34 protein-coding genes and 3 pseudogenes are annotated in these 44,605 nt (G+C 72.3%); 14 read left to right on the top strand and 23 right to left on the bottom strand.

The genetic code is table 11. From position 1 onward, the window contains the following. Positions 1-81 precede the first annotated feature (81 nt). A pseudogene (locus ACZ7GZ_RS33420) lies at positions 82-348 on the top strand (NF041680 family putative transposase); the annotation flags it as partial. Positions 349-356: 8 nt separating this feature from the next. Here ACZ7GZ_RS33420 and adh read toward each other — a convergent pair. The 7 genes from adh to xylB all read right to left on the bottom strand — a co-directional run bounded on the left by adh (position 357) and on the right by xylB (position 9,640). Further along, positions 357-1,880, bottom strand: a complete 1,524-nt coding sequence (gene adh, locus ACZ7GZ_RS33415; protein WP_471029996.1) for an aldehyde dehydrogenase — start codon at positions 1,878-1,880, stop codon at positions 357-359. Positions 1,881-1,936: 56 nt separating this feature from the next. Next, positions 1,937-3,244, bottom strand: a complete 1,308-nt coding sequence (locus tag ACZ7GZ_RS33410; protein WP_471029994.1) for a GAF domain-containing protein — start codon at positions 3,242-3,244, stop codon at positions 1,937-1,939. Positions 3,245-3,313: 69 nt separating this feature from the next. Then, entirely contained in the window at positions 3,314-3,958 is a 645-nt protein-coding gene (locus tag ACZ7GZ_RS33405) for an N-acetylmuramoyl-L-alanine amidase (RefSeq protein WP_471030009.1), read from the bottom strand. A 115-nt stretch (positions 3,959-4,073) separates the two neighbouring features. Then, positions 4,074-5,087, bottom strand: a complete 1,014-nt coding sequence (locus ACZ7GZ_RS33400) for an acetamidase/formamidase family protein (protein ID WP_471029991.1) — start codon at positions 5,085-5,087, stop codon at positions 4,074-4,076. An 80-nt stretch (positions 5,088-5,167) separates the two neighbouring features. Then, entirely contained in the window at positions 5,168-6,652 is a 1,485-nt protein-coding gene (locus ACZ7GZ_RS33395; RefSeq protein WP_471029990.1) for an APC family permease, read from the bottom strand. A 290-nt stretch (positions 6,653-6,942) separates the two neighbouring features. Further along, on the bottom strand, positions 6,943-8,151 hold the full coding sequence (locus ACZ7GZ_RS33390; protein WP_471029989.1) for an ROK family protein: 1,209 nt from the start codon (positions 8,149-8,151) through the stop codon (positions 6,943-6,945). Between the two features lie 34 nt (positions 8,152-8,185). Then, positions 8,186-9,640, bottom strand: a complete 1,455-nt coding sequence (gene xylB / locus ACZ7GZ_RS33385) for a xylulokinase (protein ID WP_471029987.1) — start codon at positions 9,638-9,640, stop codon at positions 8,186-8,188. Between the two features lie 154 nt (positions 9,641-9,794). Here xylB and xylA point away from each other — a divergent pair, with 154 nt between their 5' ends. Further along, a complete protein-coding gene (gene xylA / locus ACZ7GZ_RS33380; protein WP_471029985.1) occupies positions 9,795-10,961 on the top strand; it encodes a xylose isomerase in 1,167 nt (388 codons plus the stop codon). An 83-nt stretch (positions 10,962-11,044) separates the two neighbouring features. On the opposite strand, the gene ACZ7GZ_RS33375 is transcribed toward xylA, so the two are convergent. The 3 genes from ACZ7GZ_RS33375 to ACZ7GZ_RS33365 form a co-directional block, all read right to left on the bottom strand. Beyond that, the gene (locus ACZ7GZ_RS33375; RefSeq protein ID WP_471029982.1) at positions 11,045-12,379 is read right to left on the bottom strand and encodes an esterase-like activity of phytase family protein; all 1,335 of its coding nucleotides are present in this window, start codon (positions 12,377-12,379) and stop codon (positions 11,045-11,047) included. A 130-nt stretch (positions 12,380-12,509) separates the two neighbouring features. After that, complete coding sequence (locus ACZ7GZ_RS33370) at positions 12,510-13,796, bottom strand: SWIM zinc finger family protein (RefSeq protein ID WP_471029981.1); 1,287 nt, start codon at positions 13,794-13,796, stop codon at positions 12,510-12,512. Next, positions 13,793-16,666: a DEAD/DEAH box helicase gene (locus ACZ7GZ_RS33365; RefSeq protein ID WP_471029980.1), complete on the bottom strand. Its 2,874-nt coding sequence runs from the start codon at positions 16,664-16,666 to the stop codon at positions 13,793-13,795. Before ACZ7GZ_RS33365 ends, ACZ7GZ_RS33370 begins: the two co-directional genes overlap by 4 nt. A gap of 249 nt (positions 16,667-16,915) precedes the next feature. Between ACZ7GZ_RS33365 and ACZ7GZ_RS33360 the strand changes: the two genes are divergently transcribed. Then, positions 16,916-17,098: a hypothetical protein gene (locus tag ACZ7GZ_RS33360; RefSeq protein WP_471029978.1), complete on the top strand. Its 183-nt coding sequence runs from the start codon at positions 16,916-16,918 to the stop codon at positions 17,096-17,098. A 363-nt stretch (positions 17,099-17,461) separates the two neighbouring features. Here the strand turns inward: ACZ7GZ_RS33360 and ACZ7GZ_RS33355 are convergent, their stop codons facing one another. From ACZ7GZ_RS33355 to ACZ7GZ_RS33345, 3 genes are all read right to left on the bottom strand, one after another. Further along, positions 17,462-18,322, bottom strand: a complete 861-nt coding sequence (locus ACZ7GZ_RS33355) for a hypothetical protein (RefSeq protein WP_471030006.1) — start codon at positions 18,320-18,322, stop codon at positions 17,462-17,464. Between the two features lie 137 nt (positions 18,323-18,459). Then, positions 18,460-18,756 carry a hypothetical protein gene (locus tag ACZ7GZ_RS33350; RefSeq protein ID WP_471029976.1) on the bottom strand — a complete coding sequence of 99 codons (297 nt, stop codon included), beginning with the start codon at positions 18,754-18,756 and terminating at the stop codon, positions 18,460-18,462. Positions 18,757-18,974: 218 nt separating this feature from the next. Then, positions 18,975-19,508, bottom strand: coding sequence for a PadR family transcriptional regulator (locus ACZ7GZ_RS33345; RefSeq protein WP_471030003.1), 534 nt, complete (start codon positions 19,506-19,508; stop codon positions 18,975-18,977). A 113-nt stretch (positions 19,509-19,621) separates the two neighbouring features. Between ACZ7GZ_RS33345 and ACZ7GZ_RS33340 the strand changes: the two genes are divergently transcribed. Next, complete coding sequence (locus ACZ7GZ_RS33340; protein WP_471029975.1) at positions 19,622-20,377, top strand: alpha/beta fold hydrolase; 756 nt, start codon at positions 19,622-19,624, stop codon at positions 20,375-20,377. Positions 20,378-20,407: 30 nt separating this feature from the next. Here the strand turns inward: ACZ7GZ_RS33340 and ACZ7GZ_RS33335 are convergent, their stop codons facing one another. Then, positions 20,408-21,007: a class I SAM-dependent methyltransferase gene (locus tag ACZ7GZ_RS33335; protein WP_471029972.1), complete on the bottom strand. Its 600-nt coding sequence runs from the start codon at positions 21,005-21,007 to the stop codon at positions 20,408-20,410. A gap of 150 nt (positions 21,008-21,157) precedes the next feature. On the opposite strand from ACZ7GZ_RS33335, the gene ACZ7GZ_RS33330 reads away from it, so the two are divergent. The 5 genes from ACZ7GZ_RS33330 to ACZ7GZ_RS33310 all read left to right on the top strand — a co-directional run bounded on the left by ACZ7GZ_RS33330 (position 21,158) and on the right by ACZ7GZ_RS33310 (position 26,205). Further along, positions 21,158-21,931, top strand: coding sequence for an MHYT domain-containing protein (locus ACZ7GZ_RS33330; protein ID WP_471029971.1), 774 nt, complete (start codon positions 21,158-21,160; stop codon positions 21,929-21,931). Between the two features lie 48 nt (positions 21,932-21,979). Beyond that, on the top strand, positions 21,980-24,517 hold the full coding sequence (locus tag ACZ7GZ_RS33325) for a sensor histidine kinase (RefSeq protein WP_471029969.1): 2,538 nt from the start codon (positions 21,980-21,982) through the stop codon (positions 24,515-24,517). After that, complete coding sequence (locus ACZ7GZ_RS33320; protein ID WP_471029967.1) at positions 24,514-24,951, top strand: roadblock/LC7 domain-containing protein; 438 nt, start codon at positions 24,514-24,516, stop codon at positions 24,949-24,951. Before ACZ7GZ_RS33325 ends, ACZ7GZ_RS33320 begins: the two co-directional genes overlap by 4 nt. Positions 24,952-24,971: 20 nt before the next feature. After that, positions 24,972-25,385, top strand: coding sequence for a DUF742 domain-containing protein (locus ACZ7GZ_RS33315; RefSeq protein ID WP_471029964.1), 414 nt, complete (start codon positions 24,972-24,974; stop codon positions 25,383-25,385). Between the two features lie 217 nt (positions 25,386-25,602). Continuing rightward, positions 25,603-26,205, top strand: a complete 603-nt coding sequence (locus ACZ7GZ_RS33310) for a GTP-binding protein (RefSeq protein ID WP_471029961.1) — start codon at positions 25,603-25,605, stop codon at positions 26,203-26,205. Between the two features lie 14 nt (positions 26,206-26,219). On the opposite strand, the gene ACZ7GZ_RS33305 is transcribed toward ACZ7GZ_RS33310, so the two are convergent. Beyond that, entirely contained in the window at positions 26,220-26,648 is a 429-nt protein-coding gene (locus ACZ7GZ_RS33305) for a PPOX class F420-dependent oxidoreductase (RefSeq protein ID WP_471029958.1), read from the bottom strand. A gap of 91 nt (positions 26,649-26,739) precedes the next feature. Here ACZ7GZ_RS33305 and ACZ7GZ_RS33300 point away from each other — a divergent pair, with 91 nt between their 5' ends. Together ACZ7GZ_RS33300 and ACZ7GZ_RS33295 are read left to right on the top strand one after the other, a co-directional pair. Continuing rightward, positions 26,740-27,153, top strand: coding sequence for a roadblock/LC7 domain-containing protein (locus tag ACZ7GZ_RS33300; protein ID WP_471029955.1), 414 nt, complete (start codon positions 26,740-26,742; stop codon positions 27,151-27,153). A 126-nt stretch (positions 27,154-27,279) separates the two neighbouring features. Further along, positions 27,280-28,212: pseudogene (locus ACZ7GZ_RS33295) on the top strand (DUF6397 family protein); the annotation flags it as partial. Positions 28,213-28,647: 435 nt separating this feature from the next. On the opposite strand, the gene ACZ7GZ_RS33290 reads toward ACZ7GZ_RS33295, so the two are convergent. Together ACZ7GZ_RS33290 and ACZ7GZ_RS33285 are read right to left on the bottom strand one after the other, a co-directional pair. Then, entirely contained in the window at positions 28,648-29,514 is an 867-nt protein-coding gene (locus ACZ7GZ_RS33290; protein ID WP_471029953.1) for an acyl-CoA thioesterase, read from the bottom strand. 40 nt (positions 29,515-29,554) lie between these two features. Continuing rightward, positions 29,555-32,068: a DEAD/DEAH box helicase gene (locus tag ACZ7GZ_RS33285; RefSeq protein ID WP_471029951.1), complete on the bottom strand. Its 2,514-nt coding sequence runs from the start codon at positions 32,066-32,068 to the stop codon at positions 29,555-29,557. A gap of 145 nt (positions 32,069-32,213) precedes the next feature. Between ACZ7GZ_RS33285 and ACZ7GZ_RS33280 the strand changes: the two genes are divergently transcribed. After that, complete coding sequence (locus ACZ7GZ_RS33280; protein WP_471029949.1) at positions 32,214-33,008, top strand: metal-dependent hydrolase; 795 nt, start codon at positions 32,214-32,216, stop codon at positions 33,006-33,008. Between the two features lie 53 nt (positions 33,009-33,061). Here ACZ7GZ_RS33280 and ACZ7GZ_RS33275 read toward each other — a convergent pair. The 4 genes and pseudogenes from ACZ7GZ_RS33275 to ACZ7GZ_RS33260 form a co-directional block, all read right to left on the bottom strand. Next, positions 33,062-33,136, bottom strand: a pseudogene (locus ACZ7GZ_RS33275) (type B 50S ribosomal protein L31); the annotation flags it as partial. Between the two features lie 27 nt (positions 33,137-33,163). After that, positions 33,164-33,634 (bottom strand): DUF5709 domain-containing protein, encoded by a 471-nt coding sequence (locus ACZ7GZ_RS33270; RefSeq protein WP_471029946.1) that lies wholly within the window; start codon positions 33,632-33,634, stop codon positions 33,164-33,166. Between the two features lie 657 nt (positions 33,635-34,291). Further along, the gene (locus ACZ7GZ_RS33265) at positions 34,292-36,073 is read right to left on the bottom strand and encodes an ABC transporter ATP-binding protein (RefSeq protein ID WP_471029945.1); all 1,782 of its coding nucleotides are present in this window, start codon (positions 36,071-36,073) and stop codon (positions 34,292-34,294) included. Beyond that, positions 36,070-37,875, bottom strand: a complete 1,806-nt coding sequence (locus tag ACZ7GZ_RS33260; RefSeq protein ID WP_471029943.1) for an ABC transporter ATP-binding protein — start codon at positions 37,873-37,875, stop codon at positions 36,070-36,072. Before ACZ7GZ_RS33260 ends, ACZ7GZ_RS33265 begins: the two co-directional genes overlap by 4 nt. A gap of 246 nt (positions 37,876-38,121) precedes the next feature. Here ACZ7GZ_RS33260 and ACZ7GZ_RS33255 point away from each other — a divergent pair, with 246 nt between their 5' ends. Continuing rightward, on the top strand, positions 38,122-38,886 hold the full coding sequence (locus ACZ7GZ_RS33255) for a L,D-transpeptidase family protein (RefSeq protein ID WP_471030001.1): 765 nt from the start codon (positions 38,122-38,124) through the stop codon (positions 38,884-38,886). Here the strand turns inward: ACZ7GZ_RS33255 and ACZ7GZ_RS33250 are convergent. After that, positions 38,883-40,904 carry an N-acetylmuramoyl-L-alanine amidase gene (locus ACZ7GZ_RS33250; protein ID WP_471029941.1) on the bottom strand — a complete coding sequence of 674 codons (2,022 nt, stop codon included), beginning with the start codon at positions 40,902-40,904 and terminating at the stop codon, positions 38,883-38,885. The genes ACZ7GZ_RS33255 and ACZ7GZ_RS33250 overlap by 4 nt on opposite strands. A gap of 159 nt (positions 40,905-41,063) precedes the next feature. Beyond that, complete coding sequence (locus ACZ7GZ_RS33245; protein ID WP_471029939.1) at positions 41,064-42,548, bottom strand: M1 family metallopeptidase; 1,485 nt, start codon at positions 42,546-42,548, stop codon at positions 41,064-41,066. A 241-nt stretch (positions 42,549-42,789) separates the two neighbouring features. Here ACZ7GZ_RS33245 and ACZ7GZ_RS33240 point away from each other — a divergent pair, with 241 nt between their 5' ends. After that, entirely contained in the window at positions 42,790-44,400 is a 1,611-nt protein-coding gene (locus ACZ7GZ_RS33240) for a peptide-N4-asparagine amidase (RefSeq protein WP_471029937.1), read from the top strand. Positions 44,401-44,605: the final 205 nt, after the last annotated feature.

Here is a 44,605-nt window from a genome sequence, read left to right as displayed (position 1 = left end):
CACCCTCTACGACGAGGCCACCGCGTGGTCACACCACGCAACCCTCGCCGGAGCCGCTTGACATCCCTACGCCATGGGATGTCTGACCTGCGTCGGCCGTGGGAGAAGCCGAGCCCGCCGAACAGGCTCACCCCGGCCCGCGTTCGCCGCGACTTTCGGCACATCCGCCCCAAGGCCAGCTGCCCGGCCAAGGCACCAAAACCCTCCCGCCCAGGCCCGGGACGACCACCCGGCCGCAAAAACACCCGACCCACACCCCGCCACGACGTGCACACGCCCCGCAAAACACCGACGACGAAGCAGCGAACGAAGAAGTCAACGACCCCACGACCCCGCCGCACAGGTTAAAGATCAAGTTAGAAGAAGCCCAGCCTCTTCGGCGAGTACGACACCAGAAGATTCTTCGTCTGCTGGTAGTGCTCCAGCATCATCTTGTGTGTCTCGCGGCCGATCCCGGACTGCTTGTAGCCGCCGAACGCCGCGTGCGCCGGGTAGGCGTGGTAGCAGTTGGTCCACACGCGGCCCGCCTGGATCGCGCGGCCGGCGCGGTAGGCGGTGGTGGCGTCCCGGGTCCAGACGCCCGCGCCGAGGCCGTACAGCGTGTCGTTGGCGATCTTTATGGCGTCGTCGAAGTCGTCGAAGGAGGTCACCGAGACGACCGGGCCGAAGATCTCCTCCTGGAAGATCCGCATGCGGTTGTCGCCTTCGAAGATGGTCGGCTGGACGTAGTAGCCGCCCTTCAACTCGCCGTCGTACTCGATACGTTCGCCGCCGGTGAGCACCTTCGCGCCCTCCTGCCGGCCGATGTCCAGGTAGGAGAGGATCTTCTCCAGCTGGTCGTTGGAGGCCTGCGCGCCGATCATCGTGTCGGTGTCGAGCGGGTGACCCGGCTTGATCTGCCGCGTCCGTTCGACCGCGGCCTGCAGGAACTCCGCGTAGTGGCCGCGCTGGATCAGCGCCCGGGACGGGCAGGTGCAGACCTCGCCCTGGTTGAGCGCGAACATGGTGAAACCCTCGAGGGCCTTGTCGCGGAAGTCGTCGTCGTGCGCCCAGACGTCGTCGAAGAAGATGTTCGGCGACTTGCCGCCGAGTTCCAGGGTGACCGGCTTGATGTTCTCGGAGGCGTACTGCATGATCAGCCGCCCGGTCGTGGTCTCTCCGGTGAACGCGACCTTCGCCACGCGCGGGCTGGACGCCAGCGGCTTGCCCGCCTCCACCCCGAACCCGTTGACGATGTTCAGCACGCCCGGCGGCAGCAGATCCGCGATCAGGCCGACCCAGTAGTGGATGGAGGCCGGGGTCTGCTCGGCGGGCTTGAGCACGACCGCGTTGCCCGCCGCGAGCGCCGGCGCGAGCTTCCACGCAGCCATCAGGATCGGGAAGTTCCACGGGATGATCTGGGCGACGACTCCGAGAGGCTCGTGGAAGTGGTACGCCACCGTGTCGTCGTCGATCTCGCCGAGCGAGCCCTCTTGTGCCCGGATCGCCCCCGCGAAGTAGCGGAAGTGGTCGATCGCCAGCGGGATGTCGGCCGCCAGCGTCTCCCGCACCGGCTTGCCGTTCTCCCAGCTCTCCGCCACCGCGAGGGCTTCGAGGTTGGCCGCCATGCGGTCGGCGATCTTCAGCAACGTGTCGGAACGCTCCGCCACCGATGTACGGCCCCACCGCGGTGCCGCCTCGTGCGCCGCGTCCAGTGCCCGCTCGACGTCCTCCGCCGTGCCGCGCGCGATCTCGGTGAACGGCTGCCCGTTGACCGGCGACGGGTTCTCGAAGTACTGCCCGCGCACCGGCGGCACGTACGCGCCGCCGATGAAGTGGTCGTAGCGCGCCTGGTAGGAGACGATCGCGCCCTCGGTGCCCGGCGCCGCGTAACGAGTCATGCTGGTCTGCCTCCCGGTGCAGCACTGCCCGCCGTTGGGCAGCTCTCGGCGCGAGGCTAGGCGGGCGGACGTTGCAAGTACGTTGCGCCGCGGGTCCCCGCCGGTGCCCGGCCGGCCGGTGCCGCCAGCTCGGCCTCCAGCGTGGCGAGCCGGGCCCGCACCGGCGCCGTGGGCCGTACCGCGGCGAGCGCCCGCCACACCTCGAGGTCGTCCTCGCCCCAGGAGGCGTGCGCCCAGTCCGCGAGCAGGTCCGGGTCGCCGTGCGCGATCAGTGCCGTCCGCAGCCCGTCGGCGAGACGGTCCCGCAGCCGTACGATCGCCGGGGCCTGCGAAGCGGGCAGCAGCGGACCGGTGTACGCCTCCGCGGCCGCCGTGACCGCCCCCGCCTCCAGCCACCGCTCCACCGCGGTGACGTCCGACTCGGCCGCGGCCGTGAGCCGGTACGGCCGCGAGGCGAGCAGGCCGGGACCCAGCAGCCTGCGCAGCCGCGCCAGTTCGGCACGCAACGTCACCGGGGTCACCGACTCGTCCGCGTACAGCGCGCACGACAGCTCATCCCCGGTCAGCCCCTCGGGATGCCGGGCGAGCAGCACGAGGATCTCGCTGTGCCGGCGGCTGAGCCGGATCCGACGGCCGTCCAGGACGAGTTCGGCCTCGTCCCGGCCCAGCGCGCCGAGCAGCGGCGTGTCCCCGGTGCCCGGCGGCGGTGCGAGCAGCGCGAGCTGCGTCTCCGCGGCCCGCGCCACCGCCCGCACGAAGCCCAGGCTGTGCGGATGCGCCAGCCCGTCCCCGCCGGTGATGTCCACGGCGCCCAGGACCCGTCCGGTGCGCGGATCGTGCACTGGGGCCGCCGCGCAGGTCCACGGCTGGACCCGCCGTATGAAGTGCTCCGCGGCGAACACCTGCACCGGCCGGTCCACGGCGACCGCGGTCCCCGGTGCGTTGGTGCCGACCGCGCTCTCCGACCAGCGCGCGCCCGGGACGAAGTTCATCCCGTCCGCCCGGCGCCGGGTCGCCCGGTGACCCTCGACCCACAGCAGTCTGCCCTGCGCGTCGCACACCGCCAGCAGATGCCTGCCGTCGGCGGCGAACGTACCCATCAGCTCCCGGAACAGCGGCATCACCCTGGCCAGCGGGTGCTCCGCCCGGTACGCGCCGAGGTCGGCGTCGGTCAGCTCCACGCCGGCGGTGCCGTCCGGTGCGACACCGGCCCGTGCGCTGCGTCGCCACGACTCCGCCACGACCGACCGCACCGGGCGCGGCACCGTGCCGGCCGTGGTGAACGTCTCGTGCGCCCTGCGCAGCACACGGAGCCGCTCGGCGGGGTCGGCCCCCGGCTCCAGGGCCACCCACGGATCGGTCAACTCGGCCTCCCCGGACGGTGAAACGGTGATGTCGGTCCTGATGCCGGTCCTTCGCCCATCGTCTTCCGGTCAGGCGAAGTTGACCAGTCTCACGTAGCGGACCCAGTCCCAGCCGGGGCCCGGGTCGGTGTGGTCGGTGCCGGGCACCTGGTAGTGGCCGATGATGTGCTCCCTGTCCTTCGGGATGCCGTACTTGGTGCAGATCGCGGCCGTGAGCTTCGCCGACTTCTCGTAGAGGGCGTTGGTGAAGTAGGCCGGCTGGTCCACCCAGCCTTCGTGCTCGATGCCGATGCTGCGGGTGTTGTAGACCCAGTTTCCCGCGTGCCAGGCGATGTCGGCCTCGTGCACGCACTGGGCGATGTGCCCGTCCGCCGAGCGGACCAGATAGTGCGCGGACACCTTCTTCTGCGGATTGGCGAAGATCGCCAGCGTGTTGGCGTACGTCTCCTGAGTGACGTGGATGATCACGCGGTCGATGGCGTAGTCGCCGGGGCGGTCGGACGCGGTGTAGTTGGAGGTACTCGCCGGCTGCCACTCGGCGGGCGGGTAGTCGACGGCCTCGGGCTGCGCACCGGCGCGTGGGTCGGGGAGCGGTGGGTAGGGGACGGCGGCGAGCGCCGCGCCCTTCAGCAGCCGACGTCTGCTCAGGCGCGGCTGTGCCGGTCTGGCTGGTGGTGCCGGATCTCTCGGCTGTGCGGGGCCGGCCGGGTCCATGTCCATCGGCGGTGCCTTCCAAGGGGGTGGGGGGCGTCGGAGTCGTAGGAGCGTCGGGGTGCAGAGAGGGGTGGAACGGGGGGTGGGGGAGGCGCCAACGGGAACGGCGCCGGCGTCAACGGTGCAGTGCTCGGGCGGTCTCCCGCAGCCGGGCGTGCACGCCGCGGTACGTCTCGCGCGCCGGCAGCCATTCCTTGCGGAGCTTGGCCACGCACGTGTAGTTCGTGTCACACACGTTGGCCAACGGCGATTCGACCGCCTGGGTTGCGAATTGGTACGCGTCCGGCTCACTGAATCCGTAGTCGCGCGCCAGCCACCGCACCAGGTCCACCTGCGATATCCGGAACGCGTCCTCCAGCGGTCGCGCGGAGCCGGTCGAGATGATGTGGGTGTCCGACTCCAGCCGCGGCCACGGGGTGGCGACGTCCTTGAGGAGCTCCACGACCACCACGGTGTTCATCGCGCACTCCACGGCCACCCCGCAGGTCTCGCCCTCGCCCTGCCGGGCGTGTCCGTCGCCGAGGCTGAGCAGGGCGCCCTCGACGTTGACGCCCAGGTAGCACGTGACGCCGGCCCGCATTTCGGGGGTGTCCATGTTCCCGCCGTGGGCGTCCGGGACCAGGGCGGAGCGTACCTCCAGATTGGCCGGTGCCACGCCCACCGTGCCGTGCATGGGGTCCATGGGGAGCTCCACCTGGATGTCGCTGTCCTGCGCCTGGAACAGGGCGGTGCGCCGCGTGCGGTCCAGCTGCCAGATCCAGACGCGCTCCGGCAGCGGGGGCTGCAGGGTGGCCGTGGTGTGGGTCGAGGTGAGCGCGCCGAAGAGCGGGGCCGTCGTCGACGCCGCCCAGTCGCGGGCCGGTTCGATCGACACGAAGTGCACGGCCACGGTGTCGCCGGGCTCGGCGCCCTCGATGTGGAAGGGGCCGGTCTGCGGATTGAGGAACGGGAACTCGCAGACCTCGGAGACGAGGTCCTTCTCCGAGCGCACCCGCCCGGCGAAACAGTCCTCCGTGTACAGGTCGAGAACCGTGCCGGGCGCGATCCGCGCCACCGGCGGCGCACCGCCGAACGTCCAGGCGTAGGCGTCCGGTTCCGGGCGCACGGTGAGGATCCGGGGGTCGGTCATCGTGGAGGGGTCCCTTCTGACGGGGGCGGTCGTGGGACGGGGTGTGCGCCGGTGCGGCTTGGTGCGGGGCGGGCGGGAAGTCAGCGGGGAACGGTGCCGTCCTGCCGGTCGCCGGCCGGGTCGTAGCCGTCGAGGTGCACCCGCGCGGTCTCGGCTATGCGCTCGGGGTGCCGCCGCATCAGCAGGAGCAGCACCACCACGCCCACCGCCATCCAGACCCCGACGACCGGGCCCGCGTAGGACACCGGGGCGGTCAGTTCGGTGACGAAGTCGAAGACCGGGAGGCCGGCGGCCGTCAGCAGGGCGGGTATGAAGGCCGCGATGCCGAGCACCGGGAACAGCAGGTGCCGTACCGGCTTCAGGACCGCCCGGCCGACGCGCAGGAAGTAGCCGGCGCACGCGAGGTTCACGACGATGTAGACACCGACGACGACCGTGACGATCACCGTGGCCAGCAGCAGGAACCCGGTCACGGGGTCGTAGCCGGAACCGAGTCCCAGCACCGCCCCGACCGCCACGAGGGACTGCAGCGCTATACCGGCCACGGGGGAGCGGTGCCGGGGGTGGAGCGCGGCGAGCAGGCGGGGCAGGACCCGGACCCGGGCCAGGGCGAAGGCCGTACGGGTCGAGACGTTGGCGCACGCGTTGGCATTGGCGATCGTCGAGTTGATCACCGCCAGGAACACCAGGACCCAGAAGAGCCCGAAGGAGGTCCGGGCGACACCGTCCCAGGACGCCTGGCCCGAGGCGCCGAACTTCGCGAAACGGTCCGGGCCGAAGTAGACGGTCATCGCGTAGGTCGTGATCACGTAGAACAGACCGATCCCCAGGGCCGCTCCCAGGACCGCGCGGTGCATCGTCCGCCGCGGGTCGCGTGTCTCCTCGGCGAGCGGCGCCGCCGCCTCGAACCCGGCGAACGCCAGCACCGTGTACACGGACCCGGCGAACACGCCGCCGAGCCCGGCGTAACCGTCTGCGGTGTGCGAAGCACCGAACACCGACAAGGTGTTGGCACTGCCCGCCTTGCCGATGAGCAGGGCCGCGAACACCAGGAAGACCAGGATCTCGAAGACGCCGAGGACGGTACCGAAGCGGGCAGAGGCACGGACGCCGAGGTAACCGGCGACGGCGATCACGCCGGCCCCCGCCAGGGACCAGGGCCACCACAGACCCACCGGATAAGAGGACCACTCCTCGTGCAGCGTGCCCGCCGCCGTGAAGCCCAGCTGCAGCAGGAGCAGCGGCGGGACCAGCATCTCCACGAAGACGTAACCCCAGCCGACGAGAAACCCGACGGCAGGGTGCAGGCCCCGCGCCGCATACGTGGCCACCGAGCCCGCCGCGGGCAGCTCCCGGGCCAGCTCGGCGACGCAGGAAGCGGTGAACAGACAGGCCACCAGGGCGATCAGCACCGCCAGCGGGAGGCTGCCACCCGCGAAGGCGGCGCCGGCCGGAATCGACGCGGCCACCGCGGCGGCCGGCGCCATCGCCGTGACGCTCTGGAACAACACCTCGCGCAACCCGACGGCGTCGCGGCGCAGCGCCCCGGTCGTCTCCTCGTGCATGTGTGTCCCCCGATGCCTGTCAGCCCACTGCCACCCGATGTGTGTGAAGGTCCGTCAACCGCTCCGTCAACCGTCCGGCATCAGCCGACGTTGACGATCCGTCGGCTGTGCCTCGCGTGAATCACGGTACGGCGCAGGCGGGTTGGGCAGAAGAGCGCGCGCCGGTTCCGTGGAGAAGCCCCCACTTGTGGAAAACCCGGCCACCCGATCGGGTGAACACCGGCTGCCGCCGGGCCGTTTGTCCCCAGACCGCGTCACCGCCCGGACCCCGCAGGATCCGGCGACGGACCTCAGGATCGTTCCGCCACCACCGCCGGATCGTCCAGCACATCCCGGACGACCGAGTGCGCCGCGCCCAGCAGCGGGCCCTGCGGGCCCAGTCGGGACACCGTCACCGGGCAGGCGGGACCCGCCGTCCGGCCCGCCAGCTCCGTCTTCAGGGACGGCAGCAGCCAGGGGGAGAGCCCGGCCAGGGCGCCGCCGAGGACCACCGTCTCGGGGTCGAGGAGGTTCACCGCCCCGGTCAGCGCGATGCCGAGCGCCGTGCCGGCGTCCCGCAGGGCGGCCCGAACGTTCTCGTCACCCTGCTTGGCACGCGCGGCGAGCTGGCCCACCAGGTCCTCGCCCGGCTCCAGCTCCGCCGCACGCAGCACGGCCTCCTCGCCCGCGTACTGCTCCAGGCAGCCGCGGCCGCCGCACGGACAGGGCGGCCCGTCCGGCCGTACGGGTACGTGGCCGAGCTCGCCCGCGAAGCCGTGGGTGCCACGGAGCAGCCCGCCGTCCACGACGACCGCGGCCCCGATGCCGATCTCGGCCGACACGTGCAGGAAGTCACGCGGTGTGCCGTCACCGAGCCACAACTCCGCGAGCGCACCGAAGTTCGCCTCGTTGTCGACGGTCAGCGGCCATTCGCCGGGCAGAAGAGCGCCGAGGTCGGTGTCGTGCCAGTCGAGGTTCGGGGCGTGTACCACCGTACGGCCGTCCCGCGCCACCAGTCCGGGCACGGCAACCGCCAGTCCGGCGGGCCACAGCGACTCCCGCTCCGCTTCCGCGACGACCCGGCGCACCAGCCCGGTCAGCTCCTCGACCACCGGTGCGGGCGCGCGGCCCCGGTTCGCTCCGTGCCGGACGGCCCGCGCGCGTACCGTGCCACGCAGGTCGACCGCGCACACCGCGAGATGGTCGACGCCGATCTCGGCCCCGATCCCGGCCGGACCGCGGTCGCTCACCGTGAGCGCCGACCCGGGCCGGCCCACCCGGCCCGGCCGCTCCGGGCCCAGCTCCTCCAGCAGCCCCCAGCGGATCAGCTCGTCCACGAGCGTCGACACGGCCGCCCGCGTCAGCCCGATGCGCGAGGCGACCGCGGCCCGCGACAGTGAACCCTCGGCGCTGACGGCGTGCATCACGCGGGCCAGGTTGCGTCGGCGCATGCCCTGCTGGGTGTCCGGCAGGGCGCGGCCGGTGCCCGGCGGGCGGGCCTCGTGCAGCGGTGCGGTCATGCCTGAAGTCAATCCCCGGTGTCTGCCGCCCGGCTCATCCGTGCGGCGTGGTGTCCGTCCCCCGCTCCAGCAGTGGGGCCGCGTCGGAGAGTACCCCGGTGATCCGCTCCAGGGTCTCCTGGTCCCGCTCCACGGCGTCCAGCACCGGGCCCGCGGCCGTGTTCCAGCGGCGGGCCACCGCGGCCGGGTCCTCGCCGGTGAGCAGGCCGGCGGCCTGTGCCGCCGCCCCGAGGGCGACCAGTTCCCGGGCCTCCGGGATCTGGACCGGCCGTCCCGACAGCCGCCGTACCGTCTGCTGCCAGGCCGTCCCCCGTGCCCCGCCGCCGATCAGCAGCAGCGGGGTGCTGCGGTCCGCGTCCTCGTCGAGGACCAGGTCAAGTGCGCCCAGCAGCGCGTGCACCGCGCCGTCGTACGCGGCCTGCAGCAGCTGCCCCGCGGTCGTGTCGTGGCGCAGGCCGTGCAGCAGACCGGAGGCGTGCGGCAGGTTCGGGGTGCGCTCACCGTCCAGATACGGCAGCAGGGTCACGGAGCCGCCGGGCGCCACCGCCTCGCGGTCCAGGCTCAGCAGCGCCGCGACGCGGTCCACGGCGAGCGTGCAGTTCAGGGTGCAGGCCAGGGGCAGCCAGTCCCCGTGCGCGTCGGCGAACCCCGCGACCGTTCCCGTCGGATCGCCCGGGCGGTGTCTGGAGACGGCGTACACCGTGCCGGACGTGCCGAGGCTGAGCACCGGGATGCCGGGCCGCAGACCGAGACCGAGTGCCGCCGCCGCGTTGTCACCGGTGCCGGGGGCGACCAGTGTGCCCTTGGAGAACGGCAGGTCGTGGCTGTCGCGCACGGTGCCGGCCACTTCTCCCGGCCGCACCACACGGGGCAGCAGCGCCGGGTCGAGACCGACGTGCGCGAGCGTCTCCGCGTCGTACGCCTCCGTGCCGGACGCCCACCAGCCGGTGCCGGACGCGTCACCGCGGTCGGTGGTGCCCTGCCCGGTCAGGCGCTCGGTGAGGTAGTCGTGGGGGAGTCGTACCGCCCTGGTCGCGCGGATCGCCTCCGGCTCGTGCTCGGCGAGCCAGGCCCACTTGGTCACCGTGAACGACGCGCCGGGCACGCTGCCCGTGCGCTCCGCCCAGGCCTTCGGCCCGCCCAGTTCCTCCACCAGCCGGCGGGCCTGCGGCGCCGAGCGGACGTCGTTCCACAACAGCGCCGGGCGTACCGGCTCGCCCCGCTCGTCCAGAGTGACCAGGCCGTGCTGCTGGCCGCCGATCGACACGGCGGCCGCCTCGTGCGCCGCGTCACCGCACTGGCGCAATGCCTCGCACAGGGCGTCCCACCACTGGCGCGGATCGCTCTCGCGGCCCGCGCCGGAGGACACGGTGTGCGGCGCCTGGCCGCTCGCCACCACCTGGCCGGTGGCCGCGTCCACGACCAGCGCCTTCGTGGACTGGGTGGATGTGTCCACGCCGACGACGAGCGGACCCTCGGCTGCTGACATCGGGCTCTCCCTTTTCCGCGACTTTGCGCGACTTCCGCTACTTTCCGCGACTCTGTGGGACAAAGACATCTTGCTCTCTTCCCAGAGGTGCGAGCGCATACTAATTTGTAAACGGCTATGACGAAATAGTCGCAACGCAGCAAGGAGCCGCGCCATGAGCTACCAGCCCACCCCCGAGGACAGGTTCACCTTCGGCCTGTGGACCGTCGGCTGGCAGGGAAGGGATCCGTTCGGCGACGCCACCCGCCGCGCCCTCGACCCGGTCGAGACGGTGCGGCGCCTGGCCGGGCTCGGCGCCTACGGGGTGACCTTCCACGACGACGACCTGATCCCCTTCGGGTCCTCCGACACCGAGCGCGAGTCGCACATCAAGCGGTTCCGCCAGGCCCTGGACGCGACCGGCATGACCGTCCCGATGGCCACCACCAACCTCTTCACGCACCCGGTGTTCAAGGACGGCGCGTTCACCGCCAACGACCGTGACGTGCGCCGTTACGCGCTGCGCAAGACGATCCGCAACATCGACCTCGCGGTCGAGCTGGGCGCGAAGACGTACGTCGCCTGGGGCGGCCGTGAGGGCGCCGAATCCGGTGCCGCCAAGGACGTGCGTGCCGCACTGGACCGCATGAAGGAAGCCTTCGACCTCCTCGGCGAGTACGTCACCTCCCAGGGCTACGACCTGAAGTTCGCGATCGAACCCAAGCCGAACGAGCCGCGCGGCGACATCCTGCTGCCCACCGTCGGCCACGCGCTGGCCTTCATCGAGCGCCTGGAGCGCCCCGGGTTGTACGGCGTCAACCCCGAGGTCGGGCACGAGCAGATGGCCGGCCTGAACTTCCCGCACGGCATCGCCCAGGCCCTGTGGGCGGGCAAGCTCTTCCACATCGACCTCAACGGCCAGTCCGGCGTCAAGTACGACCAGGACCTGCGGTTCGGCGCCGGTGACCTGAGGGCGGCGTTCTGGCTGGTCGACCTGCTGGAGAGCGCCGGCTACGAGGGCCCACGGCACTTCGACTTCAAGCCGCCGCGGACCGAGGATCTCGACGGCGTGTGGGCGTCGGCCGCGGGCTGCATGCGCAACTACCTCGTCCTCAAGGAGCGCGCCGCCGCCTTCCGCGCCGACCCGGAGGTGCAGGAGGCGCTGCGTGCCTCGCGCCTGGACCAGCTGGCCCAGCCGACCGCGGCCGACGGCCTGGAGGCCCTGCTCGGCGACCGTGCGGCCTTCGACGACTTCGACGTCGACGCGGCGGCCACGCGCGGCATGGCGTTCGAACGCCTCGACCAGCTCGCCATGGACCACCTGCTGGGGGTACGGGGCTGAACGCGAGGACGGCCGGGCTGCGGCACGCGCCGCCGTCCCGGCCCTCCTTCAGTCCACTTTCCGGACTAACCAGTCCAGGGACGTCACAGCCCCTCGGGCAGCCGGACGTACGTCACGGTCGTCCTGATCCCGCTGTCGACAAGCCGGCCCTGCGCGTCGAACGCGCCCGCGCCGTCGGTCATCCCGAAGTCGTTGTCGTTGATGAGGGCGAGCGTGTCGCCGTCCACGCGCGCGATGCCCTCGACCTTCCGCTGCACCCCGTCGACCTTGTTCAGATCCACCACGAGCCGCTTGGCCAGGACCGGCACGCCGGCGGACGCCGGATCGTCCAGCTGTTCCAGGGACGGAGACGTCGCGTCGTCGTCCCAGGGCCCGCCGAGAATGCTCGATGGCCGCTTCAGCTCGACCAGCTGCAACCGGGCCGCCTTGTCCGTGCGCTCCTCGACGAGCAGCCGGTCACCGCCCACGGCCGTCACCGAGGAGATCTTCAGCTCGGAGGTGTCGTCCTCGCCAGGATCGACCACGTCCACCGGGTCGAACCGGTAGGCGTACTCGGCGGTGACGGCCTCCTTGCCCGGCGAGAAGCGCAGCAGCCGCGTGGTGCGCGAGGCGCTCCCGGCATCCGTGTCCGGCAGCGACAGCGGGCTCTGCAGGGCCAGCACCAGATCACCGCCGGGCAGCTGCGCCAGCCCCTCGAACCCCCGGTTGGTCTTGCGGTGCAGGAAGACCGACGGAAGCGCCTCCACCACCGGGTAGTCCGCGCCCGCCAGCCCGAGTCCCTTCGGCACGTACCGGGTGAGCACCTTCCCGTGCGCGGAGACATGGACGAGCGAGGGGCCGTACTCGTCGACGAGCCAGAACGTCCCGTCGGCGGCCCGCACGATGCCCTCGGTGTCCAGGCCGTCCGGGTTGTAGGAGAGAGGCGTCCGCGCGTCGTAGGTGTACGGCGCCTCGTCACGGCTCTTCTGGTCGGGCAGCCCGGTGACGGCCTTCCCGGAGGAGGTGGTCAGCGGGATGGCGTCGATGACCCGGACCGTGTCGCCGCAGACCCGGACCTTCACGATCGCCGGGTCGAATCCCGGCACCGGGAACGTACGGCGCTTGGTGCCGTTCACCTTGACCTGCCCGTTGGGGCCGCGGTCGGTCACCGTCCAGTACTCGTCCTTGTGGCCCGCCGGGTACATGTCGCTGCCGATGCCCCCGAGCTTCACCCCGTGGTCGTCGTCGACGCTGCCGGGCAGAAGCGCGTTGCTGAAGGCGCCGAGCGGGATCTCGCCGAGCGTCGCCGTGCGGATGACGCGAGCGTCCCGGGACGGCGCGGCCGTGGCCGTTCCCGCGGCCACCAGGGCGGCAGCCAGGGGCAGGCCCGTGGTGACGGAACGGTGGACGCGGCGCCGGCCGGCGGTGCGCGGGGACATCGGGCCTCCTGGGGACAAGTTCGCTGACACCGGCCAGATTTGGCCCCCAGGAGGAACGTGGTAAGACCGCGGGGTGAACAGCCGGCGGCGGCCGTTCGTCGGATCGCGGCGATTCCACGGTGACGGTTTGTCAGCAGTCCTCTTCGGGCTCCGGGGCGACGCCGAGCCGTGCCGCGGCCAGTGCCGTCGCCGGATCGGCGTCCGGCCCGCCCGCAGGGGTCCAGTGCCCGGCCTCCTCACGATACGGCCACCAGTGGCCGTCCCGGCCGAGGCGGAGCTGAACCCCTCCGCCCGGGACGGTCCACCGATTGCCGCTGCTGCGGAACTCCGGCCGCTCGTCCGCCTCCCAGGCCGCTTCGAGTGCCGCACGCGCGCGTGCCAGTGCCACGCCCTCCACCTGCCACTCCTCGTCGAGCACGGCCAGGGCCGCCGCACCCCCGGCACGCCAGGCACGGACAGCCGTCGCCAGCCCCTCGCGGCCGCGGCCCGACCCCTCGGCAAGCCGTTCGACGACGGTGTCCGAGGGCGCTCCGCACGCGAGTCGTACGGCATCCCGGTCGGCCGTGCGGGCAGTGCCGTCCCACGCACCCGAGCGCAGGACCTCCGCGAGGAGCCGGTACGCCTCCGCGGCCGTGCGGCCCGCCAGATGTTCCAGGGCCACGGGATCGATACCGGGCGCCGGAGCCGTCCCGGCGGTGAGGGACGGCGGTGTGCCCGGAACCTGCGGGAGTCCGGGCAGTTCGGGCAGCCCGGGCAGGATGTCCCCGGCCGCCCACGCCTCCGCCGCGTCCACGCCCCCGGTTACGGACGTGGGCGCTTCCGTGCGGGGCGCCGTACCGCGCACATGCAGCTCCGCCAGGAACGCGTCCTTCCCGCGCCCGCGCATCAGCAGAAGCAGAAACGGATCCTCGTCCAGGAGCCGCGCCACCTGGTGACACAGCGCGGCGGTGTGCCCGCAGTGGTCCCACGTCCCGCAGCCGCACTCGGGTTCCAGATCGCCCAGGCCCGGCAGAAGCTCGATGCCGCCGACCGCGGCGTCCTCGATCAGAAGCGGCGGCAGCTCCCCGTCGAGGAGCGCGGCCATGTGCCCCGCCTGCTCCACGGTCACGTCCAGGAACCGCCGCCACTCCTCCTCGGACAGCTCCGGTACGAGGACATCGGCCCGGTGCGCGGCGCCTCCCGGATCGCGTACGACGGCGGTGACCCGCCCCGGTCGCACGGTCACCGCGCCCACTCCGCCCGCTCGCGCGAGCCTGCGGCCCGCCTTGACCGCCGCCCCGTCCAGGGCCGCGTCCTCCAAGGCCTGCAGCCATGCGCGACCCCACCAGCTCTGCGCGAATCCACGTCCCATCACGGGCGGCAGTGCGGCAAGCGTGCGCCCCGCCTCACGGCTGTGCTCGTCGTCGTAGCGGCTCATCGTGCCTCCTTGCGCAGCTCCACCAGCGCGGCCAGTTCCGCGTCCGTCAGTTCCGTCAGCGCGGCCTCGCCGGTTCCGAGCACGGCGTCCGCCAGCTCCCGCTTGCGGTCCAGCAGGTCCGCGATGCGGTCCTCCAGGGTCCCCTCGGCGATCAGCCGGTGCACCTGCACCGGCCGCGTCTGCCCGATGCGGTAGGCGCGGTCGGTGGCCTGCGCCTCGACCGCCGGATTCCACCAGCGGTCGTAGTGCACGACATGCTCGGCCCGGGTGAGGTTCAGGCCCGTCCCGGCCGCCTTCAGGGACAGCAGGAACACCGGTGCCTCGCCGTTCTGGAATCGCCGGACCAGCTCGTCGCGGGCACTGACCGGGGTCCCGCCGTGCAGCAGGAGCGAGGACACCCCACGGGCCGTCAGATGCCGCTCCAGCAGGCGGGCCATGCGCACGTACTGAGTGAAGACGAGCACCCCCGAGCCCTCCGTGAGGATGGTGCCGAGGAGTTCGTCGAGCAGCTCAAGCTTCCCCGAACGGCCGGCGAGCCGCGGCTCGTCCTCCTTGAGGAACTGCGCCGGGTGATTGCAGATCTGCTTCAGGCCGGTCAGCAACCGCACGATCAGGCCCCGGCGGGCCATGGCGTCGGCTGACGCGATCCGGTCCAGCGTCTCACGCACCAACGCCTCGTACAGTCCCGCCTGTTCCGGTGTGAGGGCCACCGGATGATCGCTCTCGGTCTTCGGCGGCAGCTCGGGGGCGATGCCCGGGTCGGACTTGCGCCGCCGCAGCAGGAACGGCCGGACGAGCCCTGCGAGACGGTGTGCGGCGGCGGGATCGAGGCCGCCCTCGACCGGTTGCGCGTAGCGGGCGCGAAAGGTGCTGAGGCGGCCGAGCAGGCCGGGAGTCGTCCAGTCGAGGACGGCCCACAGCTCGGTGAGGTTGTTCTCCACCGGGGTGCCGGTGAGCGCCACGCGCGCGTGTGCCCCGATGGAACGCAACGCCCGCGCGGTCGCCGAATAGGGGTTCTTGACGTGCTGCGCCTCATCGGCCACGACCATGCCCCAGGGCAGGGCGGCCAGCCGCTCGGCGTCCAGGCGCATCGTGCCGTACGTCGTCAGGACGAACTCCCCGGCCGCGACGGATCCGAGAGCGCGTCCGGGACCGTGGAACCTGCGTACCGGTACACCGGGAGCGAACCGCTCGATCTCGCGCTGCCAGTTGCCGAGCAGGGAGGCAGGGCAGACGACGAGCGTGGGACCGGCGGCGGAGGCGTCCGTCTGCCGGTGCAGATGCAGTGCGATCAGCGTGACCGTCTTGCCGAGGCCCATGTCGTCCGCCAGGCAGCCGCCCAGGCCGAGGGCCGTCATGCGGGCCAGCCAGTCGAGACCGCGGAGCTGATAGTCGCGCAGGGTGGCGGCCAGCCCCGGAGGCTGCTCCACAGCGGGTGCCGTCCCGGTGTCCGTGAGCCGCTCCCTGAGCCCTTCCAGCCATCCCGACGAGCGCACGTCGATCTGCCGGCCGTCGACCTCCGCCGAGCCGGTCAGCGCGGTGGCCAGCGCCTCCACGGGGGAGAGGGCGCGGTTCCGGCGGGTCCGGGCGCGGTGCGCCTGCAGCGGGTCCACCAGCACCCACCCGTCACGCAACCGCACCAGGGGACGCTTGGCCTCCGCGAGCCGGTCCAGGTCCTGCCGGGACAACTCCCGCCCGTCCAGCGTGAACCCCCAGCGGAACGCGACCGTGGCGTCCGACGAGAGCAACGACGAGGGCGTCGCGGCATCCCGCCGAGGGGGCGTGCCGCCGTCCGGCGGCCCGACGGTCGCGTGCATCGTGAGCTCGCGCGACAGTTCCTTCGGCCAGTGCACCTCGACCCCCGCCGCGGCCAGGGCCCGCGTGCCCTCACCGAGCAGTTCGGCGACCTCGTCGTCGGCGAGGGCGACGGCGTCGGGTACGGCGGCGGAGAGCAGCGGCGTCAGCGGCGGCCAGGCATGGGCGGCGCGGCGCAGGGCCAGCAGCGCGTCCGCACGCGCGCGTGGACCGACCGCTTCGTGCACGGCTTCCGCACCGGCCCACAGGGCGGCGGCATCGATGACGTCCGCGGCCCCGCTCACGCCGTGCACCTGCGGCACCGCGCGGAACCCGACCGGAGCGTCGTCCCGCGGTACGGCGTCGTCGAGCCCGGAGACCTCCACGCGCAGGGACAGGCGCATGCCCGCGTCCTGGCCTGCGGCGATGTCGTCGGCCCATGCCCGCAGGGCGGGCAACCGCTGCGGCTCGGGAGCCGCGTACGCCGGTCCGCCGGTCACCGACGGGGCGGCGGGGGAGCGCGGGAGTACGTCGGCGACCGCGTCCAGGAAGGCGCGCAGCAGCCGCCCCGGATCCGGCAGCCGGGGCGGTCCCTCGGGCGAGAGCGGTACCGCATGGGCCTCCGGCGGCATGGCGGCGGCGACTTCGCGGACCAGCTCCGCGTCGCGGGCGGACAGCGGGCCCACTCGCCAGGCGTCGTGGTCGCCGGGGGACAGACCCGGCAGAAGGAGACCACGCGCCAGGAACGCCAGGGCCAGTTGGCAGGCGGCGCCCCAGAAGCCGGCCGAGCGATGCCCCTGCCGCAGTGCACGCGCGCGTATGAGCAACGGCAGGGCATCGTGCACCGGCAGCAGGAGCGCGGGCGTACGGACCGGCTCGACGCCGCCGTCCGCCGTGGGTATCACGATGTCCAGCTCTGCAGGGGAGCCGCCGGCGACGACGGGTAGGGCCTCGCCGCCGTCCCGTCGCCAGAAGGCGATCCGGCCCGTGCGAGGCGGGTCGGACGGCAGGAACACCGTGCAGCAGCGGGCCAGTTCGGAGAGCTCGGAGGGTGGTGCCGTCGGGATGGTCTGCACAGTTCTGCCGCGCTCCTCAAATTTGACTACTGGGTCGGAGTCGCCGAGGGTACAGCACGATGTGGGCGGCCCCGGCATACTGGCGTCGTGATCCGGGCCACTTCACAATCTGTTCGAAAGAGGGAAGGGGCGGCCCCAACCAGTAGGGGAAGGCCTCAGGGTTGTCTCAGGGGCGGTTCCGGAACCACACGGAGCGGGGGGCCGTTTTCAGAGCAGAGAGCGGCAGTGGCCGCGAAGGAGGCAACGCTCATGTCCAAGAACGCGAAGATCGCCGTCGGGGGTGTGGCGGTCGGGCTGCTCCTGCTGATCTGGCTGCCCTGGTGGGTGTCGTTCCTGATCGTGGTCGGGGTCCCGGTGGGCGCGTATCTGGCGCTGGACCCCTCGCAGCGGCGCAGGCTCCGCAGAGTCACCCGCAAGGAACTCGGCCGCTGACGCAATGGCGGATGACCAGGGGAGGCTCAACCGGGGGCCTGTCCGACCGGGGGCTGTACCCCTGGCCTCGGGGGACGGTCCGCCCACCGGGGCTGTTTCGCCCCGCCTCGCACGGGACCGCGTGGCCCCTCTGGAGGTTGGCGCCTCCGGAGGCGTCCGGCTTCGAGAGACGGCTCCCGTCGGGCCTGGGACCGCGGTCGTACGGTCATCGGTCTCGGGCGGTGGGCCGGACGGTGAGCGGTCTCGGCTGCCGGCGTACGGGCATGGGACCTCGGCGCGCCGACCGTGCCGTCGTCCTGCCTCGCGTGGCGAGCCGTAGCGGCGCGGGGCCTTGGCCTGCCCCGGCCCTGGTGTCGTGCGGGCTCAGATGGGGCGTACGGCCATCTTGTCGAGTGCCTCCAGCAGGCCCGGCAGTTCGGGGCCCCGTCCCACCGGCAGGACCTCGCCGGGCTCCTCGTCGAGCAGGACGAAGGCGATGTCGTCAGTGCGGGCCACCATCGACCAGCCGGGGCCGTCGGCGCGCAGCGTACGCGCGTCACCCGGGGCGAACGACGAACGGACCCGGCCGAGCGGCGGCGGCGCGTCGACATAGGCACGCGCCTCCGCCAGCACCCGCCTGACTCCCCGGTGACCGCTCTGCGGCACGCCCTTCTCGCTCTCCGGCGACGGCTCTTCGGCCTTCTCCTGCCCCTCCGGCTGCTGCTCCCCCTCGGGCACGGAGAATTCCGCGTCGTTGATCTGCTCCCGCCACGTCGCCCACTGCAGCGCTATCTCGTCGGCGCCCAGGCGGCGCTGGGGCGGCCCCCAGGAGCCGGTGTCCGGCGGGCTCAGCGCAGGCCGGTCCGCCAGCTCCGGAGCGGGGTCGTGCGGGGCGGGGACGCCCGGAGCCGCGACGGCGACCGCCAGGGGCCAGCCCGGCAGGGCGGTCACGACGGCGTGCTCGTCCGGAGACAGCTCGTACTCCATGCCGCAGTCCCAGGAGGCGATCGCCACGGCGACCAGCGAGACGTCGTCGATGACGACCGTCCAGCGGGCGCCCTCGCCGTCCTGACCCAGCACCAGGCCGTACCCGTCGGCCAGCGGCGCGAGTCCCAGCACCGCGCACGCCTCCGGATAGTCGTCGCCCAGAACGCTCGGAAACTGCGCCGGCGTCAGCAGCACCGCCGTCAGCACGTACAGCGCATCGTCCGCGGCGGCGACGGCCTCATCGTCGGTCCCGGCCATCCCTGCCTCCAGTGGTTCGTCCATCGGCGCGCACCCTAATGCGAGCGGAAGCCGCTTGTCACGACTCCTCACACCACGCGGACCTGCAGGTTTCCGCCTGGACGGGGGCGAAACGACCACATGGACGAGCGTCCTCCTCAGCCCGTGGGCAGCCCGAGGAGATCACGGGCCACCGCCGCCGGAGACTCGTCGCGCTCCCGGGCCAGGGCGACGACCGCCCGGCAGGCGAGTTCGCTCACCCCGAACGACAGCGCCTCCGGCGACACCCAGGCCGCCGCCTCCTCGAGCCGGTCCTGATCGTCTTCCGCGCGGGCGACGACATAGGTGGCCGCCGCTTCGAACAAGTTGTGTGCGCGTCTCTCCGTGGTGCCCGTCGGCTGAGTCTGCGTCGAGTCGCGGAGCCTGGCGGCGAACTTGCGTATCTGGCCGAACATGCGGACCACCCTATCCCCCGGAACGGGGTCGTCGTCGATCGCTCATCTGCTGTCATGCAACGTAGAGTTGGACCTTCCGCGGCAGAAGAGAGGCGACGCGGTGAAGCGCTTCGAGCGGCTGCGGCAGATCCGCCGGCTGGACCCGCTGGAGACATGGCGGCTGCTGCTGCAGTGCTGCCCCCTCGTACGTCACAGGCCAGAACCGGCACCGGGGCATCTCAGTGGTCGGCGGCGTCGAGTGATGTCAGGGTGTCGCGCAGCCAGGCCAGTTCCGCCAGGCTCGTGGCACGCGCGATGGTGAGCACACCACGCCGGAACGGGTCGTCCAGCTCCTCGGCGGCCAGCGGCCGGTCGCCGTCGTAGAAGAAACTCGCCGGCTCCTCCAGGAAGGCCAGCCGGCGGCGCAGTACGGCCGCCTGGGCGGCCGGGTCCTCCAGGTGCCGCAGGAACGCGAGCAGGGTGAACCAGAGGTTCTCGTCGGTGATCTCGCGCTGTGCGGGCTCGGCCAGCCGGCGCTTCAGCTCGCGCCCGCCCTCCTCGGTCAGCCGCAGTACGTGGCGCGGCGCCGCCACCGCACCGGGCTCGGTGGCGCGGGCCAGCAGGCCCGCCTTCTCCAGCCGCTTGATCGCTGGGTAGAGCGTGCTCTCGGCGACGGGCCGCACATGGCCGGTGAGGGCCGCGATGTGCCGGCGCAGGACGTACCCGTGCAGGGGGGCGTCGTAGAGGAAACCGAGGATGGCGAGTTCGAGCACGTCCGCATTCTTGCGCACGGTGCTGTACCTCGCCACCTTGATACCACCATCCCGCTATACATCGGTAGTGATGTATAGTTCGGGGCGCCAGAGGACGTCAGGGGAGGGGTACCGTGAAGCAGGCCGTGTTCGACCACGAGGGAAGCCGGATCCGCTGGACCGAGGCGCCGGGGGCGGAGCCCGCGCGCGTGTATCTGCACGGGCTCGGCTCGATGTCCGCCGTCTACCACGCGCACATCGCGGCCCGCTCCGAACTCACGGGCCGCCGCAGCCTGTTCGTGGATCTGCCGGGACACGGCCTCAGTGACCGGCCGGGCACCTTCGGATACACACTGGAGGAGCACGCCGACGCGGTGGCGGTCGCGCTGGACGAAGCCGGAGTCCGCGGCGCCGAGTTGATCGCGCACAGCATGGGCGGCGCCGTGGCCATCGTGCTCGCACACCGGCGGCCCGACCTCGCCTCCCGGCTCGTCCTCACGGAGGCCAATCTGGACGCCTTCCCGCCCCCCGCGGCCGGAAGCAGCGGAATCGCCGCCTACGAGGAGGACGATTTCGTCGAACGGCAGCACGCGCGCGTGCTGGAGGCCGTCGGTCCGCTCTGGGCGGCCACCATGCGGTTGGCCGATCCGCGCGCCCTGCACCGCAGCGCCGTCGGCCTGCGCCAGGGCTCGGATCCTGTGATGCGCACGCTCCTGGAGAAGCTGCCCGTCGAGCGTGTCTACCTGCAGGGCGAGGACAGCGGCGAACTGCGGGGACGGGAGGGCCTGGAAGCCGCGGGGGTGCGCGTGGTGACCGTGCCGGGCGCCGGGCACAACGTCATGTTCGACAACCCCGACGCCTTCGCGGCGGCCGTCGCCGGAAGGGGCTGACCCGCCCCCCGGCCTTTCGTGAAACGTCGCTCAGTCCTCGCGCACCGCGAGCGCGAGGAAACGGGCGTCCTCGTCGGCGTACGACGTCATGCTCCATCCCGAACGGGACAGCAGCGGGCCGAGGTTCGCCTCGGCCCGCAGGTCGCCGGGTGTGATCTGCCGCCCCTGGCGCGCCGCCAGGGCCGCGCGCCCGATGGGATGGAACAGCGCGAGCCTTCCGCCGGGCCGCACCACACGGGCCAGCTCCCGCAGGTTCTCCTCCGGTTGCGGCAGATGGGCGATCAGACCGGCCGCGAACACGGTGTCCAGGGATCCGGACCGCAGCGGCAGTGCGGCGACGTCCGCTAGCAGCAGCCGCCCGTGCCGGTCCCGGCCCGCCCGCACGGCGGCACCGAGCATCGCCGGGGTCAGGTCGGCGCCCAGCACCACCCCCGACGGGCCCACGGCGGCCCGCAGCGGGGGCAGTGCACGCCCTGTGCCGCAGCCCGCGTCCAGCACGCGGTCGCCCGGACGCAGCCCGAGATCGCCGACGGCGGCCGCGTACGCGGGACCGTCGTCGGGGAACTTGCCGTCCCAGCCGGCCGCACGGGCGGTGAAGAACTCCTGGACATGTGTGTGGTCGTCGCTCATGTTCCGCATGATTCCTCACCGACCCGGGTGACATGTAGGCGCACATGTTCGGGCCGGACCCGATCGTTCCGGCGCATCTGTGTGTCATATTCCAACAGCTTTCGAAATGCGCCCCCTCCGTGCGCCCGTGCCCCCTAGCGTCCCGTGGCCATGGGACACCTGGACCACGCCGCCTTCGGCTGGCTGACCCCCTTACTGTCGTACGCCATGGCCTGCACCGGCGCCGCGCTCGGACTGCGCTGCACCGTCCGCGCGCTCGCCACCACCGGCCGCTCGCGCCGCAACTGGCTCGTCACCGCTGCCTCCGCCATCGGGACGGGCATCTGGACCATGCACTTCGTGGCCATGCTCGGCTTCCGCGTGAGCGGCACCGACATCCGCTACGACGTGCCGCTGACCATCCTCAGCCTCCTCGTCGCCATGGTCGTCGTCTGCGCGGGCGTCTTCGCCGTCGGCTACAGCCGCGACCGCAACCGGGCGCTCCTCCTCGGGGGTCTCACCACCGGGCTGGGCGTCGCCAGCATGCACTACCTGGGCATGGCGGCGGTCCGGCTGCACGGCGACATCAGGTACGACCCCGTTCTCGTCGGAGTGTCGGTGCTGATCGCCGTCGTGGCGGCGACCGCCGCCCTGTGGGCCGGCCTCAACATCAAGTCCGCCCTGGCGGTCACCGTCGCCTCCCTCGTCATGGGAGCGGCCGTCAGCAGCATGCACTACACCGGGATGTTCGCGGTGAGCGTGCGTGTGGACCCCTCCGGCGCAACCCTGCCCGGGGCCACGGCGATGCAGTTCATCTTCCCCCTCGCCGTCGGCCTCGGGTCCTACCTGTTCATCACCTCGGCCTTCGTCGCCCTCTCACCCACGGCCGGCGAGCGGGAGGCATCCGCCTCCGCCCAGCGGCCCGTCGAGAGCATCGCCCGCTAGCGGGAGCCCGGCCCGAGCGCCCCGACCCACGTCCCGAGCGAGGAGGCCATGCGCCCACCCCGTACCGCCTCGAAAGCCGGCGCCCCGGCGCAGCCCCCACGAGGTCGCCGCGCCCATGCCGGACCACCCGCCGACGAGGGCCCCGACCGCCCGCTCGGCACACCAGCGACCACGGCACGCGCGCGTGCAAGCCGTCGGCATCTGCGCCCCCGCACGGTGCGCGCCAAGGTGGTCAGCCTGCTGATGGTGCCCGTGGTCTCCCTGCTCGCCCTGTGGGCGTACGCCACCGTCACTTCCGCCCAGGACGTCGCCCGGCTGCGGCAGTCGCAGCGGGTCGACGCCGAACTGCGCACCCCGGTGGCCGCGGCCGTCACCGCCCTCCAGGCCGAGCGCACCGCGGCCGTGCGCTACGCCGGCACGCCGGGCACGGCCGACGCCAGCGACCTGCGAAGCCTCGAAGCCCGCACCGACCGGGCCGTCGCCGCGCTGCGGCTGGGCCGCGACAACACCGTCGCCGACAGCGAGGAGTTGCCTGCCGGTGTCTCCGGGCGCCTCGGCGCGTTCGTCACCGGCGCGACGCACCTGCGCGCACTGCGTACGGCCGTGCTCGACCACAAGTCCGGCTGGGAGACGGTGTACACGCAGTACACGAAGACCATCGGCGCGGCCTTCGCCGTGGACGGCGCCCTCACCGGCATCCAGCAGGCCGACGTCGGCTCCGACGCGCGCGTGCTGCTCGAGTTCAGCCGGGCCGCCGAGGCACTGGCCCAGGAGGACACCGTCCTCGGCAGTGCCCGGACCGCCGCGCAGCTGCAGGGCGAGCGGCTACGGCTGTTCGGCGCGGCCGTCGCCGCGCGCCGTACCCTCACCGAGACGGCCGTCGCCGATCTGCCCGCCGCTCAGCGCGCCGCCTGGCGGGAACTGACCGACAGCGACTCCTACACCGCTCTCGGCGCCGCCGAGGACAAGATCCTCGCCGCAGGGCCGGGCGCCAAACCGGCCGGCGCGGCACCGCGGGCTGCCTGGAGCGTCGCCCACGCGCGCGTGCGGGACGGCATGCAGGACATCGCGACGAACACCGGCCGGGCCGTCGCGGGCCGAGCCGATCCCGTCACGCACGGCCTGCTCAGCCCCGCGGGCGCCGCCGTGCTCCTGGGCCTCGCCGCCGTCGGCGCCTCGCTCGTCATCTCCGTCCGCATCGGACGCGCTCTCGTCGTCGAACTCGTGAGCCTGCGCAACGACGCCCTGGAGATCGCCCGCCGCAAACTCCCCGAAGCGATGCGCAGACTGCGCGCGGGTGAGGACATCGACATCCAGGCCGAGGCGCCCGCAGGACCACCCGCCGAGGACGAGACCGGTCAGGTCTCGGAAGCCCTGACCACCGTCCACCGCGCCGCCCTGCGCGCCGCCGTGGAGCGCGCCGAACTCGCCAGCGGCATCTCCGGCGTCTTCGTCAACCTGGCCCGCCGCAGCCAGGTACTGGTCCACCGCCAGCTCAGCCTCCTGGACAGCATGGAGCGCCGTTCGGACGACCCCAACGAACTGAGCGACCTGTTCCGCCTGGACCACCTCACCACGCGTATGCGGCGGCACGCCGAGAGCCTGATCATCCTCTCCGGCGCCGCTCCAGGCCGGGCCTGGCGCATGCCGGTGTCCCTGACCAACGTCGTACGGGCCGCCGTGTCGGAAGTCGAGGACTACGCGCGCGTGGAGGTACGCCAGCTCCCCGAGGCCCATGTCATCGGAGCCGCCGTCGCCGACCTCACCCACCTGCTCGCCGAGCTCGTCGAGAACGCCGCCCAGTTCTCGCCGCCCCACACACGCGTGCGCGTCACCGGCGAACCCGTCGGCAACGGCTACGCCCTGGAGATCGAGGACCGGGGTCTCGGCATGGGTGCCGAGACCCTCGCGGAGGCCAATCGCCGCATCGAACAGTCCGAGGCCCTCGACCTGTTCGACAGTGACCGGCTCGGCCTCTTCGTGGTGAGCCGGCTCGCCTCCCGGCACGACGTCGGGGTGCACCTGCGGACCTCCCCCTACGGAGGCACCACAGCCGTCGTCCTGGTCCCCACCGCCCTGCTCCACAGCGGCGCGCCGGAACGCGCCTCCCGCCAAGACGAGCGGGCCCGTCCCCGGCAGGAACGCGAGTACGCGCGCGTACCCGGCGCCACCTCGTACCAGGAAGCCGTCACCGCATGGTCGGACCGGCCCGCCCTCGCGGCCACCGCTCCCGAACCCCGCGGCGCCGCCGACGAGCCGAACCCGTACGGAACCGTCGACGAAACCCCACCCCCCGGAGTCACCGCCTTGAGGCTGCACCGACCACCCGACGACTCCGAGACCGACGACGACCTCCCCCGCCGGGTGCGCCAGGCGAGCCTCGCCCCCCAGCTTCGGCAACGCCCCGAAGCACAGGCCCCGGAAACCGCCCGGCACGGCGACGAACGGCGCACCCCCGAGCTGGTGCGGGACCGCATGGCGGCCTACCGCGACGGCTGGGCCCGCGGCGGCGGCAGACAGCCCGGTCACGGGGTAGCCCCGCAACGCCCGACGGGCAGCGACAGCAGCGAAGGAGACCCGGCATGATCCAGGACCCGAACACGAGGGCCGGCCAGCGCTCCGGCGAACTCGACTGGTTGCTCGACGACCTGGTGATGCGCGTGAGCGAGGTACGGCATGCCGTCGTGCTCTCCAACGACGGGCTGGCCGTCGGCGCCTCCACCGGCCTCGCGCGGGAGGACGCCGAACACCTCGCCGCCGTCGCCTCCGGCTTCAACAGCCTCGCCAAGGGGGCGGGACGGCACTTCGGTGCGGGCGGCGTGCGGCAGACCATGGTCGAGATGGACGACGCGTTCCTCTTCGTGGCCGCAGCCGGCGACGGTTCCTGCCTCGCCGTCCTGACCGCCGTCACCGCCGACATCGGACTGGTCGCCTACGAGATGGCGCGCCTGGTCAAGCGGGTCGGCGAGCACCTGTACACCGCGCCGCGTGTCGCCGCGCAGCCGCCCGCAGCCGGATGACCCGGCAAAAGGCGGCATCGATGACCGAGAACCAGACCGGCGGCCCGTGGGAGCCGGGCAGCCAGTGGTACGACGGCGAGGCCGGACCGCTGGTCCGGCCGTACGCGATGACGGGCGGGCGCACCCGGCCGGGGCCCACCGGGGTGCGTTTCGACCTCATCGCGCTCGTCACCCTCGACCCCGCGGCACCGGCACTCGACGACGACACCGCGCTCGGCCCCGAACACCGGACCCTGGTAGTGCTGTGCCGTACGGAGACACAGTCCGTCGCCGAACTCGCGGCGGACGCGGACCTCCCCGTCGGCGTGGTCCGGGTGCTCCTCGGTGACCTCCTGGAACTCGGCTGTGTGGTCATCAGCCGTCCCGTGCCCCCGGCACACCTGCCTGACGAACGGATTCTGCGCGAGGTCATCGCGGGACTGCGAGCGCTCTAGATGAACGTTCCGAACCCGCCGTCCGCCGCGCCGCATCCGGTCCGTACCTGTCGCATCCCGATCCGCACGCGTTGCGTCCCCGACCGGGCGCGAGTCGGTCACATCAGGTGCGTTTCGGTCCAACTGCCCGGAGGAGCGGTGACGTTGTCATGATGCTGGCTTCACCGCCACAGCAGGCGGACGCCGACCACAGCCGGCCCTTCCGAGAGAAGTGATCATGGTCACCGAGCATTCCGACGCCGTCGGCGACACCTCCGCCCTGGCCTTGAAAATACTGGTCGCCGGCGGGTTCGGCGTCGGCAAGACGACCCTGGTGGGGGCCGTCAGCGAGATCCGGCCGCTGCGCACCGAGGAACTGCTCAGTGAGGCAGGGCAGTGGGTGGACGACACCGATGGTGTGGACCAGAAGACCACCACCACCGTCGCCATGGACTTCGGGCGCATCACCATCCGCTCCGGCCTGTCGCTCTACCTCTTCGGCACACCGGGGCAGGACCGCTTCTGGTTCCTATGGGACGAGCTGTCCCAGGGGGCCCTCGGCGCCGTCGTCCTCGCGGACACCCGGCGCCTGGAGGACTGCTTCCCCGCGGTCGACTACTTCGAGCACCGGCGTATCCCGTTCGTGGTGGCCGTCAACTGCTTCGCGGGAGCCCGCGCCTACGGCGCCCAGGACGTCTCCCGGGCCCTCGACCTCGACCCCGGCACACCCGTGGTGCTGTGCGACGCGCGGGAGCGGGACTCCGGCAAGGAAGTCCTCATCCGGCTCGTCGAGTACGCCGGACGGATGCACACCGCCCGCCTCCTGGACTCGGTCGGCTGACGCCGAGCCGCCGCTCAGGCCGCCAAATCCCGCACGGCCACGACCTGGTCGACGCTGACCCGGACCAGCAACTCGCCCGGAACGCCGTTGCGGGCGCCGTACTCCTCGGCGCGGTCCTCGCCCATGTACCGGGCGGCGATCCGGGTGGCCCAGTGGCGCACCTCGTCCAGTTCCTCCGACAGCCGAGCGCGACCGTTCAGCGCCACGAAGTGGAACGGCGGCCGATCGTCGTCCACACACAGGGCGACCCGTCCGTCACGGGCCAGATTGCGCCCTTTCACGGTGTCCTTACCGGTATTGAAGACGAGTTCGTCGCCGTCCAGCAGGAACCAGATCGGGGCCACATGGGGGCTCCCATCGGCGCGAACGGTGGACAGCTTGCCGGTCCGGGTGCCGTCCGAGACGAACGCCCGCCATTCCTCGTCGGTCATCTTCTGTGCCATGCGCCCATCTTGCTTGCCCGGGCGCCGGTGGTGGTGAAGGCTGGCGTGGAGTTCCTCCAGCCAGGGGGAGACATCACACGGGGAGACGGAGATGGCGCAGAACCAGGGACTCGGCTGGCTCCTGGACGACCTGACCGAGCGGGTGGACCATGTGCGGCACGCGCTGGTCCTGTCCAACGACGGACTGGTCACGGGCGCGAGTACGGGTCTACGCCGTGAGGACGCCGAGCACCTGGCCGCCGTGGCGTCCGGCCTGCACAGTCTGGCCAAGGGATCGGGACGCCACTTCGGCGCGGGCCGGGTACGCCAGACCATGATCGAGTACGACGACGCCGTGCTGTTCGTGACCGCGGCCGGCACCGGCAGCTGCCTGTGCGTGCTCAGCGGCGCGGAGGCCGACATCGGTCATATCGCCTACGAGATGACCCTGCTCGTCAATCGCGTCGGCGAACACCTCGGCGTCGACGCCAGGCAGCCGGAGCGAACCCCCAACGCAGACGTCTGACCTGCGGGTTCATCGGCGGTGGTGGAGTTATCCACAGGCCCGGCGCAAACAGGGCCGGATTGGCTACGGTGTGTGCACGGCGAACGCACACGGCGTGAGCCAACGACTCCACGGGGGAGTACGACCATGTCGGCAAGCACCTTCGGCCCGCCCCGGGCCGCCACCTGCACGCCGAGCCACGCTGCTCGGGAACTGGGCCTCAAGCGTGGCGAGTTCGACCTCGCCGTCCACCTGGGCCACATCCGGACCGTGCCCGACGAGGGCGGGGGAGGAGGCCGGTGGGTGGAGCGCGCGGAGATCGACCGCCTCCGCGCGCAGGAGGGCCATCCGGACAGTTTGCTAGCCCGGGTGCGGGTGGTGGGTACGGCGGAGGGGGCCGCGCTCATGGAGATCCCAGCCGGGCGGTTCACCCGCCTGGCCCGACTGGGCCTGCTCGTTCCGGCGAAGTGGTACCTGAACCGCTACCGTGCCGTCGTCTGGCTGTATCTCGCGGACGACCTGCGGACCTTCACGTCGGACACCAAGAACGCGCCCCTGCTCAAGGGGCGTACACCCGAGACCCTGCGTGGCCAGCTGGCCGCAGGGGTGGACCTTCGCGCCCGCAACTGGCGGGGACGCCATCTCGGCTTCCTGCTGCGGCAGGCCGAGCAGCCGTGGGCCCGGGCCGGAGCCGTTGCGGCCTTTCTCTCGCCCGTCGAGATCGCCGACGTCGTCAAGGATCCGTACGCGCGTTCCTACCTGAACCGGTTCCGGCCGGCGCCACCTGGCCAGGGCACTCCGGGATCGCCTGCCGCGCACCTGGCCGAGCGGATCGCTATCGCGCAGGACGCGGACGAGATCGAGTGGCTGCGCAGCGAGCTGTCCCACCTGCTGGAGGAGGCCTGCGCCCTCTTCCCGGCCCCGCGTCCGGCCGCCCGGCGTACCGCACCGACCCTGCGAGGGGCCGCACACCCCATTCCGCCGATGGCCGCCACGGTCACGCGGCTTACGGAACCGAAGGCGCGGGCGTCGTCGGAGCCCGGCGGGGATCCGGCCGCAGCACCGGTGCCCGAACCGCGGAGTGGGGTGGTGGCGAGAGTGTGTGAGTCGCAGAGCGGGCCGGTGGCGGGGGCGTTCGGGGCGAACGGCGGGCCGCTTCCGGGACTGACCGGGCTGAACGGCGGGCCGCTGCTGGGACCACCCGAGTCGGATGGTGGATCGCTTCTGGGACCGGCCGGGCTGAACGGCGGGCCGCTGCTGGGACCACCCCAGTCGGATGGTGGATCGCTTCTGGGACCGGCCGGGCCGACGGATGAGCCGGTGACCCGAGCGTGCGAGGGGCAGGGCGGGTCGGTGGCGCGGCCGGCCGCGTCGTCCGCGGCCCGCCGCCGGCACCGACGCGCCGGGCAGGCCCCGACGCAGCACGATCGCGGCCTCCGCGCCTGGCTGCGACGGAGAAACCACCGGCCGGCGCGGGCCTGAACCACCCGGACGCGGACCCCGGCCACCCGCTGACTACAGGGACCTGAACAGGCCCTCCTGGACGACCGAGACAAGCAGACGCCCCTGCAGGTCGTAGATACGCCCGCGGGCCAGACCACGCCCGCCGGTGATGACCGGCGACTCCTGGTCGTACAGGAACCACTCGTCCGCGCGGAACGGCCGGTGGAACCACATGGCGTGGTCCAGCGACGCCATGTCGAAGTTCCGCGGCCCCCACAGCGGTTCGACGGGGATACGGACCGCGTCAAGGAGGGTCATGTCACTGGCGTAGGTCAGCGCGCACGTGTGGACCAGCGGGTCGTCCCCGAGCGGTCCGACCGCGCGCATCCACACGGCGCTGCGCGGCTCGGCCCCCTCGATCTCCTCGGCGTTCCAGCGCAGCCGGTCGACATAGCGGATGTCGAAGGGCTGGCGGCGCGCCATCCGCTCCAACTGTTCCGGCAGCGCGCCCAGATGCTTGCGGATCTCCTCGGTGACCGTGGGCAGCGACTCCGGGGCCGGCACCTCGCGGGCCGGCGGCAGCTGGTGCTCGAACGGTCCTTCCTCAGGCATGTGAAAGGAGGCGGTCAGATTGAAGATCGTGCGGCCCTGCTGCACGGCCGTGACCCGGCGCGTGGTGAACGACCGGCCGTCGCGGACCCGCTCCACCTGGTACACGATCGGTACGCCCGGGCGGCCCGGGCGCAGGAAGTACGCGTGCAGTGAGTGCACCGGGCGGTCACCGTCCGTGGTGCGGCCGGCGGCGACCAGTGCCTGGCCCGCCACCTGGCCGCCGAAGACCCGCTGCAGCGACTCCTGCGGGCTTCGGCCACGGAAGATGTTGACCTCGATCTGCTCCAGGTCGAGCAGGTCGACCAGTCTCTCGGCCGGGTTCGTCATCGGTGGGATTCTCCTTGGCTCACAACCGGTCGGCAGCAGCTCAGAGTTGGCCGACATCGGTGACGTGGACGATGGCACGGCCCTCGGCGTCGGAGGCCGCGAGGTCGATCTCCGCGCTGATGCCCCAGTCGTGGTCGCTGTTCGGGTCGTCGAAGATCTGGCGGACGCGCCAGAGTCCGTTCTCCGGCTCCTCCTTGATGACCAGCAGCTTGGGGCCGCGGGCATCGGGACCGGTGCCGAGGTCGTCGTACTCGTCCCAGTACTTGTCCATCGCCTCGCCCCAGGCGTCGGCGTCCCAGCCCGACTCGGCGTCCATCTCGCCCAGTTCCTCGACCTGGTCGAGGGCGGCCAGTTCCACACGGCGGAACATCGCGTTGCGGACCAGGACCCGGAAGGCGCGCGCGTTGGCGGTGACCGGCTTGACCTCGTCGGCCTTCTCCTGGGCCTCTTCGGCGGTCATCTCCTCCGGGTTCGCGAGCTGCTCCCATTCGTCCAGCAGGCTGGAGTCCACCTGGCGCACCATCTCGCCGAGCCACTCGATCAGGTCCTGCAGGTCCTCGGACTTCAGGTCGTCCGGGATGGTGTGGTCAAGGGTCTTGTAGGCGCTGGCCAGGTAGCGCAGGACGATGCCCTCGGTGCGGGCCAGCTCGTAGAAGGAGACCAGCTCCGTGAAGGACAGGGCCCGTTCGTACATGTCCCGGATCACCGACTTCGGCGACAGGGGGTGGTCGCCGACCCAGGGGTGGCTCTTGCGGTAGGTGTTGTACGCGTGGAAGAGCAGCTCTTCCAGCGGCTTCGGATACGTGATGTCCTGGAGCCGCTCCATGCGCTCCTCGTACTCGACGCCGTCCGCCTTCATCGCGGCCACGGCCTCGCCGCGTGCCTTGTTCTGCTGGGCGACCAGGATCTGCCGCGGGTCGTCCAGGGTGGACTCGACGACGGACACCATGTCGAGGGCGTAGGAGGGCGACTCGGGGTCGAGGAGTTCGAACGCGGCGAGTGCGAACGTGGACAGCGGCTGGTTGAGCGCGAAGTCCTGCTGGAGGTCGACCGTCAGCCGGACGATGCGGCCCTCGGCGTCGGGCTTGTCGAGCTTCTCCACGATCCCGCCGTCGAGCAGCGAGCGGTAGATCGCGATGGCCCGCCGGATGTGCCTCAGCTGCTGCCTGCGCGGCTCGTGGTTGTCCTCAAGAAGGTGGCGCATCGCCTCGAACGCGTTGCCCGGACGGGCGATCACCGACAGCAGCATCGTGTGCGTCACCCGGAAACGCGAGGTCAGCGGTTCCGGATCCGACTCGATCAGCTTCTGGAAGGTGTTGTCCGTCCAGCCGACAAAGCCCTCCGGCGCCTTCTTGCGCACCACCTTGCGCCGCTTCTTCGGGTCGTCGCCCGCCTTCGCCAGCGCCTTCTCGTTCTCGATGACGTGCTCGGGCGCCTGCGCGACGACGAGCCCCGCCGTGTCGAAACCGGCCCGGCCGGCCCGGCCCGCGATCTGGTGGAACTCACGGGCCCGCAGGGTGCGCACCCGGCTGCCGTCGTACTTGGTGAGCGCCGTGAACAGCACCGTACGGATGGGCACGTTGACGCCCACGCCGAGCGTGTCCGTGCCGCAGATGACCTTCAGCAGACCGGCCTGGGCGAGCTTCTCCACCAGACGCCGGTACTTGGGCAGCATGCCGGCGTGGTGCACCCCGATGCCGTGCCGGACGTAACGGGAGAGGTTGCGGCCGAACTTCGTGGTGAAGCGGAAGTTGCCGATCAACTCCGCGATCTGGTCCTTCTCCTCACGCGAGCACATGTTGATGCTCATCAGCGCCTGCGCCCGCTCCACGGCCTGAGCCTGCGTGAAGTGCACGATGTACACCGGTGCCTGCTTGCTCTGCAGCAGGTCGGTGAGCGTCTCGGTGAGCGGCGTGAGCTCGTACTCGTAGGAGAGGGGCACCGGTCGGGTCGCCGAGCGGACCACCGCGGTGGGGCGGCCGGTGCGGCGGGTGAGATCCTTCTCGAAGAAGGAGACGTCACCCAAAGTGGCCGACATCAGGATGAACTGCGCCTGCGGCAGCTCCAGCAGCGGGATCTGCCAGGCCCAGCCGCGGTCGCCCTCGGCGTAGAAGTGGAACTCGTCCATGACGACCTGACCCACGTCCGCGTTCTTGCCGTCACGCAGTGCGATCGAGGCCAGCACCTCGGCGGTGCAGCAGATCACGGGAGCGTCGGCGTTCACGGAGGCGTCGCCGGTGAGCATGCCGACGTTCTCGGTGCCGAAGAGCTTGCACAGTTCGAAGAACTTCTCCGACACCAGCGCCTTGATCGGGGCCGTGTAGAAGGTGACCTCGTCGCGGGCCAGGGCGGCGAAGTGCGCGCCGGCGGCGATCATGCTCTTGCCGGAGCCGGTGGGCGTCGAGACGATCACGTTCGCCCCGGAGACCACCTCGATCAGCGCCTCCTCCTGATGCGGGTAGAGGGTGAGACCGCGCTCCTGCGCCCACGACTCGAAGGCTTCGTACAGGGCGTCGGGGTCGGCGGTCGGCGGCAGCTGATCGATGAGGGTCACGCACCCATCTTGCCTGGACTCGTCCCCGAGCAGGGAATCGGCTGCGGGCACGAAGATCACGGCCGCTACGCTGTGACGCCGACGCGGGGTCAGCGCACCAGGTCAACTGGACAGCGGCACACGAGGAATGGGGCGGGAAGCGGCCATGATGGGACCAGCACACTCACTGTCGGGGGCCGCGGCCTGGCTCGGCGTCGGAGCGGCCGCCGCCGCGGCCGGGCGCCCGATGCCCTGGCCGGTGCTCCTCGTCGGGGCTCTGATCTGCGCGGGCGCCGCGCTCGCCCCGGACCTCGACCACAAGGCGGCGACCATCTCGCGCGCCTTCGGGCCGCTCTCGCGCTGGACCTGCGAGGTCGTGGACAAGCTGTCGTACGCCGTCTACAAGGCGACCAGGATGAAGGGCGACCCGCGCCGCTCGGGGGGCCACCGCACGCTGACGCACACCTGGCTGTGGGCGGTCCTGATCGGCGCCGGCTGCTCGGCTGCGGCGATCACAGGGGGCCGCTGGGCGGTGCTGGCGATCCTGTTCGTGCACATGGTGCTGGCGATCGAGGGCCTGCTGTGGCGGGCGGCGCGTGGCTCCAGCAGCGATGTCCTGGTCTGGCTGCTGGCGGCGACCAGCGCATGGATTCTCGCGGGCATCCTGGACAAGCCGGGCAACGGCTCCGACTGGCTGTTCACCGCGCCGGGGCAGGAGTACCTGTGGCTGGGCCTGCCGATCGTGCTCGGCGCCCTGGTGCACGACATCGGGGACGCGCTGACGGTGTCGGGCTGCCCGATTCTGTGGCCGATTCCCCTGGGCCGCAAGCGCTGGTATCCCGTGGGGCCGCCGAAGGCGATGCGGTTCCGCGCCGGGAGCTGGGTGGAGCTGAAGGTGCTGATGCCCGTGTTCATGCTGCTCGGCGGAGTGGGCTGCGCCGCGGCTCTCAACGTGATCTGAGGCATCCGTCGCCTGACCCGGGGCACCGCACCGGATCAGGGCGCCCGTGTGGAAGGGGGGCGCTCCGAGGAGATCTCCACGTCGATCACCGGGTACGTCCGGCCGTCGTCCCACTCGATGGTCTGCTCGTCCCGCTTGGCGGCTCCCCGTGCTGGTCAGCCGGACAGGGAGTCCTCGTCGACGATGTGCATCGCGGCCTCCTCGGCGGAGGCGGCGGCGCCGTCGATGCCCACGTCGGTGGCGACGAGGGCGGCCTCCTCGTCCTCGTGCGCACCCTCGTCCGGGGCCACCAGCCGGCCGGAGCGCAGGTGGCCGACCTCGTTGTCCAGGAGTTCCCCGTCGGTTCCGGTGCAGTCACCGAGGCCGTCGTCGTCGGGCGTGTCGGGGTCGGGCAGTTCCTCGGCGAGCCGCTGGTCGAGGGTCTCACCCGCCTGGCGCTCGGCCGCCGTCACTCCGCGGTGCTCCACCGCCCAGGGGCGCTCCGGAGGGGACCAGCCGCGGTCCAGCGGGTCGTTGACGCCGTCGAAGTCCAGTGTGTCCTCGACGTCGAGCACCCCCGAGTCCTCCCGGATCTCCGAGGGATCGGGCTGGTAGACGTCGTCCCCCCAGCCGTCGGCGCTGTCCACGAGTACCTCCAGGTGGTGAGGACGGCCGTGTGCCACCGCGATGGGCGGCGGGCCGTCGGCACGCGCGGCACGGGTGTCACACGCCGCGGACCGGGTGGTTCCGGGGCGTTCCCCGAGCCAGTGCCGTTCTCCAGCCTTCCACCCCGGCTCGGGACCGCGCAACGGCACGGACGCCGCTCAGGGCCACCGCTCGCGCACCGGCACCGGGCCGAGCCCACCGTGCACCCGCCACCCCCCTACCTGGCCACCCTCCCGCCCAGCCGCGACCCGCCCACGCCAAACACCGGCGGACTCCGCCGCACGCCGCCCCTCCGCGATCCGCGCACCCCGAGCCCGGCCGTCCCGGCCGTCAGCGGATTCCACCGAACGCCGAGCGTGAACGCGAACGGACTCCGCCGCACGCCGCCCCTCCGATCCGCGCACCCCGAGCGCTGGCAGAGCCCGCCGTGGCCCGCGCATCTCGAACATCGGCGGACTCCACCGCCGGACGTCCAGGCCCGATCGCCCCAAGCTCCGGCAGTATCGGCCACGGCGCCCGGCGGTGCTGTTCCGGGCACGGTAGGTGGGGCCGCCGTGGGGAGCGCGGTGAGCGCGGTGCGCTGCGCTGCGGGTGGGCGCCTCGCTGCCGTACCGGTCGTCCGCTTGGCCGGCGGATCCTCATCCGTGCCAGGACCGCCACAGCGCGGCGTACGCGCCGCCGGCGGCGACCAGCTCGTCATGGCTGCCCAGCTCGCTGATGCGGCCGTTCTCCACGACGGCGATCACGTCGGCGTCATGGGCGGTGTGCAGGCGGTGGGCGATGGCGACCACCGTGCGGCCGTCCAGCACGCGGGCCAGGGAGCGTTCCAGGTGCCGGGCCGCGCGCGGGTCGAGCAGCGAGGTCGCCTCGTCCAGGACCAGGGTGTGCGGATCGGCGAGCACCAGCCGGGCCAGCGCGACCTGCTGCGCCTGCGCCGGGGTCAGCGTGAGACCGCCGGAGCCGACCTCGGTGTCCAGGCCGTCGGCCAGCGCCCGCGCCCAGGCGTCCGCGTCGACCGCGCCCAGGGCGGCCCACAGCTCGGCGTCCGTGGCCCCGGTACAGGCCAGCAGGAGGTTGTCGCGCAGGGTGCCGACGAAGACGTGGTGTTCCTGGTTGACGAGGGCGACATGCGAGCGGACGCGTTCCGCCGGCATCCGGGACAGCTCAGCGCCGCCCAGGGTGATCCGGCCGTCCCGCGGCGTGTAGATCCCGGCGAGCAGCCTGCCGAGGGTGGACTTGCCCGCGCCCGACGGGCCGACCAGGGCCAGCCGGGTGCCCGGGGCGACCTCCAGGGACACCTTGCGCAGCACGTCGACGCCCTCGCGGTAGCCGAAGTGCACCCGGTCGGCGTGCACGTCCCGCCCGTCCGGCGCCAGCGAGGCGTCCCCGGCATCCGGCTCGATGTCCCGCACACCGACCAGGCGGGCCAGCGACACCTGGGCGACCTGCACCTCGTCGTACCAGCGCAGGATCAGGTTCACCGGGTCGACGAGCATCTGCGCGATCAGGGCGCCCGTGGTCAGCTGGCCCACCCCGATCCAGCCGTGCAGGACGAACACCCCGCCGACCATGAGGACCGAGCCCAGCACGATGACGTGCACGGCGTTGATGACCGGGAAGAGCACGGACCGCAGCCAGAGCGTGTACCGCTCCCAGGCCGTCCACTCCTTGATCCGCCGCTCCGACAGAGCGACACGGCGGTCGCCGAGCCGGTGCGCCTCGATGGTGTGGCCCGCGTCCACCGTCTCGGCGAGCACGGCGGCGACCGCCGCGTATCCGGCGGCCTCGGAGCGGTAGGCGGAGGGTGCCCGTTTGAAGTACCAGCGGCACCCGGCCACCAGCACCGGCACGGCGAGCAGCACGGCGGCCGCCAGCGGCGGCGCCGTCACCACGAGCCCACCGAGCAGCAGCAGGGCCCACACGACGCCGATGGCCAGCTGGGGCACGGCCTCGCGCATCGCGTTGGCCAGGCGGTCGATGTCGGTGGTGATGCGGGAGAGCAGGTCGCCGGTGCCCGCCCGTTCCAGCACGCCCGGAGGCAGCCCGACCGACCGGACGAGGAAGTCCTCGCGCAGGTCGGCCAGCATCCGCTCGCCGAGCATCGCGCCCCGCAGCCGCACCTGCCGTACGAACACGGCCTGCACGGCGAGCGCGAGCGCGAACAGCCCGGCGGTCAGGCCGAGATGAAGCTCCCGCTCCTCGTCCGACACCCGCTCGACCAGGCCGCCGAGCAGGTACGGCCCCACCATGGACGCGATCACGGCCACCGTGTTGACCACGATGAGCAGCAGGAAGGCCCGGCGGTGCCGGTGAAACAGCTCGGCGACGTAGGCCCGTACGGTCGCCGCCGCGCCGACGGGCAGGGTGGTGGCGGTCGTCGGGGCCGCCGGGTCGTACGCCGGTGGCGCAACGCCGATCATGCGCTCTCCTCGATCTCTTCCAGCTCCTGCCGCGCGCCCACCAGGGCGGCCTTGTCCGCCGCGGCCGGTTCGTCGTCCGTCTCCCGCGTGACCACGGCCCGGTATCGCGGTTCGCTGTCGATCAGTTCGCGGTGCACGCCGACCGCCGCCACCTCGCCCTCGTGGACGAGGGCGACCCGGTCGGCGCGGTCGAGCAGCAGCGGTGAGGAGGTGAACACCACGGTCGTGCGCCCCGAGCGCAGCCGGCGCAGCCCGTCCGCGATCCGTGCCTCGGTGTGCGAGTCGACCGCGGAGGTCGGCTCGTCCAGCACCAGCACCTCCGGGTCGGTGATCAGCGACCGGGCCAGCGCGAGCCGCTGGCGCTGGCCACCGGACAGGGAGCGCCCGCGTTCGGTGATGCGGGCGCCCATCGGGTCCGCGGAGTCCAGCGATCCCTGGACGAGCGCGTCCAGGACGTCGCCGCACTGCGCCGCGTCCAGCGCGTCCGCGGTCCGTACGGTCCCGGAGGCGGGAACGTCGAGCAGTTCGCGCAGGGTGCCGGACAGCAGCACCGGATCCTTGTCCTGGACGAGGACGGCGGTACGGGCGCTGTCCAGGGGGAGGTCGTCCAGGGGCACCCCGCCGAGCAGCGCCGAGCGGCCCGGCTCGGTGGGATGGCCGCCCAGCCGCTCCGCGAGCCGGCCCGCCGCGTCCGGGTCGCCGCAGACCACGGCGGTGAGACGGCCGGCGGGAACGAGCAGACCGGTGCCGGGGTCGTACAGGTCGCCGCCCGGCACCTCCGCCTCGCGGGTGCCCTCGGTGGCCGTGGACCGTTCCAGCGACAGCACGCGGGCCGCCCGTTTGGCCGACGGGCGCGAGAAGGAGTACGCCATGGCGATCTCCTCGAAGTGCCGCAGCGGGTAGTTGAGGACCATGACCGCGCTGTAGACGGTGACGAGTTCGCCGACGGTGATGCGGCCCTGGCGGGCCAGGTGGATGCCGTGCCAGACCACGGCGATGAGCAGCAGTCCGGGCAGCAGCACCTGGATGGCGGAGATCAGCGACCACATCCGGGCGCTGCGCACCGCGGCGTGCCGTACCTCCTGCGAGGCCCGGCGGTAGCGGTCGAGGAACAGTTCCTCGCCGCCGATACCGCGCAGCACACGCAGCCCGGCGACCGTGTCCGAGGCCAGCTCGGTGGCCCGGCCCGCCTTCTCGCGCTGCACGTCGGCGCGGCGCGTAGCACGGGGCAGGAGCGGCAGCACCGCGAGGGCCACCATGGGCAGTCCGACGGCGACGACCACGCCCAGGGCGGGCTGGTAGACGAGGAGGCCGACACAGACCACGACGACCGTCAGCGCGGCCGCGGCGAACCGGGAGACGGCCTCGACGAACCAGCCGATCTTCTCGACGTCACCGGTGGAGACGGCCACCACCTCGCCGGCGGCGACCCGCCGGGTCAGGGCGGAGCCCAGCTGGGCGGCCTTGCGTGCCAGTAGTTGCTGGACGCGCGCGGCGGCCGTGATCCAGTTGGTGACGACCGCCCGGTGCAGGAAGGTGTCGCCGAGGGCGATGCCCGTGCCGCACAGCAGCATCAGACCACCCGTCAGGGCGAGCCGGGTGCCGGAGCGGTCGACGACCGCCTGGACGGCGAGTCCGACGCAGAAGGGCAGGGCCGAGACGGAGACGAAGTGCAGCAGGCCCCAGGCGAGTGACTTCAGCTGTGCGCCCAGCTGGTTCCGCCAGAGCCACCACAGGAATCGGGGGCCCGACCGCGCGTCGGGGACGCCTGGATCGCAATACGGAAGGTCTTGAATCTGCATGACGTCCCAGTGGCTCGTGTCAGGGGAGGGGGGAGCGGCGAGGAGCGCGGACAAGCCGTGACAGATTCGCGTCGCAGAGTGGTGAATTTCAAACGGTTTTCCTCGACCGCCACCTGAATCCACCGAGTTCAGGCCAAGGGACCCCGGCCCCGGTGCGTTGCGCCCGGGGGCCGGTCACCCGACTCGGTGAATGCCCGGAAGATCGCACGATCAGCCGGTGCGTACTGCCACCATGGCCCGGTGCACATCGAGAACGACAGCGTGCGGCGGCGTGGGACGGCTGCGGTCGCCGCCCTGGGAACGCTCCTCGCGACCCTCACTGCGTGCGGCGGCCCCGCATCCGGCCCGGCCCGTACCGGCGGAGCGCCGGCGTCCGTCGGCCGGACAGCGCAGGGCCCGACCGTATCCTCGGCCCCCACGACCGACCCGACCCGGATCCCCGGCGTCGGCGCCCGCCTCCACCGGCGGATCCCCGCCGACTCCCGGCAGATCGTGGCCGTCTACGGCGAGGGCGCGGACTCCGCCGACTCCAGGCTGGTGCTGTACACCCGGCGTGGTGCCGAGTGGCACCCGACGGGCAGTTGGCCCGCCCACAACGGACGGCACGGCTGGACCGCTGACCACCACGAGGGGGACCAGCGCAGCCCGGTCGGTGTCTTCACCCTCTCCGACGCGGGCGGTGTGCTCCCCGACCCGGGCGCCCGCCTGCCGTACGACCACGACGTGAGCGCCTATACGCCCCCGGCCGACTGGGACGAGGCGCACCAGCACGACTTCGACTACGTCATCGCCATCGACTACAACCGCCTGCCGGGCACCCCGCCGCGCGACGCCGGCCGTCCCTGGGGTGCGGACAGGGGCGGCGGCATCTGGTTGCACATGGACCACGGCAGCGGCACCTCGGCCTGCGTCAGCGTCTCCCAACAGGCCATGGAGGTCCTGCTGCGCACGCTCGACCCGGCCCGCGATCCGGTCGTGGTGATGGGGGACCGGGCGGAACTGGCCGCCTAGCGCCCGGCCGGACGGTCGTCCGTGCGCGACGGCGGCGGTCCTGCCCCGGCCGGGGCGCTCTCGATGACGTCCACGTCGCTCGCCCGGACGTAGGCGAGCCGGTGGCCGAACTGGATCTCGTAGTATCCCTCGTGGCCCTTCACCACCGGGTCGGGTTTGTCGACGATGGACGACCGGGGGACGTACGAACTGCGGACGCGGGCCTGTGTCACATACCGCTGGCCCGCCCGCAACCGATAGGGCAGCGGCGATTCGGGCTCCTCATCCACGCCCTCGGGATAGGCGTCCTCCTCCGGGAGGGCACGCCCGAACACCGGGATCTCGTCCACGCCTTCCTTCGGCGTCACCATCCGGCCGCTCGCGCCGACGGCCGTCGGGTGTTGCGCCGGGTTCCTGAACCACGCCCTGTGACCCTGGAACCAGATCGCCGTCCAGTCGCCGCTGCGGTCGGCGACGGCGAAGGTCTGGCCGGCGGAGACGCGTGAGCCCAGGTCGTTGACGTCCTCCGTGGACGGGTCGCCGTCCGGCTTGCGGCCGGGGTCCTGGATCAGCGGGGCGTTGTCGTCCGGGCGGGTGTGGAGGCGCACGGCGCTGGACCCGTGCGGCGCACACGGCTGACCGTCGCCCTTGCAGCCGGTGAACCGTGGCCTGTGGGCGGCGTAGTCCGGCAGGATCATCACCATGTCGCTGTCCGGCCCGGCCGATGCCCGCAGCGGCGCGCCGAGCAGGTCGAAGTAGTGCCGCCAGTCCCAGAAGGGACCGGGGTCGTCGTGCATGTCGGGGATGGAGTCGGCGGTCGGCGCCGGCACGTTGTCGTGGCCGATGATGTGCTGCCGGTCCAGCGGGACCTGGTACTTCTTCGCCAGGTAGCGCACCAGGCGCGCCGATGCCCGGTACATCGGTTCCGTGTACCACTTGCCGGGCTGGGTGAGGAAGCCCTCGTGCTCGACGCCGATCGAGCGGGCGTTCACGAACTGGCTGCCGGAGTGCCAGGCCTCGTCCTTGGTCCTCACGTGCTGGGTGATGTGGCCGTCGCTGGAGCGGACCGAGTAGTGCCAAGACGCCTCCGTGGGATCCTGCACCGTCTTGAACATGTTCGGCAGATACGCCTCGGTGTCGTGGATGACGATGTAGTTGATCTTCTGGTCGACGGGCCGGTTGCCGAGGTCGTGGTTGCCGTAGTCGCCGTCCTCGTCGATCTCCTCGTACGGCGCGCTGAGCCAGTCGCAGGCCAGCTCCGCGGGGCACTCGACCTGCTTGGGCCGCGGTGGGGTCTGTGCCCGTGTGACGCGGGGGCGGACGCCGGGGTTGGCGGCGAGGGTGACGTCCTGTCCTTCGGCGGTGGTGCGGTGTGCCCCCTTTCGGATCACGTCGAAGACGTCGTTCGCGTACGTCGTCGCGGCCGAGACGTCACGGGTGCCCGGGTAGTGCTGCACCGCCTCCCACCAGTCCGCGGGGTTCTCGCTGAGGGGCTTGCCGAGCTGGCGTTGCGTGGCCGCCAGGATCGCCGCGCCGCCGCGGATGTTGGCGGTGGGGTCCGTCCGCAGGCGTTCGGCCGGGACCTCGATCAGGCGTGCGGCGCGGTCCAGGTCCGCCGGCTGCACGGTGTGGCCGGGCGCAGGGGTGGCCTCGGGTGCGGCAGGGATTCCGGTCGCCCCCGCGTGCGGCCGGGGGCCGGCGCCGTGCTCCGCCGAGGGGCCTGCTGCCGCTGTGGGGGCCTCGGTCCGGCCGGGATCCACCAGGTGCATCGGCCCGTAGCCGCCCGCGACGCTGGGAGCGCCCGGATGGGTGTCCCAGCGCGTCTGCATGTAGGACACGCTCATGAGCACACTGCGCGGCACGTGGAACTCGCGGGCGGCCTCCGCGAAGGTGTTCTGCAGTTGCTGGTCCGGTGTCTCGTCGTCGGCCAGGGGGATGAGCAGCAGCGGCACCAGCACCGCCGCCGACGCGATCACGCAGGCCGTCCGGCGGCACTCGCGAAGGGAGTTGGGAACACGTGGGGCGGCCGGTCTTCTCATTGCACGGTTCTCCAGACATGTCGTCACCACCAGAACACAGGGAGATGTCCTGGACGCCACCCCTGGTACGTTTCCGTGCCTTTCGCGCCGTGTCGCGCCAAGCGTCACCGGGGTGGCCGAGCGGCCGGGCAGGGGCCACTCGGTCGGCGGCGTGCCGGCTCAGTCCTCGACCGGGTCCACCTGCCAGTCGGGGTGGCCCGGCATGGGCGGGGTGTGCGGCCCGTACAGCCACGGGGTCAGGAACGGCCTGAGGTCCTCGCCCGCGACCTGCGACGCGAGTGCGATGAAGTCCCGGGTGCCGGCCGCCCGGCCCTGATACGCCGTCACCCAGGAGCGCTCGATCCGGCCGAAGGTCTCCGCGCCGACCTTCTCCCGCAGGGCGTACAGCACCAGCGCGGAGCCGTCGTAGCGCATCACCTTGAACAGCGTCGGCTCCGTGGGCTCGGCGGGTGCCCCCGCGTCGTGCCGCCACTGGTCGTGCTGTTCGTAGGCCGCCCGCATCGCGGCCTCCAGGCTGACGCCGCCGTGCTCGTCGGAGTACAGACGTTCGTAGAAGCGCGCGTGACCCTCGCTCAGCCACAGGTCGGACCAGCGCCGGATGGCGACGCTGTCACCCGTCCAGTGGTGGGTCAGCTCGTGTACGAGGTTGCGTTCGGCGTCGACCCGGTCGCCCAGCAGATCGTCCTTCGGCACGATGGACAGCGACTGCGTCTCCAGGGCCACCGGCAGGTCGGTGTCGCCGACCAGCACGCCGTAGCGGCGGAACGGGTACGGGCCGAGCCGCTGTTCCAGCCATGCGAGATGCTCCGGGGTGAGCGAGCGGAAGTCCTCCGTGTCGCGGACCAGGCCGTCCGGGACCACGTCCCGGACGGGCAGTCCGCGCGGGCCGGTGCTGTCGGCGAACGTGAACCTCCCGATCGCCATCTGGACCAACTGTGCCGCGATCGGCTGCTCGGAGTCATAGGTCCACCTGATGCGTCCGTCGGGTCGCCGGGCGGTGCCGACCAGGCGGCCGTTGGCCGCCGCGCTGATGCCGGGCGGGGTACTGATGTGGAAGGTGACGGGCGCCCGCAGGCTCGGGTGGTCGTTCGCCGGGAAGATCAGTTTCGCGCCGTCGGGCTGAGCGCAGACCAGGGTGCCGTCGGCGGTGGGCACCCAGCCGTAGTCCTGGATCGCGTCGTCGCGGTGCCGGCTCCGGGTCGGGTCGGCGGTGTAGGTGACGCGGACGGAGAACGTCCTTCCGAGGGCGATGGGGCGTGCGGGGGTGACGACGAGTTCGTCGCGGTCGCGTACGACGGTGGCCGGTGCGCCGTCGACCGTGACCTGGTGCAGCGTGTTGCCCGCGAAGTCGAGGTCGAAGCGGGACAGGGACTGCGTGGCGGTGGCGCTGAGGGTGGCCGCGGCGGCGAACGGCGTCCGGGGCGCCCGCCAGTCGAAGTCGAGCGTGTAGTGGCTGACCGTGTAGCCGCCGTTGCCGGCGAGCGGCATGAGCGGGTCACCGATGCCCGGCGCGCCCGGGGAGGGTGCCGGGCCCGAGGAGGCGGTCGGGCCCGGAGCGGGCGAGCTGTGGGAGCCGTGCGAGAACAGGGCGGCGAACGCGGCCGCACCGGTGAAGGCACCGGCGAGGGCCAGGGACAGGGTCACGCGAGGGGTTCGGAGGGCAGGGCGGGGGCGCCGGTGCCGGGACTCGTGCTGTGAGGAGCCTGCTGGGCGGCCGGCGGGCATGATCTCCATGACCGCACTATGTCAGTGAGGTGTGCTTATAGCACTAAATGTTCCGCTGTGTGGTCGGCCGGCATGCGCTCCCGCCGGACCGACCGGCGCGGTGACCGTCGTCCGATCTGCTCATTGCGGTCGGGGGTCAACTCCCCGTAGAACACCGGCCATGAGAAGACGGATAGTCATGTCCATGCTCGCCGGAGCGACCCTCCTGGCGGGCGCGCTCTTCGGCACCGGAGCCGCTGCCGCGCAGGCGGCCGACGTTCCGGCCGAGTTCGGCACCGACTGGCACGACCCGGTCACCGCGGCACCGCCCGTCGACCGGCCGCACGCCCCGTCCTGTCAGGTCACGCTCGCCGACGCCCGGTTCCGCGACTTCACGCCCTACCGGGGCGCGTACACCCCGCCCCGGGGCTGCGGCGGCCGCTGGAGCAAGGTCGTCCTGCGGCTCGACGGCAAGGTGAAGGGCCGTCAGTACGACCGCCTGGGCTATCTGCACGTCGGCGGTGTCGAGATCCTGCGCACCTCCACACCGGAGCCCTCGCCCGACGGCATCGCATGGCACGTCGAGAAGGACGTCACCCGCTACAGCGACACCTTCCGGAGTGCGCAGGACGTCGAGATGCTGATCGGCAACGTCGTGGACGACACCTACACCGGCGTCATCGACGTGCACGTCACCCTGACCTTCTACGCGGGCCGTCCCGCGGAGCGGACACCCGACCGCGTGCTCACCCTGGCCGGCACGCCCGACGGCACGACCCTCACCGCGCCGCGCAACAGCGAACGGATCGTCGCCGAGGTCTACACGACCGGTTCGGGCGGCGGCTGCGAGGAGTTCTGGTACCTGACGGTGGCCGACCCGGCGTCGTACTCCTGCAAGGCCGATCACGGCCCCTACCGCGAGGTGCAGATCAAGGTCGACGGCCGGCTCGCCGGAATCGCCGCGCCGTTCCCGAACGTCTGGACCGGCGGCTGGTCCAACCCCTTCCTCTGGTACGTCCTCCCGGCGCCGGGAGCCTTCGACGTCCGGCCGGTCACCTACGACCTCACCCCCTTCGCCGGCCTGCTCGACGACGGCCGTCCGCACCGCGTCGAGGTCTCGGTGGCCGGCGTGCCCGCGGGCCAGCCGGGCTGGAGCGCGCCGGTGAACGTCCTGGTCTGGCAGGACGCGCACCGCGACCACGTCACCGGCGCGCTGACCGCGGACCGGGCGACGGACATCGCCAACTCCTCCGTGTACACGCCCGGTTCGGAGAACCGCGTGACCACCGACGCCGGGCACCGGCTCACCGTCTCGGGATACCTCGACACCTCGCACGGCCGCGTGACCACCACCGTCACCCGGACGCTCGCCAACACCTCCGTCCACCGCTGGACCGACGGCGAGAACACGGACGGGCTGGACGCGGCCTGGTCCGACGACCAGTCGGTCACCGTCGGCGGACACGGGCCCGTGCGGGCGACGTACACACACCGGACGTACACCATGAACGGCGCGACGACCATCGGCACGGACAGCCGGCTGCGTACCGTGCTGACGCTCGGCGACCGTGCGTCGGTCGTGGAACTGCGGGACGGCCGGCGCACCGCGTGGTCGCGGCTCGACGACACCTACAGCGGCGACGCGGCGTACACCATGAACGTCCCGCGCGACCAGCGGCACGCGATCGGCGCGTCGAGCGAGCGCTATCGGCTGTACGGCTCCGCCGGCTGCTACGACCGTGCGCTGGCCACGGCGCAAGGGGCGCTGACGGAGGACCACGACCGCTGTTGAGCACGGATCGCCGGCGAGGGATGCCGGTGAGGGGGGCCGGTGAGGGAACGCCGACGAGGGGACGGCCGCCGCCTTGACCAGGCGCGTGCAACCGTCACCACGCGGCTGGGGGGGGGGGGGGGGGGGGGGGGGGGGGGGGGGGTGGGGGGGGGGGGGGGGGGGGGGGGGGGGGGGGGGGGGGCTTCGCCCGTGCGTTGCGTCGGGC

This window comes from Streptomyces sp. NPDC037288 (genome assembly GCF_055603265.1).
Note: the sequence above shows the minus strand (reverse complement) of the source record. Positions and strands in the feature narration are given on the sequence as shown.

Excerpts from the sequence above, each read along its gene's own strand:
- ACZ7GZ_RS33395 (WP_471029990.1), bottom strand. The coding sequence starts at position 6,652 with ATGCACGAGGAGACGACCGGGGCGCTGCGCCGCGACGCCGTCGGGTTG.
- ACZ7GZ_RS33310 (WP_471029961.1), top strand. The coding sequence starts at position 25,603 with ATGGTCACCGAGCATTCCGACGCCGTCGGCGACACCTCCGCCCTGGCC.
- ACZ7GZ_RS33250 (WP_471029941.1), bottom strand. The coding sequence starts at position 40,904 with ATGAGAAGACCGGCCGCCCCACGTGTTCCCAACTCCCTTCGCGAGTGC.
- ACZ7GZ_RS33400 (WP_471029991.1), bottom strand. The coding sequence starts at position 5,087 with ATGACCGACCCCCGGATCCTCACCGTGCGCCCGGAACCGGACGCCTAC.
- ACZ7GZ_RS33370 (WP_471029981.1), bottom strand. The coding sequence starts at position 13,796 with ATGAGCCGCTACGACGACGAGCACAGCCGTGAGGCGGGGCGCACGCTT.
- ACZ7GZ_RS33265 (WP_471029945.1), bottom strand. The coding sequence starts at position 36,073 with ATGATCGGCGTTGCGCCACCGGCGTACGACCCGGCGGCCCCGACGACC.
- ACZ7GZ_RS33315 (WP_471029964.1), top strand. The coding sequence starts at position 24,972 with ATGACCGAGAACCAGACCGGCGGCCCGTGGGAGCCGGGCAGCCAGTGG.
- ACZ7GZ_RS33405 (WP_471030009.1), bottom strand. The coding sequence starts at position 3,958 with ATGGACCCGGCCGGCCCCGCACAGCCGAGAGATCCGGCACCACCAGCC.
- ACZ7GZ_RS33290 (WP_471029953.1), bottom strand. The coding sequence starts at position 29,514 with ATGACGAACCCGGCCGAGAGACTGGTCGACCTGCTCGACCTGGAGCAG.
- ACZ7GZ_RS33360 (WP_471029978.1), top strand. The coding sequence starts at position 16,916 with ATGTCCAAGAACGCGAAGATCGCCGTCGGGGGTGTGGCGGTCGGGCTG.
- ACZ7GZ_RS33305 (WP_471029958.1), bottom strand. The coding sequence starts at position 26,648 with ATGGCACAGAAGATGACCGACGAGGAATGGCGGGCGTTCGTCTCGGAC.
- ACZ7GZ_RS33260 (WP_471029943.1), bottom strand. The coding sequence starts at position 37,875 with ATGCAGATTCAAGACCTTCCGTATTGCGATCCAGGCGTCCCCGACGCG.
- adh (WP_471029996.1), bottom strand. The coding sequence starts at position 1,880 with ATGACTCGTTACGCGGCGCCGGGCACCGAGGGCGCGATCGTCTCCTAC.
- ACZ7GZ_RS33320 (WP_471029967.1), top strand. The coding sequence starts at position 24,514 with ATGATCCAGGACCCGAACACGAGGGCCGGCCAGCGCTCCGGCGAACTC.
- ACZ7GZ_RS33240 (WP_471029937.1), top strand. The coding sequence starts at position 42,790 with ATGAGAAGACGGATAGTCATGTCCATGCTCGCCGGAGCGACCCTCCTG.
- ACZ7GZ_RS33375 (WP_471029982.1), bottom strand. The coding sequence starts at position 12,379 with ATGTCCCCGCGCACCGCCGGCCGGCGCCGCGTCCACCGTTCCGTCACC.
- ACZ7GZ_RS33390 (WP_471029989.1), bottom strand. The coding sequence starts at position 8,151 with ATGACCGCACCGCTGCACGAGGCCCGCCCGCCGGGCACCGGCCGCGCC.
- ACZ7GZ_RS33280 (WP_471029949.1), top strand. The coding sequence starts at position 32,214 with ATGATGGGACCAGCACACTCACTGTCGGGGGCCGCGGCCTGGCTCGGC.
- ACZ7GZ_RS33335 (WP_471029972.1), bottom strand. The coding sequence starts at position 21,007 with ATGAGCGACGACCACACACATGTCCAGGAGTTCTTCACCGCCCGTGCG.
- xylA (WP_471029985.1), top strand. The coding sequence starts at position 9,795 with ATGAGCTACCAGCCCACCCCCGAGGACAGGTTCACCTTCGGCCTGTGG.
- ACZ7GZ_RS33325 (WP_471029969.1), top strand. The coding sequence starts at position 21,980 with ATGCGCCCACCCCGTACCGCCTCGAAAGCCGGCGCCCCGGCGCAGCCC.
- ACZ7GZ_RS33300 (WP_471029955.1), top strand. The coding sequence starts at position 26,740 with ATGGCGCAGAACCAGGGACTCGGCTGGCTCCTGGACGACCTGACCGAG.
- ACZ7GZ_RS33330 (WP_471029971.1), top strand. The coding sequence starts at position 21,158 with ATGGGACACCTGGACCACGCCGCCTTCGGCTGGCTGACCCCCTTACTG.
- ACZ7GZ_RS33350 (WP_471029976.1), bottom strand. The coding sequence starts at position 18,756 with ATGTTCGGCCAGATACGCAAGTTCGCCGCCAGGCTCCGCGACTCGACG.
- ACZ7GZ_RS33355 (WP_471030006.1), bottom strand. The coding sequence starts at position 18,322 with ATGGCCGGGACCGACGATGAGGCCGTCGCCGCCGCGGACGATGCGCTG.
- xylB (WP_471029987.1), bottom strand. The coding sequence starts at position 9,640 with ATGTCAGCAGCCGAGGGTCCGCTCGTCGTCGGCGTGGACACATCCACC.